A 57,671-nucleotide genomic window follows, 5' to 3' on the forward strand; every position below is an offset into this window, starting at 1 on the left:
CGCCGCATCAGAAACCGTCAATAATTTATCGTACATAACACGCCATCCTGGTTAACCGGAAAAACCACCACGCACAGTCCGTACACAAAAAAATGCCAGGAGCATTTTTCAACGCCGCTTGCGGCGGCCCGTAGGGTGACGGGCAGGGATAGCCCGTCATAAAAAAATGCCAGGAGCATTTTTCAACGCCCGCTGAATTGACCGGCGGGCAATTTATTTTCATTGCTGGCAGACCGGAGGTAAATAGGCATGCCAGTCGGTCATCTGCTGGTAGTACAACCCCAAATCCGCCAGCGCCTGTTCATTACCGTGCCGGGCGACCCACTGCATACCAATAGGCAATCCCGAACGGGAAAAACCGACCGGCAGCGTCAGCGTCGGCACGCCGGCGTTGGTAAACGGCATATTAAACGCCGGCGAACCGGTAAGCTCCAGGCTATACGGCGCCAGCGTCGGCGTGGCGGGCGTCATCAGGATATCCACCCCATCAAACAACGCCGCCAGCTCCGCACGGTAACGCGCCCGGGTCTGCTGGGCTTGCAGATACTCATGGGCGGAAATCTCCAGCCCCTGTTGCAGGAATTCCTGTAAATAAACGCCGAATAACCCCGGCGTTTTCAGGAAATTGGGGCGATGATAGGCGGCGCATTCAGCCTGCATCACAATCTGATGCGCCTGACAGGCCGCGTCAAAGCTTTCCGGCAGCCCGATACGTCTCAGCCGAACGCCGTGTCCGGCCAGTTGATCCATCGCCCGCCGACAGGCCGCGCCTATCTCATCATCCACATTGGCAAACCACGGATGTTCCACGATACCGACAGTATAATCGTGCTTCTCCCTTAATTGCAGCGGCATATAAGGCAGCGAATGGGTGGCTTCATCTTTCGAGTCCGGGCCAGACAGCGCGTTATACACCAGCACCGCATCCTCAACCGTGTGAGTAAAGGCGCCGACATGATCCAGCGACCAACTGGCGGGGATAACCCCGGCTTTACTGATGCGCCCATAGGTCGCTTTCAGCACCGTGACCCCGTTAAACGCCGCCGGACGGGACAACGACCCGGCGGTCTGCGTTCCCAACGTCATCAGCGCCATGCGCGCGCCAAGCGCGGCGGCAGAGCCGCTGCTGGAGCCGCCGGGCGTATGTTGCGGATTCCAGGCGTTGCCCGTTTCGGGCGGCGTGCCCCAATTGGCGAACTCCGTCGTCGTCAGCTTGCCCAGCAACAGCGCGCCCATCTCATCGAGCCTATCGACTACGCTGGCATTTTCGCCGGAGATCATCCCCTGACAAACTTTGGAACCGCCTTCGGTGGGCAGCCCGCGCGTATGGAAGATATCCTTGGCGCCATAGGGAATGCCGAATAGCGCAGGCTTACAGGCAATCGCCGCCATCTGCCGATCCAGCTCCACCGCCCGCCGTTTGGCGCCGTCCCGATCGAGATAGCGCCAGGCTTTGATCTGACCATCACGCTCATCGATACGCGCCAGAAAATGACTCAGCAACTCGCCTGGAGACACTTGACGCTGCGCCAGCATCCGCCGGGTGGCGGCGATAGTGGCAAAAGGCGAATGGTCCAACATGTTTTTCATAAAGCCGCTCCTTATCAGGGTTTGCTGGCGAACTGACCATCAACAATCTGTTCATAAGGCATATCCTGCGTGATATTGCCGACGAATTTCTGGATATCGATAGCGGTGGTAAACGCCAAAGGAGAAATCACCGCGTCAGCGGGATAGACATTGCTGTCGATCATCCGCTGTACCGCCGCATCCACCACTTTGGCGTCCAGGGAGGAGAACTCCAGACGGGCCACTTTTTTCGCTTCATCCGGGTGTTGGCGTATAAAAGCCAGCGACTCGTTGATAGATTTGACGAAACGGGCGACCAGTTGAGGATTGTCGGTGATGATTTTCTCCGAGGTATTGATGGTGGAAAAAGCGTACTCAGGGTAGTCGCGGGTAAAGTCGTAAATCACCTTCAGCCCCTGCCCTACCCCCTGATCGGCCTGCGGTTCATAGACCACCGCCACGTCTGCTCTGCCGGCCAGCAACGGCCCCAGTTCCGAGCCATTCTGGACTTCGTTAATCGTGACGTCTTTCTTGGGATCCAAACCATGTTGTTGCAGCAAACGCAGCAGCAGCGTGTTGGACGTACCGGGAGCCAGCCCGGAAACCAGGCGTTTCCCCTTCAGGTCGGCCGGCGAATTAAAGGTAAAGTCCGGCTTGGCCAGTATCCATACCGGCGCGCTGTTAGCGACGGCGCTGACCGCCTTGGCGGTGCCGCCTTTCTGCTGAGCGAATCCCACATGCTCAGGACCGTGAACCGAGAACTGCGCCTCGCCGGACAACACGGCCGCCAGCGCGGTAGGGCCGGACCCCGCCGACCGAATGGTCGCCACATCAATCTGATTCTGAGCGAATATCCCCTGATGTTTCGCCACATAGACCGGCAGATACAGCAGCGAATGAAACGCTTCGGTTACCAGCACGCGATCGGCCTTGCCGTCAGCGGCGAAGCTGCCGGCGGAGCCCAGAGTAAAGACAGCGGCACACAGCCATGAAACCAATTTATTCATCGTCGAACTCCTTCGATTAATGGGTTACGGAACAAGCAAACGACATGACTAACGATTGGCGGACTGGCGTTCCCAGGGCAGCAGCCAGCGCTGTAGCTGGATAACCAGCAGATAAAGTACGATAGCGACAAACAGCAGGGTAAAGACGCCGACCCAGACCACGTTAAGATTGAACAGGTTGCCGGCGACGAAAATCATTTTGCCCAGGCCATAATCCGAGGAGATAAATTCGCCCCCGATATCGGCAATCAGCGCGAAACCGATATTCAGGCGGAAGGCGGAGATGATCCATGGCAGCGTGGACGGGATCACCACTTTGCGGAAAATCTGGTTCTTGTTGGCGCCGAGCGAGCGCATCAAATTCACCTGGTTGTCATCGATCTGGTGCGTTCCCTGCCACGCCGACAGCAGCGCCACGATATAGGTGGCGATGAAAGCCAGAGCGATTTTGGAAAACATGCCGGACCCGAACCAGATAATAATGATGGGAGCCAGCGCGATTTTCGGCAGCCCGTTCAAGGCGATAAAAAACGGATCGAGGATGCGCGCCAGCGCCGGCGAATACCACAACAACAGCCCGGACAACGAGCCGAGCAGGCTGCCGAGCACAAAGCCGATCACCGTGGCGTAGACCGTGACATAGGTATTGGTCAGCAGTTCGCCGTTAGCCGACAGGCGGACAAACTCATGCCAGATCCCTGCCGGAGAGCCCATCAAAAAGGCATTGACCATGCCGGTATCCACGCCGTATTGCCACAGCCCGACCATCGAGATGAGGATCAGCGCGCGCCAGCTATTATCTTTCAATAGCCGCAACAATTTCTTTCTGCGTCGGCGGTTCAGAGCCGACAGCGCGGAACGATTTTTATCCGTAGCGGTCGCTGGCATATTCATGGCCGTCCTCCCAACTGAATATCCATATCAGCCCATATATCATCGAAAAACTGCTGAAAACGCGGATCTTTTCGGGCGCCCATAGCGGAACCGTGTTGCTTGGCCAGGCCCACTTCATAGGTTTTTTTATTCCACGTCGGTCGCTGCGACATCACCACGATGCGATCGGACATGGAAATGGCCTCGCCAATATCGTGGGTGATCAGCACCACCGTCTTGCCATATTCATTGAGAATCGACAGGATCTCCTCTTCCAGCACCAGCCGGGTTTGGTAATCCAGCGCGGAGAAAGGCTCATCAAGCAGAATGATGTCCGGATCGATGACCAGCGTGCGGATCAGCGCCGCTCTTTGGCGCATGCCGCCGGAAAGCGTGGCGGGATAGGCATGGGCGAAATCCCCCAGACCATATTTCAGCAGATAGGCCATGGCCCGTTCATGGCGTTCTTTCTTCGGCACTTCGCTGATTTCCAGACCCAGGCAGACGTTATCGAGGATGGTGCGCCAGGGAAACAGCAGATCCTTTTGCAGCATGTAGCCCACCCGGCCTTTCTTGGGCATGGCGTAATATTGGTCAAAGACCTGAATTTCACCGGCGGAGGGCGCCAACAGTCCGGCGATCATGTTGAACATGGTGCTCTTGCCGCATCCGCTGGGGCCGACAATACTGATAAATTCGCGGTGATAAATATCAATCGAGATGTCTTTAATCACGTCCACCACGTTTTCATCGTGATCAAGAAACTGCTTTTTTACTCCTCGCATCGAGATTGCAACCGGAGGCGACGCGGAAGCGGTTGTCGGTGTCTTGTTTATTGCAGGTGAAAGGCTCATCACATACTCCTGATTAACAGCATTCCCAGAGACGCCATTGCCGTAGCACGGGTGCATCGCCGGATATAGATCAAGAATCAAGCAAATCGATTGCGCAAAATCACCGTAGCAAAAACTTTCCAAACTTGTCTAATACGACAAACTTATCAAACTTGTCGTATTTTTCACTCGTCCGATTTTACTCACGCGGCAAGATCGAGAGAGAGAAAGAATGCCGAAGGCGACAAAACGGGGGAAAATAACCACAGAACAACGGATCCCGGCTACGCTTGGGTTACACTAACGGCAGATAAAACAATCAGGAGGTTTTAGACCATGCTTACCGTCATTCCTATTTTGATCTTTGTTGCGCTCATTCTTGTCTGGTCAGGCATCAAAATCGTCCCGCAGGGTTATCAATGGACTGTCGAACGCTTCGGCCGCTACACCAAAACGCTGATGCCGGGGCTTAATCTGGTCGTTCCTTTCATGGATCGCGTCGGCCGGAAAATCAACATGATGGAACAGGTACTGGATATTCCGTCCCAGGAAGTCATCTCGCGCGACAACGCCAATGTGGCGATCGATGCCGTGTGCTTTATTCAGGTGATCGACCCGGCGCGCGCGGCGTATGAAGTCAGCAATCTGGAACAGGCCATCGTCAACCTGACCATGACCAACTTCCGTACGGTGTTGGGTTCGATGGAACTGGATGAAATGCTTTCCCAGCGCGACAGCATTAACAGCCGGTTACTGCATATCGTCGATGAAGCCACCAACCCGTGGGGCGTTAAAATCACCCGTATTGAAATCCGCGATGTGCGCCCGCCAGCCGAATTGATTGCGGCGATGAACGCGCAGATGAAAGCGGAGCGTAACAAACGCGCCGATATTCTTGAGGCCGAAGGGGTGCGCCAGGCGGCGATTCTGCGCGCCGAGGGGGAAAAACAATCGCAGATCCTGAAAGCCGAAGGGCAGCGTCAGTCGGCCTTTTTAGAAGCGGAAGCGCGTGAACGTGCGGCGGAAGCCGAAGCGCAAGCCACCAAAATGGTGTCTGAGGCCATCGCCGCGGGCAACATTCAGGCAATCAACTATTTCGTGGCCCAGAAATATACCGATGCGCTGCAACAAATCGGCTCATCCAACAACAGCAAAGTGATCATGATGCCGCTGGAAGCCAGTAATCTGATGGGCGCGATTGGCGGGATTACCGAGCTGATAAAAGATAGTCAGGACAGTCGGAGTAAATAATGGGGATTGAACTGGTGATGGAAAATGCGCACTGGTTCTGGCTGTCACTCGGTGGCCTGCTGCTGGCGGCCGAGATGCTGGGCGCCAGCGGTTATCTGTTATGGAGCGGGATCTCCGCGATACTGGTCGGCTTACTGGTCTGGCTGGCGCCGGTGGGATGGCCGTGGCAGGGCGTTACGTTCGCCATTCTAACCATTGTCACCGCCCTGCTGTGGTGGTACTGGCTGCGTAAGCGAACGCTTACTCGTCCGGCATCGACGCTCAACCGGCGCGGTCAACAGTTAGTGGGACTGCGGGCCACGCTGACGGAACCGGTGGTGGACGGCTTTGGCCGCGTCAGAATCGGCGACGGCGCCTGGCGGATAAAATCCGAACAGGATTTGGTTGCCGGTACGCAGATTGAAGTGATCGCCGTTGAAGGCATTACGCTGCACGTGCGTCCGGTTACGCCATAACACAACCGGTCATTCGGGGCGCGATTTTGGCCCCGAATGACAACATCCGGCAAGATGATTAATAATCGGACAGTCGGCGCCGCTGTCTCCCGGGCACTGTTCCGCCAGCGAGAGTAAACGCTCGCGCATCACTTTTAGCGCCTCGATATGTTCTTCTATTTCATGTACTTTTTGCAACGTGCGGGCTTTCACATCCGCACTGTGGCGCAAAGGATCGTTAAACAACGCCACCAGTTCGCGGCACTCGTCCAGGTTAAACCCGACCTGACGCGCCTGACGCAATAGCGTCAGCTCTTCGACATGATGCGCGTTATAGCTACGATAGCCATTTTCAGAGCGTAACGGCGCGGTCAGCAACGCTTTCTCTTCATAGAAGCGAATGGTTTTACTGGTAAGGCCGGTTTTTTTCGCCACATCGCTGATGTTCATTGTTTCCCCCTTGACTCTCCCCTTGCTGGAGGGTTTACCCTGCTTAATAACTAGTGTAAATCAGTCAGCCGGTCAATGTATTTGACCATCGATTGCGATCTCAGGAGAAGATAATTATGTCGCAAACCACCGTGTTGTCATTGCAGGGATTAACCTGCGGACATTGCGTCCAGCGGGTTAAAAAAACGCTGGAGGCGCTGCCGGATGTTGAACAGGCAGAGGTCACGCTCGATGTTGCCAGGATCACCGGCGATGCCGATGCCCAGACGCTCATCGACAGTATCGAACAGGCGGGCTATCAGGCCAGCGTACAGGAAGCCGCGCCCCCAAAAACTGAGCCGCTGGCACAGGTAGCGACCACGCCGGAAACGCTGCCAGCGGCCCAGAGTGATGTTCCGGCAGCACGGATTGACGATGATAGCGTGCAGCTTCTGCTTCAGGGGATGAGCTGCGCCAGCTGCGTCAATCGGGTGCAAAATGCGTTGCAGAGCGTGGCGGGCGTCACGCAGGCGCGGGTTAATCTGGCCGAACGCAGCGCGCTGGTCAGCGGGCACGCAACGCAGGCGGCGCTGATTGCCGCCGTCGAACAGGCGGGCTACGGGGCGGAAATCATTCAGGATGAGGATCAGCGCCGCGCACGTCAGCAGCAAACCGCACAACAAAATATCCGCCGGTTTCAGTGGCAGGCCGCGCTGGGTTTACTGCTTGGTATTCCCCTGATGCTCTGGGGCGTACTGGGCGGCAGCATGACCCTGACGCCGGAAAGCCGCACGCCGTGGCTGGCGATTGGCGTACTGACGCTGGCGGTGATGGTTTTCGCCGGGGGACACTTTTACCGTAATGCCTGGCGCAGCCTGAAAAACGGCGCGGCCACGATGGATACGCTGGTCGCGCTCGGCACCGGCGCCGCCTGGCTGTATTCCATCACCGTTAACCTGTGGCCCGATATTTTCCCTATGGCGGCGCGTCACCTTTACTATGAAGCCAGCGCGATGATTATCGGCCTGATTAATCTCGGCCATGCGCTGGAGCAGCGCGCCCGTCAGCGTTCTTCTCACGCGCTGGAAAGGCTGTTGGACTTAACGCCGCCGACCGCGCGCGTCGTCACGGCCGAAGGCGAGCGACAGATCCCCCTGTCCGAGGTGCAATCCGGGGTGACGCTGCGTCTGACCACCGGCGATCGCATTCCGGTGGACGGTGAAATCCTGCAAGGGGAACTGTGGGTCGATGAAGCAATGCTGACCGGCGAACCGATCCCGCGGCAAAAAACCCCCGGCGACGCCGTACATGCCGGGACGTTGGTGCAGGATGGCGGCGCGCTCTTTCGCGCCGACGCGATCGGCAATCAAACCACGCTGTCACGCATTATCCGCTTGGTCAGGCAGGCGCAGAGCAGCAAACCCGCCATCGGCCAGTTGGCGGATCGGATTTCCGCCGTGTTCGTCCCGGTGGTGGTGGCTATCGCCGTGATCAGCGGCGCGATTTGGTTCTTTGTCGGGCCGCAGCCGCAAATCGTCTATACGCTGGTGATTGCCACCACGGTGCTGATCATCGCCTGCCCCTGCGCGCTCGGGCTAGCGACGCCGATGTCGATTATTTCCGGCGTCGGACGCGCCGCCGAACTGGGGGTGCTGGTGCGGGACGCGGATGCGCTTCAGCAGGCCAGCAAACTGGATATTCTGGTGTTCGATAAAACCGGCACCTTAACCGAAGGTCAGCCACGGGTGGTCGAGATTCACACCTTTGGCGCGGTGACGGAACAACAGGCGTTAAGCTGGGCGGCGTCGCTGGAGCAAGGCTCCAGTCACCCGCTGGCGAAAGCCATTGTCGAGCGGGCGAAAGGGCTGACGCTCACCGAGGTTAACCGGTTTCGCACCCTGCGCGGGCTGGGCGTCAGCGGACAGGCCGACGGGGTATCGTTGCTGCTGGGCAATCCGGCGCTGCTTAAGCAGCATCAGATTACCGCCCGGCAAGACGATGTGCCGATCGACGAACAGGCGCAGCGCGGCGTCACGCCGGTTTTACTGGCGGCGGACGGTCAAATTGTCGCCATGTTCTCCATTCGCGATCCCCTGCGGCAAGACAGCGCCGCCGCCCTGCAACGCCTGCACCGGCAAGGTTACCAGTTGGTAATGTTGACCGGCGACAACCCAGTGACCGCCAACGCCATCGCCAAGCAGGCCGGGATCGACCAGGTGATTGCCGGCGTACTGCCGGACGGCAAGGCGGACGCCATCAAAAAGCTTCAGGCGCAGGGAAAACGCGTGGCGATGATTGGCGACGGCATCAACGATGCGCCGGCGCTGGCGCAGGCCGACGTGGGGATCGCCATGGGCGGCGGCAGCGATATCGCCATCGAAACCGCGGCCATTACGCTGATGCGCCACAGCCTGCACGGCGTGGCCGATGCGCTGGCGCTGTCCAACGCCACGCTGCGCAATATGAAGCAGAACCTGCTGGGCGCGTTTATCTATAACACATTGGGTATTCCGATCGCCGCCGGCGTGCTTTATCCCCTGACCGGTACGCTGTTAAGCCCGGTGGTGGCCGGGGCAGCGATGGCGTTGTCCTCCATTACGGTGGTCAGCAACGCCAACCGGCTGCTGCGCTTTAAACCGAAAGGATAATAGACGACGGCCGGCAATATACCGTCATCTGCGCTTTTTCAGCCGATTACCGGTACAACTTATCCCGTTTAGCGTTTAGCATAGACGTGTTGATAAGGAGACAGGATCTATGGGGCCACTGCTGCGTCGAATCGCGACTTTCCTTGGGTTTATTTCGCCGCTGGCTTACGCCTACCCGGCGGTGGACATTCAACTGGCGGATCGGCGCCAGTTTCATCTGGTCGGCAGTATTCATATGGGCAGCATGGATATGGCGCCCCTGCCTGATGCACTGCTAAAACAGTTGAAGAGCGCGACCGCGCTGATTATCGAGGCGGATATCTCGGATCCCGGTTCGCCGTTTGAACATAACGAAACGGAACCGCCGCTCGCGCAACGTCTGAGCCCTGACAACTATCGTCAGTTGCAACAGATCTGCGAAACGCTGGCTTTCAGCGAAAGCAGTATCGATCGACTTCCCGCCTGGCAGGCGGCGCTGATGCTACAGGCCAGACAGGCGCAGCTGCTGGGACTGCGCCCGGATTACGGCATTGATTATCAATTGATTAATGCCGCGAAATCTCAAGGCCTGCATATCATTGAGCTTGAGGGACAGCAAACACAGGTTGATTTACTCCAGCAGTTGCCGCATGGCGGGTTGCTGCTGCTGGAAGATACCCTTACTCACTGGCATGCCAACGCCCGCCTGTTGCAAACCATGGTGGGCTGGTGGCTGGACAGCAAACCCGACAGGCTGACGTCCGCCCTCCCCGCAACGTTCGGCAATGAAATGACCGATCTGCTGATGAACCAGCGTAACCGACGCTGGCAACAACAGCTTCAGGCGCTGCCTGCCGGAAACTATGTGGTTGCCGTCGGCGCTCTGCATTTATATGGTGATGACAACCTACCCGCGTTATTACAGGCAAATTGAGCAAAACATCATCTAAGGATATTTGAACCATGACACCCGCAGTCAAACTGCTTGAGAAAAACAACATCGCCTTTACGTTACACAGCTATCATCACGACAGCGATGAGACCAATTTTGGCGAGGAAGCGGCCAGAAAACTGGGGCTGAACAAAGATCGGGTTTATAAAACGCTGCTGGTCGCGCTGAACGGCGATGCAAAAAATCTTGCCGTCGCCGTTACGCCGGTCGCCGGCATGTTGGACTTGAAGAAAGTGGCCCGGGCGCTATCGGCCAAAAAAGCCGATATGGCCGATCCCGCCATCGCTCAACGGGTAACCGGTTATCTGGTGGGCGGCATCAGTCCATTAGGGCAGAAGAAGTTATTGCCGACGGTTATTGACCAGCCCGCGCGGCAATTCGATACCATTTATATTTCCGGCGGCAAACGAGGGCTGGATATCGAACTGGCGGCGGAAGACCTCGGCCGTCTGTTACGGGCGACCTTCGCGGATATCGCCAAGCATGACGGGTAAATAACCCAATATCCCCGTCGGACGGCGGAGTCAATATACTCAGGCCGTCAGACGGGCAAAGCCGTCCCGTATTTCCTGTTCGGGCAGTTCCCGGCCGATAAACACCAATACGCTTTGTCTTGCTTCGTCATCCCGCCATTCTCTGTCCCAATCGGCGCTGTACAGACGTTGTACGCCCTGAAACAGCAGACGGCGCGCGTCGTCTTTAATCGCCAGAATGCCTTTATAACGCAATAAATTATCCGCGTAGTTCACCAGGAAACCTTCCATCAGATCGGACACGGCGGCGAGTTCCAACGGCGCATCGAAATAAATCACGATAGACTGAATATCATTTTGCGCCGGCGCCACAAAGCGGAATACCGGCGTATTCAGCGCCAGCCGGTCGTTAAGAATAAAGCCTTCAATATTGAATAAAACGCTTAAGTCAATGTCCCCGTTCACCACCGGATAAACCGGCGCTCGGGCATTAATACGCTGCAAGCGCGAGATCAGCGCGTGGTCTTCGCCGGCAATATCGGTTTTCGTCAGCAGAATTCGATCGGCATAACCAATCTGCGACTGCGCAATTGTAAACTGATCGAGCTGCTGCTGGGCGTGTACCGCATCCACCAGCGTAATAATGCCGTCCAGAACGAAACGTTCGCAGATGATTTCATGGGAGAAGAACGTCTGCGCCACCGGGCCGGGGTCGGCCATGCCGGTACACTCGATCACCACGTGATCGAAGTCCAGCGAACCGTCGTCAATGCCGTCCAGTAAATCCAGCAGCGCGTCGGCCAGTTCGTTCGCCTGACTACAGCAGATGCAGCCGTTGCTCAGCGTGGTGATTTTGCTTGCCCGTTCGCCGATCAACGCATTATCAATCGGCACTTCGCCGAATTCGTTTTCAATCACCGCAATCTTATAGCCATGATCGGCATTGAGAATGTGCCGCAACAGGGTGGTTTTACCCGCGCCCAAAAAGCCGGTCAGAATGGTGACATAAAGAGGTTGAGTCATAACTGCTCCCGATAGACTAACAGCAACGCATCCCGCCTTTTCCATCTCCGCCATAACGCGCCTGCTGGCGTTCGCGGAAAAATTCTTTATAGGTCATAAAAGGCTTATCAGGATGGTTGGTCTGCATATGCTGGACATAGGTTTCATAGTCTGGCATCCCCACCAACATTCGGGCCGCCTGACCTAAATATTTACCTGCCTGTCCCAGATTGCCAAACATAGTTGCCTCCTGTTTAACGCCGCTTGCGATGGCCACGATAAAAATACCCCACATAACGTTTATACATTATGCGGGGTATTTATGGTATCACCCGATTAGTGGCTGGATGAGATCTGCACGCCGCCTTCCGGAACCGGTACGTATGGCGTTTCATTATCCGAACTGTTCGGATCCTTACGTGCCTTCAGCGCCGTTTTAATACCGTAGGCGATGATGCTGTAGACCACAATCAGGAACAGAATGCTCAGGCCGGCATTGGTGTAGTTATTGATCACGATATGGTTCATATCGCTGATTTGTTGGGCCGTCACCTCGGCGCCGCTTTCCGCAATCTTCTGCTTGTACACGTTGGCCTGATAGAAGAAGCCTTCAAGCTGCGGATTGTCGCTGAACAACTTGAGACCAAGCGCCCAGGTGGTGCAAATCAGCAACCACACCGCAGGAACCAATGTCACCCAAATGTATTGGGTACGTTTCATCTTGATTAACACCACCGTACCCAGCACCAGCGCAACGGCCGCCAGCATTTGGTTGGAGATGCCGAACAACGGCCACAGGCTCTTCACGCCGCCCAGCGGATCCACCACGCCCTGATAGAGCAGGTAGCCCCACAGGCCGACGCACCCGGCGGTGCCGATAATCCCCGCGACCAGCGAATCGGTTTTCTTCAGGAACGGCACAAAGTTGCCCAGCAAATCCTGCAACATAAAGCGACCGGAACGGGTGCCCGCATCCAACGCCGTCAGAATAAACAGCGCTTCAAACAGGATACCGAAGTGATACCAGAAGCCCATGTTCGCGCCAGGAATGATTTGGTGGAATACGTGGGCAATCCCCACCGCCAGCGTCGGCGCGCCGCCGGCACGGTTCAGCACGGAAGGCTCGCCGATGTCTTTGGCGGTTTGCAGGATCTGCTCCGGCGAAATCACAAATCCCCAGGAACTGACCGCCGCCGCGGCATGCGCCGAAACATCCTGCAATTGCGCCATGATCATCGGCGCGTCAGCGGTGCCCAGTTGATGCAGGTTGGGCATGGTGATCCCTAACGCGGCCGGCGGGGTATTCATCGCAAAATACAGACCGGGTTCGATAATGGAAGCCGCCACCAGCGCCATAATCGCGACGAAAGACTCCATCAGCATGGCGCCGTAACCAATAAAGCGCGCGTCGTTTTCGCTGGCCAATAGCTTCGGCGTAGTGCCGGAGGCGATCAGCGCGTGGAAGCCCGACACGGCGCCGCAGGCAATGGTAATAAACAGGAAAGGAAACAGCGTGCCTTTCCAGACCGGCCCGGTGCCGTCGACAAATTGCGTCACCGCCGGCATTTTCAGATCCGGATTCAGGATCACGATGCCGATAGCCAGACCGACAATCACCCCGATTTTCAGGAATGTCGCCAGATAATCGCGCGGCGCCAGAATCAACCACACCGGCAACAGCGCCGATACAAAGGCATAGCCAATCAGCGTATAGGTGATGGTGGTGTCTTTAAAGGTCAACGCCGGGCCCCAGTACGGGTCGTGGGCGATCACACCGCCGAACCAGATCGCCAACAGCAGCAGCACCACACCGATGACCGACACTTCGCCCACGCGTCCGGGGCGAATAAATCGCATGTAGATCCCCATAAACAGGGCAATCGGCACCGTCGAACAGACGGTAAACACGCCCCACGGGCTTTCCGCCAGCGCTTTCACCACGATCAACGCCAGTACGGCCAGAATGATGATCATAATCAGGAAGCAGCCAAACAGCGCGATGGTTCCCGGCACCGGCCCCATTTCTTCCTTGATGATTTCACCCAGCGAAGCGCCGTTACGACGCGAAGAGATAAACAGCACCATAAAGTCCTGCACCGCCCCGGCCAGCACCACCCCGGCCAACAGCCACAGCGTGCCCGGCAGATAGCCGACCTGAGCGGCCAATACCGGCCCGACCAGCGGCCCGGCGCCGGCGATGGCGGCAAAGTGGTGGCCGAACAGCACATTGCGGTTAGTCGGCACAAAGTTCAGTCCGTCATTGTTGACCACGGCCGGCGTGGCCCGCGACGGATCCAGTTTCATCACCTTCTGGGCGATATACAGACTGTAGTATCGGTACGCCACCAGATAAACGGCGACGGAGGCGACAATAATCCACAATGCGCTGACATGCTCGCCACGGCGTAGCGCGACCACGCCGAGACAGGCAGCCCCTATGATCCCTAAGATCAGCCAGGGGATGTGTTTAAGAATGGTGCTGTTCTTCATAAGACATCCTTCATTAAAATATAAATCGTCATTATTTAATTCTAAGTTTTATTAAAAAAATCAATGCGATAATAAATCCATCGCGTATTGGGCTCGGACAAATAGGGAATAATGCGGATGCAGCGGCGGTAACAGCCCGACCCGGCTCAAGGCAGGGTTGCGGATAAGTGCAAGTAACAAGGAAACCGTCATCGTGTTCTACCGAAGCACCGCTGGTGACGGGACATTACGGCAGCGTAAGTAGGCGAACTATCGGTATTTCGCTAGCCGGTAAAATAGCGTACTAAGCGGTTAGAATCGTCCGGTGAGCGGTTGGCGGGAAAATGCTTTGCAATGAAAACGATTACCGTCGGGCAAAATTAAGCTGCGGCGTCAGAAAGGCATGACGAAAATATTCGCGAATAGCCTGCATCGGCGGAGTAAATTCAGCGTCACGATGCCAAGCCAGCCCGACGCTCATCGGGTGCACGGTATCTTTCAGCGAGCGGGTTTCGATGCGCCGCCCTTCCAGCGACCACGGCCGGTAAACCAGGTCGGATAAAATCGCCACCCCGAGTCCGTTCGCCACCATGCTGCGTACCGCTTCGACCGAGCTGGTGCGCAGCATAATGCGCGGACGATATCCGCTCTGATCCCAATAGCGCATCGCGCTGTGATCCGCCTCATCGACCGTCAGCATAATAAACGGTTCTTTCGCCACATCGGCCAGACTCACGTCCGCTTTGTCGCATAACGGGTGGCGGCTGGGCAGCCATAGACGGCGCTCGGAGTTAAACAGCTTTTCCGCGGTAATTTCCGGGTGAGTCAGATTCGCGGTCAGAACCAACGAAATATCAAAAGAGCGGTTGATCAGCCCCTGCTCGATGTCGCTGCGTTCCCGTTCATTCAGATTGATGGTGATATGCGGGAAACCGTAGGACAGACGTTGCAGGTGAAACGGTAAAAAATACCCCATGACCGTATAGCTGGCCGCGACATTCAGCGATCCCTGAGTGTGATTATCGGTAAGCGGCACCGTCATCGCATCATCGACGCTGCGCAGAATGGAATAGGCATGATTAAGAAAGTAGCTGCCGTTTTCGGTCAGCGTCATACCGTGAACCGACCGCAGGAACAACGGTTTGCCCACGATGTTTTCCAGCTCCTGAATCGCGGTGGTCACCGCCGACTGTGAAATATTCAGATGAATCGCCGCCTGGGATATTTGCCCCATCTCGGCGGTAGCGACGAAATAGCGGATTTGACGCAGTGTGATCATATCGTTCTCTTATTGATGGGGGCGTTCTGTTTTTCAGATATTCTGCTATCTAAAAATACGTCTTTCCGAATGGAAAAAATTCACTTTATATTATTTTTAAACATAGTAATTACAAATAAGAAATAATTATGAAATATGAAATCGATCTGAATTCCGATATGGGCGAGAACTTCGGCCCGTGGGTAATTGGCGATAACGTCGATAAAGAGATTATGCCTTATATCAGCTCCGCCAATATCGCCACCGGGTTTCACGCCGGCGATCCCAATACCATGAGCCAGACTATTGAACTGGCGAAATATCATGGCGTCGCCATCGGCGCTCATCCCGGCTTTCCTGATTTAGTCGGATTTGGGCGGCGGCATATCAATATTCAGCCGCAAGAGATCGTTAATGACATTATTTACCAGTTAGGCGCGCTGCGTGAATTCGCCACGCTTCATCAACTACCGTTGCAACATATAAAACCGCACGGCGCACTGTATATGCACCTCGCCAGGGAACAATCCGCCGCACAATTATTTATGGAAACGCTGCATACGCTGGCTCCTGATTTATTGTTGTTCTGCATGCAGGGATCTGCGATCTGGCAGGCGGCGAAAAAATTACAACATCCTGTTATTTGTGAATTTTATGCCGACAGGGATTATGACCGCAGCGGGTCGATCGTATTTACCCGCCGGGTCGGTCAACTCGATCCCGAGCAGGTGGCGCAGAAAGTGTTGCGCGCCTGTCAGGAAGGAAAAGTCCGTACCGTTGAAGGCGATGATATTCCCATCGTATTCGATTCAGTTTGTATTCACAGCGATACGCCGGGGGCGCTGACATTAATTAAAGCCACACGCGAACGGCTTAATGATGCAGATATTCATGTTAAACCGCCAGCCAGAATAATTTCTTATCCCACATCTTAATAAGTAAGGAGCATTTGAGATGAAAGAATACGAGGTATGTTCTCCCTTACCCGGCATTTTTTATCGACGACCCGCACCGGATGCCGCCGTTTTTATTGAAGAAAAAGATATTGTTACTGAAAACACCGTGATTGGCTTAATTGAAGTGATGAAACAATTCAGCGAAGTTTATGCGGAACAAGCCGGAGAATTAATTTCGTTTAACGTCAACAACGGCGATGCCGTTGAACCGGGACAGGTCATAGCCATCATAAAAACCAATACATAAGTACCACAAGAATATTTTTCCGAGGAGGTGGAAATGGGAATACCAATAACAAAACTACTGATCGCCAATCGCGGCGAAATAGCAGTACGAATCATCCACTCGGCCAAAAGCCTCGGGATCCTCACGGTGGCGGCATGCAGTGAAGCGGATGTGGATTCTCTGCCCGCCCGTCTTGCCGATGAGGTTTATGTTCTTGGTCCGGCCCGCGCCGACCAAAGCTATTTGAATTTTGATGCGCTGCTCCAGGGAGCCCGCCACTGCGGCGCCAATGCCATTCATCCGGGATATGGTTTTCTGTCTGAAAATGCCGACTTCGCACAGGCGGTTGAACAGGCCGGATTGCTGTTTATCGGCCCTACGCCGCAAACCATCCGCATGATGGGAGACAAAGCCGTTGCCAGACGCACCGCACAGGCGGCCGGCGTTCCGGTGGTGCCCGGTTCCGCCGCCGCGCTGGGCAATATTGAGGACGCCTTGCGCTGCGCGGAAGAGATTGGTTATCCGCTGCTGATTAAAGCGGCGGCCGGCGGCGGAGGCCGCGGTATACGCACCGTCGCCAATGCTGCGGAGCTGGCGCGTGAGTTTCCCATCGCTCAGAACGAGTCCAACAGCGCGTTTGGCTGCGGGGACGTCTACCTGGAACGTTTTATTCAGCGCGCCCGCCACATCGAGGTGCAAATACTCGGTGACGGCGAGCAGGTCGTACATCTCTATGAACGCGAGTGCTCATTACAACGGCGGCGGCAAAAAATATTTGAAGAGGCGCCCTCGCCGGCGCTCTCCCCTGTTCAGCGTGAAGCCATTTGCCGCAGCGCCCTGCAACTGGCGTTGCAGTTGGGTTATCGCGGCGCGGGGACGCTGGAATACCTGTTTGATGAGCAGAGCGATGAATTCTATTTCATTGAAATGAATACCCGGATTCAGGTGGAACACCCGGTGACCGAGATGGTCACCGGCGTCGATCTGGTGCAGTGGATGCTGCGTATCGCCCAGGGCGAAAGGCTCAGTCTGCGTCAGCAGGATATCACCCTCAGCGGCCACGCCTGCGAGATGCGTATCAATGCCGAAGATCCGGATCGCAATTTTTTCCCCTGCCCCGGCGTGGTGGAAAAACTGGTATGGCCGCAGGGCCCGGGGATCCGGATTGATAGCCATCTGTTCAGCGGTTACCGCATCCCGCCCTATTACGACTCCCTGTTGGCGAAACTGGTGGTTCATGGCGGCGATCGTCAGCAAATGTTGGCGCGCTCGGAACAGGCGCTGCGCCAACTGCGCCTGACGGGGATCGCCACCACGCAATCGCTGCATCAGTGGCTGATCGCCGATCCGCGCCTGCGGGCCGGACAATTTGATACCACTGCGTTGGAAAGCTGGCTGCAAGCGCGCGCGCAAACCAAGACGCCGGCGTCCCGGGAGGCCTGATATGAAGAACACCGCAATTCGTTACAGTTTTGGCGGCGATGAGCATCTTTTCGCTGAAATTGATGAAGCCATGTCGCTGTCCGCATTCTTTCGCGGCCTGGCGATCACCCGCGCCGTGGAGCAACAGGCGATCCCCGGCATTCTGGATATCTGTCTGGCTAATGCCTCTTTTCAGATCCGTTTCAATCCGGATATCGTTGCGCCGCAGGCGCTGCTGGACGCCGTGCGACAGGCGGAAAGCCAGGCGCAAACGGTCAACCGGCTTGAGACGCGCATCATTGAAATTCCGGTGTTATACAACGATCCATGGACGCATGAAACGCTGATGCGCTTTCGCGATCGTCATCAGGACCCCGCCGCCACCGATCTGGAATACGCCGCCCGCATCAATGGTTATCAGGATATCGACGAATTTATCGCCGCCCACAGCGGAACGCCGTGGTTTGTGTCGATGGTCGGGTTTGTCGCCGGTCTGCCGTTTATGTTCCAGATGGCCGAACAGGAAAAACAGATTCAGGTTCCCAAATATCTGCGTCCCCGCACCGACACGCCGCGCCTGTCGCTGGGACACGGCGGGTGTTTCGGCTGTATTTATTCGGTGCGCGGCGCCGGGGGTTATCAGCTATTTGGCGTCACCCCCGCCCCCATTTATGACCCGCAGCAGCATCTGGACTATTTGCGGGAATCGCTGGTGTTTTTCCGAACCGGCGACATCGTGCAGTTCAAACCCATTGACCCGTCGCGCTATGACCAGGCGGTGCAGGCGGTTGAAGCGGGAACCTTTGATCTGCGTATCCGGCCCGTGACGTTCGAACTGGATCAATTCATCGCCGATCCCGCCGGCTACAAACACTATCTTCAGGAGGTGCTGTATGCAGATTAATGTCCTCAAACCCGGACTGGCGACCTCGGTGCAGGATACGGGCCGTGAAGGGTATTACCACCTCGGCATCCCGCCTTCCGGCGGTCTGGATCAGTATTCGCTGCGCATGGCGAATCTGCTGGTCGGTAACCCCGACTCCGCCGCAGTGCTTGAAATCACGCTATTGGGGCCGGAGCTGGAATTTACCGGCGCAGGCGTGGTGGCCCTTTGCGGAGCGAGCATGAAACCGCAGTTGGATGGCGCGGAAATGCCGATGCATACCGCCTTTAGCGTCAAGGCCGGGCAGATACTGCGTTTTGGTTACGCCGCGTCAGGTTGCCGCAGTTATCTGGCCGTGGCGGGCGGTATTGACGTGCCCGTCGCTCTGGGAAGCCGCTCCACTTATACGTTGGGGGCGCTGGGCGGATATCAGGGGCGTCGCCTGGCCGCCAATGATGTGTTGCCCGTCGGCGTGGCGGAAACAACAGCCCGCCCCGGCGTCACCGTACCCGCCGACTACCTGCCGGTATTCGGCAAAGACGTCTCGCTGCGCATGGTGCCCGGTCTGTACATCCATCGTCTGACACCGGAGGCGGCGACGCAGTTTTTCGCCGATAGTTGGTCGGTGGGCACCGAGGCGGACCGCATCGGCTATCGGCTGAAAGGCGGAAGCCCGCTGGCGTTCCTGCCGCGTACGCCGCCGTTTGGCGCGGGATCGGATCCATCCAATATCGTGGATGCCTGCTATCCGATTGGTTCGATACAGGTGCCGGGAGGTTTGGAACCGATTGTCCTGCTGCGCGATGCCGTGTCCGGCGGGGGATATATGACGCTGGGAACGGTGATCGCCGCCGATCTGGATATCATCGGGCAGTTGCAACCCAATCATCGCGCACGTTTTATACCGATCACCCTGGAAGAAGCCCTGCTAGCACGACAGCAATATCGTCAACGTCTGGAGCGGCTTGAACATCTGTTTGTGAACTAAACCCGTCTACACCGGACGTCTCGCCTGTCGGTTTTGGTCTGGCTAAAACCGCGGGTCTGTTCGCCTTTAATCGACGGCGTCAATCACAATCAGGCCCACTGCTATCTGGCAAGGTATTGCCTGCTTTCTGGAGATTTACCATGGCTGATTTATCGCAAGTTGAAGATTCGTATGACGCCACATCCGCCAAAACGGTCACAGACGCGGAACGAATGGGAAAATTTTCCCTGACGATGGCCTGGTGGGCAGTATGCAGCGCTATTTTCTATATCGTGGTCGGGGCTTCGCTGGCGCTGAGCTACGGTGCTAAAAACGCCATTATCGGCATGATTCTTTCGGTGATCGGCTATGGGCTGGTTAATGCGGCGATTAGCCGTTTTGCCATCCGCAGCGGTTTATCCGTCGCGCTGTTTTCCAATTTGCTGTTCGGGCGTCTCGGTTCGGCGCTGGCTACGCTGATTTTCTTTTCGACCGCTATCTATTACGCGGTATTTGAAGGGGCGGTAATCGCCTATGCGATCCATCATCTCTTTCCACAACTGGCCTATTACTGGGCGGCGCTGATTGTGGTGTTATACAGCGTGCCGCTGATTTTCGGCAGCGTACAAAACTGGCTGGATAAGTTTAACGGCGTTTTGCTGCCGTTCTACCTGTTCGGTTTGCTAATCACCGTGCTGGTTTCGATTAACCACTATGGCTATCAGTCGCAATGGCTGGATTTGGGGCCGGGATCGCCGCCCGCTTATGGCTGGTGGAACTGCTTCACTTACTATATGGGGGTATGGATCCTGATGATGTATACCTTCGACTACGCCCGTTTCGGCAAACGGGAAGACAGCGATTAACATGCGCGGTTTAACTTCGGCATGCCATTCTACCTGATCACCTTTTTGCTGAACGGCGTAGCCGGCATTTATCTGGTCAGCACCTTTGAGCAGCAAGGGGGCGTGAGTGAAATCTCGGTGGTGGTCGCCATCCTGAACTTACTGGGGTTATGGGGATTGCTATTCGTCTGGATCACCCAGACGCGGATCAACACCGCCAATTATTATCTGGCAACGGTTAATATGCAGGTATTTTTCGACCGCCTGTTCCGCCTGCGCGGACGTAAAATCGTCTGGGCGTGCATTGTCGGCGCGGTGGTCTATGTCCTGATGCTGGCGGACATTTTTTCCTACATTCTGCAAGCATTGGCTTATCAGGGCGTATTCGTGGTGGCCTGGGTCGGCGTAGCACTGGGACATATTTTTTCCGACGCCCCGACAGTCGAGCGGCATACGGAACAAACCTTTAGCCTGCGCGGGCTCAGCGCCTGGTTTTTAAGCGTGAGCGCCGGCATTGCGCTGATGCACGGCAGCGCGGCGCTGCAATCGTTTTCCGCGCCGACGACATTCGCGATTGCTCTACTGTTGTATCGCTTCTGGCCGCGTCGACAAACAGCGCACGTCTGACCGAAAGCAAATAGGCGGACTACGCGCTCCGCGGTCCGCCTCCCCAACAGTTTACTTATAAACAATCTCGCCTTGCGGCTCATAGGCCGCCGCGTCCAGCGGCGAGTGCTTCTCGATGTACTGTTTCAGCACCTCGGCATCAATAAAGCCGGTATTAACATAGCCGGGCAAGTTATCGATCCGCGGATATCCGTCGCCGCCCATGGCGTTAAAATTCAGCGTCGCCATACGGTAGACTTTATCTGACTGCAATGGCTCGCCGTTGATTTTTATATCGCGCACGTTTTCGCCATCCGCCGTCAGGCTGACGTTAAGGAATTGAGCATAGGCGCCGGAATCGACCTCTTTATTCGCCGCCACCGCCAGGTATTTTGCCACCTCGCTGCCTTTCATATCCACATAGACCAGCGTGTTGGAAAACGGCTGCACTTTCAGCACATTTTTATAGGTGATGTCACCGGACTCAATCGAATCACGTACGCCGCCGCCGCTCATTACCGCAAAATCAGCATTCGCGCGCTCACGCTGGGCTGACAGCAATAGCCGCGCCAGATTGGTCTGGTGGAATCGTACCTGATTGCGATCGCCTTCCAGCTTGCCCTTGACGCTCCCTATTTTGACATCCAACTGCGCCTGCCCTTTTTCCTGGAACGGGGTCAGCATTTTCAGCACCGACGCATCCTGCTGGATTTCATGCGTATAGAAAACCCGCTCTGCTTTACCGTCCGCCGTCTCAACTTTTTTCTTAAGGTTGACCGGGATCAGCTGATAGTGCTCCAGCTTCAGTTCTCCATTACGGAAGGTGAAATCCGCCCGACCGACATATTTGCCCCACTCATGCGCCTGAACGATCCAGATACCGTTCTGACGATCGGGAGCGCAAGGCGTACCCGGTACGTAGTCCACCTGCTTTTTATTCTCGCCGGCCATGCACACCGGATCCTGCGAATGGCCGCCGACAATCATATCCAGATACCCCGCCGGCAGGCTGCGCGCCATTTCCACATCGCCCGGCGCGTTCGAACCGTGTCTGCCGTCGTCATAATGCCCCATATGGGTCGCGGCAATGATGACATCGGGTTTTTCATTTTTACGCAATGACTCGACAACCTGCTTCGCTTCCGCGGCGGGCTGACGAAATTCGATATCGGTGAAATATTCAGGATTGCCTAATTTGGCGGTGTCATCGGTGGTCAGGCCGATCACGGCAATTTTCACACCTTGTTTATCAAACAGGGCGTACGGCTTGAATAACCGTTCATTGGTGCTTTTCTGATAAATATTGGCTGACAACAAAGGGAAACTGGCCCATTTTTCCTGCTGTCTCAAGACGGAGAGCGGATTATCAAATTCATGATTACCCAACGCCATCGCATCGTAACCCACCATATTCATGCCGCGAAAATCGGGTTCGGCGTCCTGTAAGTCCGATTCGGGAACCCCGGTATTAATATCCCCGCCGGACAACAATAATAAACTGCCGCCTTTGCCGGCGACCTCCTGGCGGATCTGATCAACCAAGGTTTTCTGCGCCGCCAGCCCATACTCACCATGATCGTTGTGCCAAAAATGACCGTGGTGATCGTTGGTATGCAGTATGGTGATGGCATACGTTTTATCCTTTTCCCAGGCTATCGCCCCGAACGGCGCCAGCGCCAGCGATATCGCTACAGCGCAACCCAATGTTTTTGTTGAAAAACGCATGAAAAATCTCCGTTTATTTTAGATACCCGAATAGAAAGAACGGTCAGAGAAAACGGGAAAAGCGGCGATACGCTGCGTGCGCTGTCGCCATTCTCCTAACGATCGGCTCTCTATGATAGACATATATCATAAAGAACACAGCATCGGTCTGTCCGCCCGTTGTCTTCGCATCGTAATGAATTCTTCATAATATGGAGAGTTCATCGGAGTAATCCGTTGTTATGCCTTTTATTCCCTATTTTCTATGCTTTATTACTGACGGATAGCATTTTTTTACTGAATAAGCGGAGAAATCGTAAGGTATAATCACTAAGAAGCAGGCTTAACAGTGATAATTACGCATGTTTATCAACGCTTATCTGAAGAAACCGTGCTTAAATATGTGTTACCATGTAAAAATGCTGGTAAGCTAACATTTTTAACAGAATACTTGTTTTACCCAAGCAACATTTCTCTATATGCAATAGAATTTATGTAAGAAGTCCGCTCATTCACGTTTCAAACATGGCAAAAGGAGTCGGGATGCATGCTGCAACACCTCTAATTTCAACTATCGCCGGAGGGCTGGTTCTTGCCTTCCTTCTCGGTATTCTGGCAAACCGCCTGCGCATCTCCCCACTTGTCGGTTATCTGGCTGCCGGTGTGCTTGTCGGGCCGTTTACCCCGGGATTTGTCGCTGACACCTCTCTGGCGTCGGAATTGGCCGAACTTGGCGTTATTCTGTTGATGTTTGGTGTGGGTTTGCACTTCTCTCTGAAAGATCTGATGGCGGTTAAATCGATCGCCATTCCCGGCGCCATTGCGCAGATCGCGGTAGCCACGCTGCTGGGGATGGGGCTTTCCGCCATGCTGGGCTGGAGTCTGGCAAACGGTCTGGTATTCGGTCTCTGCCTTTCAACCGCCAGTACCGTCGTATTATTGCGCGCGCTGGAAGAACGTCAGTTGATTGACAGCCAGCGCGGCCAAATCGCCATCGGCTGGCTGATTGTCGAAGATTTGGCGATGGTGCTGACGCTGGTTCTGCTGCCTGCTTTTGGCGACATGGTTGGCGCGGAACATGCCGATACCGGCAAGCTGCTGCGCGATCTGGCCTGGACCATCGGTAAAGTCATCGCTTTCATCACCTTGATGGTTGTCGTCGGGCGTCGTCTGGTGCCCTGGGTACTGGCCAAAAGCGCCAGTACCGGCTCCCGCGAGCTATTCACGCTGGCGGTGCTTGCCATGGCGCTGGGCATCGCCTTTGGCGCCGTGAAACTGTTTGATGTTTCCTTTGCGCTGGGCGCGTTCTTTGCCGGCGTGGTGTTGAACGAGTCGGAGTTAAGTCAGCGCGCCGCGCATGATACGCTGCCGCTGCGCGATGCTTTTGCGGTGCTGTTCTTTGTTTCCGTCGGCATGCTGTTCGACCCGATGATTCTGCTTAACGATCCGGTTGCGGTTCTGGTTACCCTGGCGATTATCGTCTTTGGCAAGTCAGCGGCGGCTTTCATGCTGGTTCGGCTGTTCGGCCACTCGAAACGTACCGCGTTGACCATTTCCGCCAGTCTGGCGCAAATCGGCGAATTCGCCTTTATTCTCGCCGGACTGGGCATTGCGCTGGGGCTGCTGTCCGAAGAGGGGCGCAGCCTGGTGTTGGCGGGGGCTATCCTGTCCATCATGCTCAATCCGGTGCTCTTTACCCTGCTCGAACGCTATCTGGCTAAAAATGAAACCATTGAAGAACAGATAGTGGAAGAAGCGATCGAAGAAGAGAAACAGATCCCGGTCGATTTGTGCAACCACGCCCTGCTGGTCGGCTATGGACGAGTGGGTAGCCTGATAGGCGCCAAGCTCCATCAGGAGGGCATTCCGGTGGTGGTGGTGGAAAACTCCCGCGCGCGCGTCGATGCCTTACGGGAACAGGGCATCAAGGCCGTACTCGGCAACGCCACCAAACCGGAGATTATGGAAATCGCCCGTCTGGACTGCGCCCGCTGGTTGCTGCTGACCATCCCCAACGGCTATGAAGCGGGTGAGATTGTGGCGGCGGCACGAGAAAAACGGCCTGATTTAGAAATTATTGCCCGTGCTCATTACGATGATGAAGTCAGCTACATCACCGAACATGGCGCCAATGAAGTGGTTATGGGCGAGCGAGAAATCGCTAACAGCATGATTACCTTACTGAAGCTGGAAGACATTGCCAACACTCCTCAGGAATGTCCGATCTGACATCTTGCCGGCGGGCTATGCCCGCCTTTGCTTTCCGCCTACTCTGTTTTTGTCACCAGTTGTTCCAGTAGGTCAATATGCAGGGGATCGTCGTTTAATGCCGGAATGTAGCTGAATTTTTCACCCCCCGCATGCAGAAATATCTCTCTGTTTTGCTCCTGAATCTCTTCCAGTGTTTCCAGACAGTCCGCGGCAAAGCCCGGACACATGATCTGAATATGTTTAACTCCCTGCGCCGGCAGCCCTTTCAGCGTTTCATCCGTATACGGCGTCAGCCAGGGTTCACGTCCAAAACGCGATTGAAAGGTCACCAGCACTTTCTCCTCAGGTAATCCCAACGCCGCGATCAGCGCCCTGCTGGTCGCCATACAGCGCTGCGGGTAATCATCCCCCTCGCTGGCATAGCGTACCGGGATACCGTGATACGAGAGTACCAGCCGGTCTGGTTCCCCCTGTTGCGCAAACGCCTGTTCAACGCGGGATTTCAACGCGGCAATATAGGCAGGATGTTCGGCATAGTCGCGAATAAAGCGGATAGCGGGCAAGCGGCGGTATTGGCGCAACAGCTTCGCTAGCCCGTCCCACACGGCGGCGGTCGTCGAACAGGAATACTGCGGATACATCGGCAGCACCACCAGTTGAGTGACCCCTTGCGCCAACAGCTTGTCCAGCGCCGAGTGCAGGCTGGGAGAACCATAGCTCATCCCCAGCTCTACCGGGACGTCCGGCATACGGCTTGCCAGCGCCTGTTGCTGCCGACGGCTGAACACCAGCAATGGCGAGCCTTCCGCCATCCAGACCGACTGATAGAGCTTCGCCACTCGCGGGGCGCGGGTAGGCAGGATCACGCCGCGCAGCAGAGGCCACCATAGCAGACGCGAGGTATCAACCACTCGCCGGTCGCTCAGGAATTCGGCCAGATAGCGTTTCACCGCCTGCGGAGTTGGTGCGTCGGGGGTGCCTAAATTCACCATCAGCACGCCGTACTTCTGTTGCGTCATCACTGACTTCCTCTTATAGACAAGCCGGTTAACGCCAGCCTATCCGTGCTAAATATCAGGCTTCTATTGTAGCTAAAAACAGCGAATAAAGATGGCAAGATAGTGGGGATAAAACCGATGCCATCAATAGAGAGAAGTGATGTGATGCCATGCCAAAAAAAATGCCAGGCAACGGCCTGGCATCACTGGCACGGCTGAGCGGAGAATTAACCCAGAATGGTTTCCAGTTCAGCGCGCACTTCGGCAACTTTGCGCGTGCCTTCCACTTTGAAGTAGCGCGTATTGCCGGCATCCGCTTCTTTCTGGTAGTAAGCCACCAGCGGCGCCGTCTGTTGATGGTATTCCACCAGACGTTTGCGCACCGTCTCTTCCTGATCGTCTTTACGGGTGACCAACTCTTCACCGGTAACGTCGTCTTTGCCCTCCACCTGCGGCGGATTAAATTTCACATGGTAGACGCGGCCGGAAGCCGGGTGTACGCGACGCCCGACGATACGATCGACAATCAGTTCGTCAGGAACCGCAAACTCGATAACGTAATCCACGTTGATGCCCGCCTCTTTCATGGCATCAGCCTGGGGAATTGTCCGCGGGAAGCCATCCAGCAGAAAACCGTTACGACAATCGTTCTGGGCGATACGTTCTTTTACCAGGGCAATAACCAATTCATCAGTGACCAGTTTACCTGCATCCATGATTTCTTTAGCCTGTTTGCCCAATTCAGTACCGGCTTTTACCGCTGCACGCAGCATGTCACCGGTGGAAATCTGCGGAATACCGTATTTTTCCATGATGAACTGAGCCTGAGTACCTTTGCCTGCGCCCGGAGCGCCCAGCAGAATAATACGCATTGCGTAAATCCCCTTGCTATAGAGTATTTATAAAATAAATTTGAAAAACGCTAAACCATACCATCCCGGGCGCTTATCCTCAAGGAACGGGCACGTTTCAGCCTCTACGGCGCCGATTATTTTCCGGTTAATCCAGACAGTATTTTCTCAAAATCATTAAACGAACAGAAGCCATCGGCATTGACCGGGCAGTCTTTCAGCTCAAGCGTGACGCGTTGCGGCGGATTGGCCCGATTAAGCTGCGCCAGGGTTCTGATCTGATCGGTGGATTGATAGACATACTCCATTTTCAACAGCGACGCGCCGCTGGTTTTATCTTTCCAACGCTCAAATACCACTTTGCCGCCGATCGGCGTGGTTTCAAACTGATTTGGCAGTTTGTAGGGTTTAACGCCTAATGCCGAAAACAGCGATGCGACGTTTGAGTCGTGGCCCACCAGGAAAGTAAATTTCGGCATGTTCCCGCCGAATGAACGTTCCAGTTCTTTGACCAGATTCACGGAGACTTCTTTGGCGACGACCGGGGCGCTGAACACCACGCTGTTGTAGTACTCTTTGATCGACACCAACGACTCGAACTGCGCGTTGTCTTTGATTCTGCCCCAGCCGACATTCTCGATCGGCGCGCCTTCATAATATTGCAAAATAAAGGCATCCGAAATTGAAGTTCCCGTTCTTAGCGGGCCGGAGACGCCGGGTTCCTGATCCGCCACAATTTTCACTGTGGTTGGCTGGGCCGTGAGATCGCACTGCTTGTCGTTTTTACAATTTGCCGATTCAGCATAACGGATCACCTGCGCCATCTGCTGATAGGTTGGTTTCAGGCTCTCATTCAGACCATCCAGGCCTTTTTCACCTGCCGTTTTATTAATTGAATCAATGGCCCGCTGCTTAAAGTCAGCGCTGCCGTCGCGAATAATCGGGTTAAACGTCGCATCCATGGTGCCTAATTTTTCTTTATGTTCCACCGGTACGATGCAGCCCGGGAATGCGCCGATGGAGAAGTATTGCGCGGTCGCAATCGTGCGTTGCAGACTGTTGGCGTAAAAACGCACGTCTTTTTCCGTCGGGCAGGTATCAGCGGCTAACAGGTGGTTATCTACCAGCCATTCGCTGAAATAGTGGCCGAAGAAAGCTTCTAATGCGCCTCCCCGCGTGGTCAGATAGCTGCTGGGGGTGTCCCATTGCGGCCAGGCGTCCGGCGTCATTTTACCGAGGGTACTGCTGGGGCTTGCCAATGGCGCCCGCAAACCGTGGCGGCTAAATACCACCACCTGCTCCAACGCAAAATTATCGCCGCTGGCCAGAGTTTCCGTTGAAAATGGCAATAGTAAAGGCAGACAAAACAGTGCTTTCATTTTTAATGACATTCCGCACTCTCCTCGTTGAGAAAATGTTATTTCTCATGTTAAAAAAAGAAAATACTGTAAACCGATACAATATTTTTCGCCGTTAGCATCCATTACATCTTGTGCCTGATTGCGGGTTAATTACAGCCCGATGTTATAAAGAATAATCAAAGTGTGATTCAAATCATGTAACCTCTGCCGAGTATTACCGCGATTCATCGATAGCGAAAGCATTGCTTGATCAGATTCTGGTTATTTTATCTCTTACCGCGTTAATTATTTCTCTTTGTGAATTATGTTATTTTTTTGCATTCCGCTATAAAAATCAATTTAAATCATAATGTTGTAAAACACCGAACGGCGTATCAGTTGTTCCATTGGTGAATATTGAAGCAAAAAAAATCCCCCGATAAACTCGGGGGGATGGGTTTGAAAGAGACCGGTATAAACCAATCAGAGAGACATCAGGCACTCAGCAGCTGATTCATCCGACGGATAAACTGGTTCGGATCGTCCAGCGTACCACGTTCAGCCAGTAAAGCCTGATCCAGCAGCAATTCCACCCACTCGGCGAACTGCGCGTCGTCGCTCACCTCAGCCGCGCGCTTGACCAGCGCATGTTCCGGATTCAGTTCAAAAAGATACTTCACTTCCGGCGCCTGTTGCCCCGCGGCGGCAAACAGTTTCGCCATCTGGGTGCTCATTTCATTGGCGTCAGTGGTGACAATCGCCGGCGTATCCGTCAAGCGGTGCGTCAGGCGCACGTCTTTCACCCGATCGCCCAGCAGCGTTTTCACTCGCTCAACGAAAGGCTCCAGCGCTTTTTCCGCTTCTTTCTGCGCATCGTTTTCTTCATCGGCCAGCTTATCCAGCGCGTCATCGGCTTTGCTGACCGACTGGAACGGTTTGCCGTCGAACTCGGTCAGGTAGCTCATCATCCATTCGTCGATACGATCGGAGAGCAACAGCACCTCAATGCCTTTCTTGCGGAACAGTTCCAGATGCGGGCTGCTCTTCGCCGCGGCGTAGCTGTCCGCGGTGATGTAGTAAATCTTATCCTGACCTTCCACCATCCGGCCGACATAGTCTTCCAGCGATACCGTCTGCGCCGAATTGTCATTGTGGGTACTGGCGAACCGCAGCAGCTTGGCAATCGCTTCGCGGTTGCCGCCATCTTCGGCCGGACCTTCTTTCAGCACCAGACCAAACTGTTGCCAGAATGTCTGATATTTTTCCGCGTCGTCCTTCGCCAGCTTTTCCAGCATCTGCAATACGCGTTTGGTCAGCGCGTTGCGCAGGTTCTGAGTGACGCGGCTGTCTTGCAGAATTTCACGGGAAACGTTCAGCGGCAGGTCATTGGAATCAATCAGGCCGCGGACAAAGCGCAGGTAGTTCGGCATAAACTGTTCCGCGTCATCCATAATGAATACACGCTGTACGTAAAGTTTCAGGCCGTGCTTATGGTCGCGGTTCCACATGTCCCACGGCGCCTGGGAAGGAATATAAAGCAGGCTGGTATATTCCTGCTTCCCTTCAACCCGGTTGTGGCTCCAGCTCAGCGGATCGGTAAAGTCATGGGCAATATGCTTGTAGAATTCAGTATATTCTTCATCGCTGATGTCGGATTTACTGCGGGTCCACAGCGCCTGGGCTTTATTGATCTTTTCCCAACTTACCGTTGCTTCGCCGCCCTCTTCTTCACTCTCCTGACGGGACTCGATTTCCACCGGCAGAGCGATATGGTCGGAATATTTGCTGATGATGGAACGTACGCGCCAGTCATCCAGAAATTCATCTTCCCCTTCACGCAGGTGCAGGGTAATTTCAGTCCCGCGATCTTCTTTGGTGATATCCGCAATGGTGTAATCGCCTTCGCCGGCGGATTCCCAATACACGCCTTGATCGGCGGCGGCGCCCGCCGCACGGGTACGCACGGTGACTTTATCGGCCACGATAAAGGCGGAGTAGAATCCCACGCCGAACTGACCAATCAGTTGGCTGTCTTTTACCTGATCGGAACCCATGGATTCCAGAAACGCCTTGGTCCCGGATTTGGCGATCGTCCCCAGGTTGTCAATCACCTCATCGCGGCTCATACCGATGCCGTTGTCGGAAATCGTCAGCGTGCGTTTTTCCTTATCGGTGGAAACGCGTACGCGCAACTCGCCGTCCCCTTCGTATAATTCAGGCGAGGACAGCGCGCGAAAACGTAATTTATCTGCCGCATCGGAGGCATTGGAGATCAGTTCACGCAGAAAGATTTCTTTGTTGGAATACAGTGAATGGATCATCAAGTGCAGCAGTTGCTTTACTTCAGACTGGAATCCGCGGGTTTCTTGGCCTTTCATACTCATTGTTGCTTACCTCAATCCTAATATTATTCAGGCTGATTAAATTAACGATAAGCAGCAGATGGGGATCATCAGAGAAGATTTCAAGGGCGGCGGAAAATTCAGCGTAGAGAAAAGAGCTAAGAAATGAAGCAATAGCCTGGCTATCAGGCGAAGGCCCGACAGCCAGGGGATTTAAAACCGGAAAGGCTGACGACCGGCCAGCGAATGAGAAAGCGTGGTGCCATCCACCATTTCCAGCTCGCCGCCGACCGGGACGCCGTGTGCAATGCGGCTGGCCATCACGCCATGCTGCGCGCACAGTTCGGCGATATAATTCGCCGTCGCGTCGCCTTCCACCGTCGGATTGGTCGCCAGAATGACCTCGCTGATGGATTCGCTTTGCAGCCGCTCCTCCAGCCGCCCCAGACCGATATCATCCGGGCCGATGCCATCCAGCGGCGACAGGTGCCCCATCAACACAAAATAACGCCCGGCGAACTGCCCGGTCTGCTCGATGGCATGGATATCCGCCGGGCTTTCCACCACGCAGATTTGACCATTCTGCTGGCGCCGGGGATTCGAACAAATCGAACACACATCCTGTTCGGTAAAGGTGCGGCAATCTTCGCAGTGACCGATTTCAGACATCGCCCGGGTCAACGACTGCGCCAGGCGCATTCCCCCGCTGCGATTGCGCTGCAACAGGTGAAACGCCATGCGTTGGGCTGACTTCGGCCCCACGCCCGGTAAACAGCGCAGCGCCTCCATCAACGATTCAAGAAGCGGACTGGTTTGCATCAGAACGGCATCTTGAAGCCTGGCGGCAATTGCATACCGCTGGAGACCGAGGCCATTTTTTCTTTCTGCGTTTCAGCAACGCGACGGGCGGCATCATTGAATGCGGCGGCGATCAAGTCTTCCAACATATCTTTATCGTCTTCCATCAGGCTGGGATCGATCTCCACCCGGCGGCAGTTGTGCGCGCCATTGATGGTGATTTTGACCAGCCCCGCGCCCGATTCGCCAGTGACTTCCAGATTTGCAATCTCTTCCTGCATCTGCTGCATTTTTTCCTGCATCTGCTGGGCTTGCTTCATCAGATTGCCAATTCCACCTTTACCAAACATAGTTTTCTCTCTATCACTTCGGGCTGCGTACACGCAGCGGTTAAACAGGGCGGATACTTTCTTCGTCCAGTTCCGCATCAAAAAAACGCCGCAGCGTTTGGATCGTATTATCGGCCATAATCGACTGGCGCGCCTGCGCCAGCTTTTCTTCGTAAATCGCCTGACGCCACTCCAGCGGCGTCAGCACCGCCGGGTTATCGTCTTCCGTCACCGACAACGCGATGGGGTGGCCATAGTGCGCGCTCAAGGCGTCGGTCAGCGCTTTTTGCGCCGCCGGCGAATTGAGGTGACGCTGGGATGAACGCAGATGCAGATGTATTTTACCCGCCTCCGGGCGTTCCCTGAATGCATTTAACGCCAGCTGTTGTACCAGTTTTGGTAACGACAGGCGATGAATTTCCGCCGCCCACTCATCACGTTCCTGCGCTTCCTCCGCCAGGCGGGCGGCCAGCTCGGGCGTTTTTTCATGCTCCAGCGCCGAGCGCAACGCCTTTGGCGTGGTCACGTCGGCTTTGACGACTTCGGTTTTTTTCTGCGCCCGCCAGCGATACGCTTCTTGTTTTTTGGGTTCTGACGACGCGCCGTCTTTGGCATTTTGCCGCTGCATACTGCGCTCGGTCACCGAGGCTAAACGCTCAAGCGCCGAGTTCGCCGGCCGCGTTTTACTTAACGCCGCCGGCTCAGTTTTTTTTGGCGGGGTTGCCCCCTGCTTACGCAACAGTTGGCTGCGCGCCTGCAAGAGCTGTGACGTGGCATCAGAAAGCCCGTTATCGGCATTTATATCCGTCGGCTGTTCCGCCCCGGGGGGGGCGAAAGCCGCAGGCTGAAAATCAGAGGGAGCCGCGAACGACGCCGCCGGCTCAGACGGCGGCGGCGCACTCTCCTGCCGCGAGGTTTCTAATGGCGGCGCGGTTGTTGATGGCGGGGAGGAAACCGGCGTGGATTGCGGTGCGATATTCGTCTGAGCGACGCCGGAAACCGGCGACGCCGGCGCTTCGATGATCTGTTTAGGATGAAAAGCCAGCGCGCGCAGCAGCGTCATTTCGACTCCCATACGGCGATCCGGCGCATACGACAGTTCTTTGCGGCCGATCAGCAATGTCTGGTAGTAGAGTTGGACATCGGCAGGCGGTATGGCGCGGGCCAAATCCCGCAGCCGGGCTTCGACCGCCGCATAATCATGACTGAGGGCGGCCGGCAGTAGCTGAACCATGGCAATGCGGTGCAATAACGTCAGGGTTTCAACCAATAGCGACTCCCAGTCGACGCCCCGCGACGCCGCCTGATCGAGCAAAGACATCACGCGCGCGCCGTCGGCTTTCACTAACGCTTCGATGATCGCCAGCGGCTGCTCGTCATCCAGCGTGCCCAACATCTGACTGACCGATTCGGTCGTCACCTGCCCTTGCCCCATGGCGATCGCCTGATCGGTGAGACTGAGCGCGTCACGCAGGCTGCCGTCGGCGGCCCGGGCCAGCAACTGCAACGCCCGGGGTTCGCTCGCCAGATGTTCCGCTTGCAACACGCTCTCCAGATGCGCCCGGATTTGCTCGACATCCAGCGCCTTGAGATGAAATTGCAGACAGCGCGACAGGATCGTCACCGGCAACTTTTGCGGATCGGTGGTTGCCAGCAGAAATTTTACGTGCGGCGGCGGTTCTTCCAGCGTTTTCAGCAATGCATTAAAACTGTGACGCGACAGCATGTGCACTTCATCGATCAGGTACACTTTAAAACGCCCGCGCGCCGGCGCGTACTGCACGTTATCCAGCAGATCGCGGGTATCCTCGACCTTGGTGCGCGAGGCCGCATCGATTTCAATTAAATCCACGAACCGGCCTTGCTCGATTTCACGGCAGTTATCACACTGGCCGCAGGGCGTCGCCGTTACGCCGTTTTCGCAGTTTAGCCCTTTCGCCAGCAAACGGGCGATGGTGGTTTTTCCTACGCCGCGCGTGCCGGAAAACAAATAGGCGTGATGGATCCTGCCTAAAGAAAGGCCATTGGCTAAGGCGGTCAGGACATGCTCCTGACCGACGACATCAGCAAAGGTTTGGGGACGCCACTTACGGGCAAGAACCTGATAGCTCATCAATACCGCAACAGTCGAGTTATTGAAGAGGTCATGCTAACACAGCCGCCCGGCTATCGGCGAGACTGTTGTGATCAATGTCCGGGGAAGTCAACCAGACTAAAGCAGGTGACGCCCATCGTTTCCAGACGCTGTGCGCCTCCCAGATCGAACAGATTAATCACAAAGGCCGCATCATTTACCGCACCGCCTAAACGACGGATCAGTTTTACCGTCGCCTCCACCGTTCCGCCCGTTGCCAACAGATCGTCGATGACCAGCACCTTGTCATCGGCGCCAATCGCATCCGAGTGAATTTCCAGGCTATCGGTGCCATATTCCAGCTCGTAGCTTTCGCTGATGGTCGGACGCGGCAATTTACCCGGTTTACGCACCGGAACAAACCCGACGCCCAGCGCCAGCGCCACCGGCGCGCCGAACAAAAAGCCACGCGCCTCCGTGCCGACGACCTTGGTGATCCCCGTATTACGGTAACGGTTCGCCAGCATATCAATGCTGGCGGCATAGGCTACCGGATCTTCCAGCAGACTGGTGATGTCACGAAACAGAATGCCCGCTTTCGGATAGTCGGGGACGCTTTTAATGCTGTTTTTAATTAATTCTGATTGTTGCGCTGTTGCGGTCATTATATGTGTGCCTGATAAAACGTTCTGATCATACCAATGCCGGCCGTTATTGCCCGCCGCGCCGCCATGATATTGATGGCCCGACGACTTTCGTTAAAAGTGAATAGCGATCCGCGCACGAAAACGCTCAAATCTAGTCAAACTGCCCGGTAAATGCAACACTCCCGGCCATCTCAGCGTATTTTTTAGAGTTTGCCGCATCCCTATCCCTATGGTTCGTTGGAAATTTTTTGTTGTTCTGAAGCAACAACCGGCAGACGAAGCATAAACGTCAGCAAAATCGCCAGAATAACCAACAACAAGACGCGCACCCAACTGATTTTAACCAGCCAGAGCGAGAGAGCAAACGTCAATAAAATGACGCTAACCGCTTTCCATTTCGCGCCGGGCGGCAAAGCCCGATATTGCTGCCAGTGGCGCAAATATCCGCCAAACCAGGAACGGTACAACAGCCAGTAATGAAAACGCGGCGACGAACGGGCAAAGCACCAGGCGGCCAACAATAAAAACGGTGTCGTCGGCAACAAGGGCAGCACCACGCCTAACGTCGCCAGAACGACGGCCATCCACCCTATGACAATCAGCACCGCGCGATACATATTCACCTTTAATCCGTTGACTGTTGACGGGTAAGTGAAACGCTACCCTACAGCCTCACTCTACCACCAACATCGGCCTCCTGTTAATCGGCAATCATTGACGCGATACCTGGCAAAGAGGTTGTATCAACGGGTATTCACGGGCAAGCTGAGCTACCGACCCGCCGCTTGCTAATCGAATTAAGGAACAGCGTGAATACTCACAAACTGCTGCTGGCGCTTGAACAACAAATTGATACGCTGGCGAAAGCGATCGAGCCGCTGGCGGATAAACCGGTCCCTCGGTCGCGCTTCGATCGCCAGCTATTCAGCAGCTATGGCACCCGGCTGAAAGATTATTTCAATGAGGTTAACCAAAATCTGCACGCCATCCGGCAGTTAGTGGCCGAACAACGTTCCGATCGCGTCGCGTTTATGGCCGAAAAGCTGGTGAGGCAAATCACGGCGCTGCAACGTGAACTGGCGACCCAGCCGTTACGACGTCAGGAATTGGCGGCGGAAACGCTGCCGCAGGATCTTTACCATAAGCTGGCCGAACATCAGGACTACGAGCGGCGCCTGCTGTCCATGATTCAGGACAGAGAAAGCCTGCTGAACGTTCAGACCAACTTCAGCGAACAACAACGACTGCAAAAAGAGCTGGCGGCGCTCGAAGGACGGTTATCGCGCTGCCGACAAGCACTCACGCGACTGGAACGATTAATTGAACGCAGGGAACAGGGGTTGTAAATTCTGGCGATCCCCCCTTAAATCTCTGCTATATCTGAAAGGCCTATGCTGAGCACAACTAAGGTGGATTCATTATGTCACTGGAAAATGCCGCCCCGGAAATCAAGCTGGCCGTCGATTTGATTATGCTGCTGGAAGATAACCAGATCGAACCGCAAGTTGTCCTGGCCGCCCTCGATATTGTGCGCAACGACTTTCAGAAAAAAGCGCAGCAGGAAAAAAATACGGCGTTAAAGTAAGTTCGCCCCAAAGTAGAAAAAGGCATGGACAGGTACGCAATAGCCATCGCTCGCCATCTATTGGGCTAATGGCGCGACCGCCGCTCTCTGCCTCAGACCGGCTGGCGCAACGCGGCGCTGAAGCGAAGCATATCAATAAAGGAGTCGACCAGCGCCGGAGCTTCCTGCTCGAGATCGAAACTCTCCGGCATAAACAGCCAGTTTTCCATGATGCCGGAGAAATAGGCGCGCATTGCGATGGCCGCGCGCCGGAGATGGATATCCGCCGGCAACATTCGCATACGAATACAGCGTGCCAAATTATTCTCAATATCGTCATAGCAGCCGAGATAAATCGCTTTACGGGTGTTATAAGACTGCAATAATTCACCGACAAACTCACACTTGTGAAAGATAATCTCGACCATCGAGCGCCATTGTGGGTCACTGACGGTTAAACGAAGCATATAAATCAATAATTCACGCATCACATAGAGTGGATTATCAGGAAATTTTGTCTGATACTCTATTTCAAAATCACTGATTTTTGATTCAGCCAGCGTCCATATTTCGTCAAACAGCTCAGTTTTATTTTTAAAGTGCCAGTAAATGGCACCGCGGGTCACGCCAGCGGCCGTCGCAACGTCGGTGAGGGAGGTAGCCGATACGCCATGCTCGGAGAATATTCTCAACGCCGCATCTAATATCTGTTGTCTGGTTTCCAGAGCCTGCTGTTTGGTTTTTCGTGCCATATCGCTGTATTTGAAAGAAAGTGTGATTTACATACATTCGAGTATGTATGTAACATAGCATGAACATAAAATTATCGCAGCAATGGGTTTTAAAGCGCGTGATCCATTGGTCAATTCAAATCGGACACTTGAGGTTTATCTATGAACAAAAACAGAGGGCTAACGCCTCTGGCGGCAGTTCTGATGCTTTCTGGCGGCTTAATTCTCGCAGGATGTGATAATAGTGAACAGCAGCAGGCCGGTGCGCAACAGGCGCCTGAAGTCGGAATAGTGACGCTGAAAGCGCAAGCGCTGAATGTCACTACCGATTTGCCGGGCCGAACCAATGCCTATCGCATCGCCGAAGTTCGCCCTCAGGTCGGTGGGATTATCCTGAAACGCAATTTTGTTGAAGGTAGCGATATTCAGGCGGGTTCATCGCTATATCAAATCGATCCTGCGCCTTATCAGGCTGATTACAATAGCGCCAAAGGTTCATTGGCTCAGGCCCAGGCAAGCGCTGAAATCGCCCGCCTGACCGTCAACCGTTATAAACCCTTGCTGGGAACCAGCTACATCAGTAAGCAGGATTACGATCAGGCCGTCGCGACGTCACGCCAGGCGGATGCCAGCGTGCAGGCAGCCAAGGCCGCGGTAGATAATGCCGAAATCAATCTTGCCTATACCAAGGTCAACGCCCCGATATCAGGCCGGGTGGGTAAATCGACGGTGACGGAAGGCGCGCTGGTTTCCAGCGGCCAAACGGTCGCCTTAACCACCGTGCAGCAACTCGATCCCATTTACGTCGACGTGACCCAATCAAGCAATGACTTCCTGCGTCTGAAAAAAGAACTGGAAGAAGGCAAGCTAAAACAAAGCGAAGGCAAAGCCAACGTTCGTCTGCTGTTGGAAAATGGTGCTGAATACGCTCAGCCGGGTACGTTGGAATTTTCCGATGTCACCGTGGATGAAACGACCGGTTCGATCACCCTGCGGGCGATCTTCCCCAACCCGCAACACGATCTGTTACCCGGTATGTTCGTTCGCGCACGTCTGGATTCCGGCGTGCAGGACAACGCATTGTTGGTTCCGCAGATGGGCGTTAGCCGTACCCCGCGAGGCGAGGCGACGGTAATGGTTATAGGTGAAGGCGATAAAGTCGAACTCCGCAATGTGGTAACGTCAAAAGCAATCGGTAATACATGGCTCGTCACCGATGGTTTAAAAGAGGGTGACCGCGTCATTGTTACCGGCTTGCAAAAAATTCAGCCCGGTTTACAGGTGACAGGAAAGGAAGTCGCTCAAGAGAATGATCAGTCGCAATCGTCGCAGGCTGAATCCGCGAAGTCTTAACAGGAGCCGGTAATTCATGGCTAAGTTTTTTATTGATCGCCCCATTTTTGCGTGGGTAATCGCCATCGTGGTGATGTTGGCCGGGGCACTGGCGATTGTAAAGTTACCCATCGCTCAATATCCGACTATTGCCCCGCCGGCAATTGAAGTTACGGCAAGCTATCCGGGAGCGGATGCCTCAACGCTGCAAGATTCGGTGACGCAGGTTATCGAACAGAATATGAACGGCATCGATCACCTGATGTATATGTCATCCAGCAGTGATTCATCAGGCACCGCGCAGATTACTCTAACCTTTGAAGCCGGCACCGACCCGGACATCGCACAGGTTCAGGTGCAAAACAAACTCCAGTTGGCAATGCCCCTGCTGCCGCAGGAAGTTCAGCAGCAAGGGGTTAACGTCCAGAAATCCAGCAGCAGCTTCCTGATGGTCGCCGCCTTTATCAATAATAATGGCGAAATGACGCAACAGGACATAGCCGACTACGTGGCGGCCAATGTGCAGGATCCGATCAGCCGTACCAACGGGGTCGGCGATGTTCAGCTATTTGGCGCACAATATGCCATGCGAATCTGGCTGGATCCGAACAAACTGAACAATTACCAGTTAACAGTCAGTGACGTCACTTCCGCCATTACGGTACAAAACAACCAAATCGCCGCAGGTCAGTTGGGGGGATCGCCGCCGGTTGCGGGTCAACAATTGAACGCATCGATCATTGCGCAAACGCGGTTGAAATCAGCTGAAGAGTTTTCCGAAATTCTGCTGAAGGTGAATACGGACGGCTCACAGGTACGCCTGAAAGATGTGGCGCGCGTTGAGCTTGGTGCGGAAGGTTATGACGTTATCGCCCGCTACAACGGCCAGCCGGCCGCCGGTATCGGGATTAAACTGGCCACAGGCGCCAACGCCCTGAATACGGCATCAGCGGTGAAAGCCGAATTATCCCGGCTACAGGAATTCTTCCCGACCGGATTAAGTGTGGTTTATCCCTACGATACGACGCCTTTCGTTCAAATCTCCATCAACGAAGTGGTGAAAACACTGGTAGAAGCCATCGTGCTGGTGTTCCTGGTGATGTATCTGTTCCTGCAAAACTTTCGCGCTACGCTGATCCCGACGATTGCCGTACCCGTGGTTCTGTTGGGCACATTCGCCATTCTTTCCGCGCTCGGTTATTCCATCAATACCCTGACCATGTTCGCCATGGTGCTGGCGATCGGGCTTTTGGTGGATGACGCCATCGTGGTGGTGGAAAACGTTGAACGCGTGATGGCGGAAGAAGGTTTGCCGCCGAAAGAAGCGACCAAGAAATCAATGGGGCAGATACAAGGGGCGCTGGTTGGGATCGCACTGGTGCTCTCCGCGGTATTTGTTCCAATGGCCTTTACCGGCGGCTCTACCGGCGCTATCTACCGCCAGTTCTCCATTACCATCGTTTCCGCGATGGTGCTCTCGGTGTTAGTCGCGCTGATTTTAACCCCGGCGCTTTGCGCCACGTTGTTGAAACCGATCGCCAAAGGCGATCACGGAACGAAAACAGGCTTCTTCGGCTGGTTCAACAACCTGTTTGAAAAGAGCACGCACCATTACACCGATAGCGTTGGCAACATTCTTCGCAGCACCGGCCGCTATCTGCTGCTTTATCTGCTGATTGTCGTCGGGCTGGCGTTCCTGTTCCTGCGTTTGCCCAGTTCCTTCCTGCCTGAAGAAGATCAGGGCGTACTGCTCAACATCGTGCAGTTACCGGCCGGGGCCACACAGGAAAATACCCAGAAAGTGCTGGACAAGATAACCAGGCACTATCTGGATAATGAAAAAGACACCGTCAACTCAGTCTTTTCGGTTAACGGTTTCGGCTTCTCCGGCCGTGGTCAGAATGCCGGCCTGGCCTTCGTCAGTTTGAAAGACTGGGGTGAGCGTTCAGGCGCAGAGAATAAGGTTCCGGCTATCGCCGCCAGGGCCAACGCCGCGTTCAGTCAGATTAAAGAAGCAATTGCCATCGCCGCGAACGTTCCCGCGATTGTCGAACTGGGAACGGCCACCGGTTTTGACTTCCAGTTGGTCGATCAGGCCAACCTGGGTCATGAACAGCTAACCCAGGCGCGTAATCAACTGTTGGGCATGGCCGCGCAACGACCAGATACGCTGGTGCAGGTTCGTCCTAACGGCATGGAAGATACGCCGCAGTTCCGGCTCGATATCGATCAGGAAAAAGTCCTCGCCCTTGGCGTTTCCCTGTCGGATGTCAATGCCACGCTGGCAACGGCGCTGGGTGGAAGTTATGTTAACGACTTTATCGATCGCGGCCGGGTGAAGAAAGTCTATGTGCAGGGGGACGCGCCGTTCCGTATGCTGCCGGATGATATCAAAAACTGGTATGTACGCGGCAGCAATGGGCAAATGGTTCCTTTCTCCTCGTTCTCACAAAGCCACTGGGAATATGGTTCTCCGCGTCTGGAACGTTACAACGGCCAGCCATCCATGCAGATTCAGGGTGAAGCGACGCCAGGTAAAAGTACCGGTGAAGCCATGGCGCTGATGGAAGAGTTCGTCACCAAGCTGCCGCAAGGCATTGGGTATGAATGGACAGGCATGTCCTACCAGGAACGATTGTCTGGTAGCCAGGCCCCGGCGCTGTATACCATCTCCCTGATTGTCGTGTTCCTGTGTCTGGCGGCCCTGTACGAAAGCTGGTCGATTCCCTTCTCGGTTATGCTGGTCGTACCTTTGGGGATTCTGGGTGCGGTTATCGCCGCATCCATGCGCGGCCTTGAGAACGACGTTTACTTCAAGGTGGGCATGCTGACAACCATTGGGCTGTCGGCAAAGAACGCCATACTGATCGTCGAGTTTGCCAAAGACCTGATGGAAAAAGAAGGCAAAGGGCTTGTTGAGGCGACGCTGGATGCGGTACGTATGCGTTTGCGTCCGATCCTGATGACCTCCCTCGCCTTTATCCTCGGGGTTGTCCCGCTGGTTATCAGCTCCGGAGCGGGTTCCGGCGCTCAGAACGCCGTGGGTACTGGCGTAATGGGCGGGATGATTACTGCTACCGTGTTGGCGATCTTCTTCGTTCCGGTATTCTTTGTGGTGGTTCGCCGCCGCTTCGGAAAGAAAAACGAAGATTTAGAACCACATAATCAGCAGACAGATCATCACTAATCCTCTCTCTGATTTCAAAAGGCCGCCTCCGCGGCCTTTTTTATTGCCCCCTCCCCTTCAACGCATCGCAGGCGCTGAACGAACCATGACCTTATAAATATCAAGGTTGATCCGCATGGCAAAAAAGCGCAATATTAAGTTATGTTATAACATAACAATAGAGGCGATATGAAAACAGGCATTCATCCTGACTACCGGACAGTGGTGTTTCATGATACCAGTGCCGATGCGTATTATAGGGTCGGTTCAACCATCCAAACCGAGCGTACTATCGAACTGGAAGGCGTTAGCTATCCTTATGTCACCATTGATGTTTCTTCCGCATCCCATCCTTACTATACCGGGAAGCAGAAAGAGTACGCCAAAGAGGGCAGCACTGCGCGCTTCCAGCAGCGTTTTGGGCGTTTCTTCAGTAAATAGAGAGGAATTATTCAGATGCAGGTGCTTAGTTCGCTGCGCTCCGCGAAAAACCGCCATAAAGACTGTATCGTAGTACGCCGTCGCGGACGTATCTACGTGATATGCAAAACCAACCCTCGGTTTAAAGCCGTACAGGGCAGAAAAAAGAAAAAAGGCTAATCATTTACCTGTAACAATTCACTACAGCTCTGTTATATATGTAACAGAGCTTTTTTAACAATTGAATAAAAACAGACAAAACAATAGGATAAAAATGGCCCGTGACGTCTTTTCTTTACATATACGACTACCCCGCCACTTCTTATGCCATAGGGCCGGAGTCTAAACACAAATTAATTTAATAAGCTAATATTAGGATAATTCCATCACCATTCCGCTGCCTTAAAGTTCAGTGATTTAATCACGACAAATAGCACGAAAAACCTTATCTAATGTTCGAGAATCTTACCGACTCTTTTGCTATAGTTATATACAGGGCGGTATGATACGTATCAAGATAGCATCAGCATGCCCGCGTCCATTAAAACGAAAATAGGCTGCCGATATCGGGAGGTGTAAAAACCATTGCAGGCTAAATTGTGGTTGTCGAAATCCATGACGTTGAAATCTCGCTTGTAGACACCATGATTGATTGTAGAAACATGGTAAGGCTATTCTCTTATGAGTTATGTCAGTCTCAGTCACACTGAATAACGGCTTAACGGAGGGATTGATATGGATGAGTACACACCCAAACATTATGATATTGCCCAACTCAGATTCTTATGTGAAAATCTGTGCGACGAAAGCATTGCAACGTTAGGCGATAGCAGCCACGGCTGGGTCAATGACCCGACATCTGCGATCAATCTCCAATTAAATGAACTTATTGAACATATCGCTACATTTATTCTTACATATAAAATAAAATACCCTGATGAAAGCGAGCTTTCTCAGCGAGTTGAAAAGTATTTAGATGATACCTATGTACTGTTTAGCAACTACGGCATCAATGATGCGGAGTTGCGCGGATGGCAGAAATCTAAAGAAAGATTATTCGGAATGTTCTCAGAAGGGAACATCTGTACGCCGGCTAAAACTTAAGCAATAATTTATCTTATATTAATTAACCACCAGGTACTGTTCGCATAAAGGCCAACATGAAAAAAATCGATTATTTGATGCGTTTACGTAAATGCACAACCATTGACACGCTAGAACGCGTTATTGAGAAAAACAAGTACGAACTCTCCAATGATGAACTGGAGATGTTCTATTCCGCTGCGGATCATCGTCTGGCAGAACTGACGATGAACAAACTCTATGACAAAGTCCCCACCGCAGTATGGAAATACGTCCGTTAATTCTTTGACGTAAAGCACATAAGTATCGATATAAAATACATTGCGCCGATAACATTATCGGCCTTTGTTTCTGCTGTCTTTGTAATAAAGCAAGACGTGTAAAAAAGTGTATTCCAGATAAAAGAAATAATTAGAATAGTGACTTTTATAAAAGCCATGAGAACACCATGTTTTATACTTAATCATCAATCCAACGGCTGACCGCACCAGGTCTAATAACCCTGATTATTCAGTACCCATTTAAGTAAACATAACTCGTACAGATAAATCGCTGCGGATAGTTTGTTATTAAAAACACATCGTTTGATAACCAAATAGATTGTGCCAATAAAAGCGCGTTACGCGTCGGCTATTGCCGCTACATTATGTAGACCAGCGCGCGAGCATACCTAAAAGCAGTTTCCATAATGGCGTAACGAGTATGGCACCCGACAAAGCGCAGGGAATAAACACTGGGGGAGAATTGGTGGAGGCCCTGCCAGCTACATCCCGGCACACACGTCTCCTGCTGCGGCTGCTTCCTTCCGGACCTGACCGAGTCCACAGGTTAGTGTTGCGGGAGAACCGACAGGGCCTCCATTGACAGCTCTTCTACTAACACATGGGTTACTATAGAGCGGTGGGCATTATGGGTGATGGACGATTCAATTGCAAGCTGACGCCGTCTAACCGGTGTTTTCTTGCCCAATACACTATGCCACTATAGGTTCTTCACCATTTAGCGCTGGAAATACCGAGATCCTTTGATGACAGCAGAACATGACAGTTTTCGCCAACGTGTTTTTCAAATCGTGGCCGCCATCCCTTACGGAAAAATTGCAACCTATGGCGATGTCGCTCTTCTTGCGGGATCCCCCCGCGCTTCCAGACAAGTTGGCGGTGTATTAAAACGTTTGCCTGAAGGCAGTAAACTCCCCTGGCATCGGGTTATTAATCGCAAAGGTGAGATATCGCTTATCGGTGCCGATCGCCAGCGCCAAAAGTCAGCGTTACGGGCCGAGGGAGTTATGTTTAATCGTCAGGGGAGAATCGATCTTGATAAGTTCCGCTGGCGGTACGCGTCATAACACGCTGACGCGTACCGTTTTGGCTGGTTACCAACTGGATGATACGGGGGCCGATGGCGTTATTGACGAAGGCGCTGATGTCAATGAACCGGTGCTTTTTGCTGGTAAAGGAACGGATGCGACCGGCACCATAACCAGATCGGCATTATTCACACCATTGGTGATAACCGGTAAGACATTTTCCGTCACCATCACGATTCTGTTATCTATCGCAATAGCGGCGCTGAGTAAAATGCGGGCATTAGGTTGAATGTCCGCCGGGTTATACGGCAACACAAACTGGAACGGCGCCTGTTTCCCTTCAGTGCGGGTTACGCGCTGGGTAATCACTTTTGAAGGCGCATCTGCCAACGTTGCATCGGATACCGTTACCGTCACGACCGCATTAGGCGGTAAGGCAATACGTTGACGAATATTGACCGTCCCGCTGACCGCCGGCATTGCTACCGCCGGATGCTGGCTAGAGACGCTGGTTACCGGCGCGCCGGTATGAGGAGAAACACCATAGTCGCTCTTCTCAGCACAGGCCGCCAACGTCATCGATAACGTGATACCACCTAAAATATGCCATAATTTCATTCGGTCTATCTCCTTTTATTATTGTCAGTCTGCCGATTTCAGAGAAACCAGCGTTCTTTAAAGAGTATGAGTCACTTAATAGAATAATTATGGTGCAAAATTCTGATATTTTTTGATAAATGATTTAAATCACTAATTTCAACCCGTTAGCTCCGTAACTAAATTAGTTATGGAAGAATTCCACATCGTGTTACTTTCAAAATGATTCTCAATCAATGAGGCCGATAGCATGAGCCAGGCATTACAAAATCTCCTCGACCTCCTTAATCTGGAGAAAATTGAGGAAGGATTATTTCGGGGACAAAGCGATGATTTAGGACTGCGTCAGGTATTCGGCGGTCAAGTGGTAGGGCAGGCGCTGTCAGCCGCCAAACAGACTGTTCCAACAGACCGCGGCGTCCATTCATTTCACAGCTACTTTCTGTTACCTGGCGATAGTCAGAAACCCATTATTTATGATGTGGAAAATCTGCGTGACGGCCATAGCTTCAGCGCCCGTCGGGTCAGCGCCATTCAGAACGGGAAACCGATTTTCTATATGACGGCGTCATTCCAATCTCATGAGGTGGGTTTTGAACATCAGAATGTGATGCCGGTGGTTACTCCGCCGGAAGATCTCAAGTCGGAGCAGGATATTGCGCAAAGTATGGCGCACCTATTACCGCCACAATTTCGCGATAAGTTCACCCGTCCACGGCCCATTGAGATGCGTCCGGTAAAGTTTCATAACCCGCTGAAAGGAAAAGTGGAAGAGCCGATACGACACGTCTGGTGCCGCGCCAACGGATCATTGCCGGATGATGAACATATCCATCAGTACCTGCTTGGCTATACATCCGACTGTAATTTTTTGTTAACGGCGTTACAGCCGCACGGCGTCGGTTTTCTGGAGCCTGGCATGCAGGTCGCCACTATCGACCACTCGATGTGGTTCCACCGTAATTTTCGTCTGGATGACTGGCTGCTGTATACCGTAGAAAGCACATCCGCCTCTGGCGCCAGAGGTTTTGTACGCGGACAATTTTATACCCGCGACGGTGTGCTGGTGGCCTCCAGCATACAAGAAGGCGTTATGCGCCGACTCCCACATTAAGAAGCCATAAAAAAACAGGGCGCGGAGATCGTCCGGCGCCCTGTTCATCAACCTCTGTTCATACTACTTACTGGTTGTATGCATTCTCGCCATGGCTGTTGACGTCCAGACCTTCGCGCTCCTGCTCTTCCGGTACGCGCAGACCTACAATCATATCGGCCACTTTGAACGCGATGAAAGCCGCCACGCCAGACCATACGAAGCAGACGATAACGCTGAACAACTGCACCCAAACCTGCTGAGCCATAGTCACGCCTTCGGCATAGCCGACGCCGCCCAGGGATGCGGAAGTGAATACGCCGGTCAGAATACAACCCACGATACCGCAGATGCCATGGACACCGAACACATCGCATGGGTCATCCACGCGCAGCCATCTTTTCAGTACGGTGACGCCCCACAGACCGGCAAAACCACCCGCCAGACCGATGATCAACGCGCCGCCGACTCCAACCGTACCCGCAGCAGGCGTAATCGCCACCAGACCGGCGATACAACCCGAGCACGCGCCCAACAGTGAAGGCTTACCGCGCGCCATCCACTCACCGACGACCCATGCCAGAATCGCAGCGGCGGTTGCGACAACCGTATTCAGGAAAGCCAGACCCGCAACGCCATTCGCCGCACCCGCAGAACCGGCGTTAAAGCCAAACCAACCGATGTACAGAATCGCCGTACCAATAAACACCATCGGCAGATTGTGGGGTTTAAAGGCTTCTTTACCGAAACCGGCGCGTTTGCCCAGCAGATAAGCGCCGACCAGACCCGCGACAGCGGCGTTAATATGCACGACGGTGCCGCCTGCAAAGTCCAGAGCGCCATCGGCCGCCAGATAACCGCCACCCCATACCATATGGGTCATCGGCAGGTAGGAGAAAGTCAGCCACAGCGCAACAAAGATCAGCACCGCAGAGAAACGGATACGCTCAGCAATGGCTCCCACAATCAGCGCCACAGTGATACAGGCGAAAGAAGCCTGATAAGCCACATGAACATACTGATAAAATGTTCCGGTGATCGAATCAATGGTAATACCGTTCAACATGAAGTTGGAAAAACCGCCAAAGAAAGCGTTACCTTCACTGAAAGCCAGGCTATAGCCGTAGACGACCCATAGAATACAAACCAGCGCAAAAGAAATTATCACCTGAGACAGCATGGAAAGCACGTTCTTGGAACGAATCAGACCGCCATAAAACAGGGCAATTCCAGGTATAGTCATAAACAGTACCAACGCGGTACAAATCATAATAAACGCATTATCTGCTTTATCGATCGTTGGTGCGGCAGCCATCGCCCAGGACGGGAGCAAAGCAGCCACACCAAGACCTAATGAGGAGACAAGTTTTTTCATTTTCATCCATCCCTATTTACGAATCTAAGTCAGGCGTTAAAGTGCGGCTTCGTCGGTTTCGCCGGTACGAATACGAATAACTCTTTGTAATTCAGCGACAAAAATCTTACCATCGCCAATTTTTCCGGTATAGGCCGCTTTACTGATCACATCAATAACCTCATCCAGTTGATCATCAGCAATCGCGATATCAATTTTTACTTTTGGCAAAAAGTTAACGCTGTATTCCGCGCCACGATACAACTCAGCGTGCCCTTTCTGACGTCCAAATCCTTTCACTTCAGTGACCGTGAGTCCCTGAATGCCGACGGAAGATAAGGCTTCGCGCACATCTTCCAGCTTGAATGGTTTTATCACCACAGTAACCAGTTTCATTCATCATCCCCCTAACCGTTAAGTTCAGACTTACGTCCGCTGCTATCTCGGATTACGATCGTTTCGAATTATCTTCACGCAATGATTAAAGCAAAGGGTGTGCCATAAATGATTTATCTTACGGATATCAAGGAACCGAACGTGGTTCAGGTCTGTTGATGGCGAGAAAAGACTCTCCGGAGAAAAAAAATCAAATAAAGCGGCGCACGCATCGCACCACTTAGGTGCAATACGCGTAATTTTAGTGCATGGCGGCTAAAAACAGAATGAATATGCTTAGTGATGGTGCGAAGCAACGAACAGCCCGCGGCCTGTGGTTGTACTTATAGGTGCATCCCGATCACGACACCGGAGCAGACTCATGGGTAACCGCCGCCGCCAGTTCCTCTCCCGCCAGTTGCAACTGATACATCTGGTAATAACGTCCCTGCTGGCGCAACAACTGCTCGTGCGTGCCTTGTTCGACGGTTTGTCCATGATGGAGCACCATAATCGTGTCGGCCTCGACAATCGTCGATAAGCGATGAGCGATAACAATCAGCGTGGTTTGCGCCCGTATGATGTTTAACGCCTTTTGCACCGCCTGTTCCGTTCCGGAATCAATGTTCGCGGTTGCTTCATCCAGGATCAGGATCTTGGGGGTTTGCACCAGCACCCTGGCGATCGCCAACAGCTGTTTCTGCCCGGTGGACAAATTGTTCCCCTGCTCCCCAACGTGAGTATGGAGCCCGTCAGGAAACGAACGCACCAGATCGGATAGCTGCACAATATCGAGCACTCGCCATACGTCGTCTTCACTGATATCACGGCCCAACGTAACATTGGTATACATAGACTCAGCCAGCACCACGGGATCCTGCTGCACCATCGCGATGCTCTGGCGTAACGCCTGATGCGATAAGGTCGGCAACGGACGCCCATCCAGAAGAATTTCACCTTTATCCGGCGAGTAATATCCCATCAACAGGCTGGCCAGCGTACTTTTGCCGCTGCCGGTATGCCCGACCAGCGCAACAAACCCCCGGGCCGGTATAGTCAGTGAGATATGTTGCAGGACGTTTTTGTCCGTACCGTAAGAAAAGGAAACATCATTAATCTCGACGCGCCCCTGGGTAAGCGGCCGCGCGTCGCCGCCATAGCCTTGCTTCGCCCCGTCCATCAGTTCGAAGATCCGTTCACCGGCGACCACCGCCTGTTGCAACATCGACTGCTGGGTGGTCAACTCAATTAATGGCTCGTTTAGGCGCCCGAGATAATTAATAAACGCATACAGCACGCCAACCCCGACCGTGCCTACGGAACTAAAGCCAAATTGCATCAACAGCCCGCACAGCACCAGCGCCGAAAACAGGCTGAGCAACGGACGCAACAGAAACCCATCCAACCGCAGCGTCTGCATACGCGCCCGATAATGCTCGCGGCTGGCGTTGCCCAGCTTTTCACCAAAGCGCGCCTGCTGGCGAAATTGCTGAATAACGCCCATGCCGTTGATAACTTCATTGAAGCCGTCGTTAATGTCCGCCAGATAACTACGCACCCGGCGCACGATGGGCGTACTGTAACGCTGATAGATCATCATGACGGTCAACACCGCCGGGAAAATCGTCAGCGCGACCAGCGCCATCCGCCAATCCAGGCTAAACATCGCCACCAGCATGGCGCCAATCAGCGCTGCGCTGCGCAATGCCGTTGACACCACCATGACATACAGATCTTTCACCACCTCCGTGTCGTTGGTTACACGCGATATCAGCTGCCCGACCGGTTGAGTATCGAAAGTGCTGAGCGGCTGACGCAGTGCCGCGTCCATGACGTCAGTGCGCAGCTGTTGCACAACCCCGACGGCCACCCGGTTAAATAACAGTGTCTGGAAATAGTGCAGCACGGCGGCCAGAATCTGCAACAGGAGATAGGCGGCGGCCAATCCAGCGGCCAACGCATACGGAAACTCGCCTTTCGCCACAAGATGGTCAATAAAGTAACTCACCAGAACCGGGCCGGAAACCTCAGCGGCGGCGGCCACCCACAACATCACTATCCCCACCGCCAACGGCTTACGCCACGGCGAGCCGTAGGCCAGCAACCGTTTTAATGTCGGCCAAAGCTGTCGAGGACTATTCATTGTTTTCCCCTTCCGCCAGCGGCACATCATCCAGTGCGGCTTCTAATTGCTGATAGCGGTACATATCGCGATACCAGCCGGCCTGGGCGACAAGCTGACGATGACTGCCTCGTTGAATGGTCTGCCCGTGCTGGAGCACCAGGATCTCATTCGCCTCCGTTAAAGCAGAGAGTCGGTGCGCGCTGATAATCAATGTCCGCTGCTCGCCCCACTGTTTAAGATTTTGCAGGATCTGATGTTCCGTCCGCCCGTCAACCGCGGACAAGGCGTCATCCAGGATCAGAATTTCCGCTTCCAGCAATAACGCCCGGGCAATCGCGATGCGCTGTTTCTGACCGCCGGACAACATGACGCCGCGCTCCCCCACTTCGGTGTCATACCCTTGCGGAAGCCGCAGAATGTCATCATGCACGCTGGCCAGGCGGGCGGCTTGTTCGATATGTTGCCGGGTGGCGTCAGGGCGTCCCAACGCAATATTGTTCGCCACCGAATCAGAAAACAGGAACGGTGTTTGCCCCACGACGGCAAAACGGTGACGCAATTCATCCAGCCGAATGCTCGACAAGGGAACGTTATGATAGCGAATATCGCCTGACTCAATATTAAAGTGGCGAAGAATAAGCGCCAGCAAGGTACTTTTGCCTGAGCCGGTAGGGCCGCACAGCCCGAGCACCTTTCCCGGCTTCAGCGTAAAGCTGACATCTTTCAGCACCCCTCGGGGGCTATCAGGATAATGAAACGCATGAATATTAACCTCAAGCGCGCCACGCTCAGCCGGCAGGGATTGCGTGCCGTCCGTGACGACCAGATCTTCCGACAGTAGCTGGCGAATACGGCTATAGGCCGCGCTGCCGCGTTCAACGATATTGAACATCCACGCCAGCGCCAACATCGGCCAGATCATCAAACCGAGATACATAACAAAACTGGTCAATAGCCCCAGCGTCAATGAGCCATTGATCACCATCCAACTGCCGCCGCCGATAGCCAGCAGATGCGACAGCCCGATAGCAATGTAAATAGTGGGATCGAAACGCGCATCTACCCGTGCGACATACATGTTCTTGGCCCCCGCATCCGCGGCGACCTGAGCAAAACGCGCCGACTGATAGTCTTCCAGACCAAACGATTTAATCATGCGAATGCTGGTCAGACTTTCCTGCGCCTGATCGTTAAGCGAGGAAAATGCCGCCTGAGCCGATTTAAAACGGTGATGCAACTGTGTGCCGTAGTGTTTGATAATCAGCGCCATGATCGGCATCGGCAACAGCGCCAGCAATGTCAGTTGCCAGCTTATCTGGGTGCACATGACAACCAGAACCGCGCACCCCATCACCATCGAATCGACCAGCGTCAGCACCCCCTCGCCGGCGGCAAAGACCACGCGGTCAACATCATTGGTGGCGCGAGCCATCAAGTCGCCGGTGCGGTGGCGGAAATAGAAAGCAGGATGCTGGCGACTGAGTTGACGGTAAAAATCTTCACGTAACTCAACCGCCAATTGATAGGATGCGCCGAACAGCAAAACGCGCCAGACACAACGCAGCAGATAGACCATCGCCGCGGTCAGCAGCATAACGCCGATCCACTTCATGATCTCGGCCGCGGGCATATTGTGTTGCGTGACGCCATCAACCACCACGCCGACCAGCCTGGGGGGCAGCAATTGCAGAATGGCGATCATAATCAACAAGGCCACCGCGCCTAAATAGCGCCGCCATTCTCGACGGAAATACCAGCTTAGTTGAGCAAACAGTCTCACGCAGTTTTGATTCCAATATTCAGAGGAGTTGGTATGAACCCGGAAAAATGATTATACAGAAACCGATGGCTGATGAATTACAGCGATAATGGCAGTGCCGTAGTGTATTTGATGCGCTCCATGGCAAAACTGGATGTCACATCCACCAGCCCGGGAATGCCGTTCACCAAGCGCTTATAAAAATCATCATAGCTTTTCATATCAGCGACCTGCACCTGCATAAGATAATCATACTCTCCGGCCATCCGATAGAAAGACAATACTTCAGGCATTTCCGACACCACGCGGGTGAACGTTTGATACCACTCGCTATTGTGTTGCTGAGTCTTGAGCAATACGAACGCCGTTAGCCCCAACCCCAATCGTTCGTTATCCAGTAATGCGACGCGCGCCCGGATATAGCCCTCTTCTTCCAGCTTCTTCAGCCTTTTCCAGCAGGGCGTCGAGGTCAGATTCACCGACTCAGCCAGCGTTTGCAGCGAAAGCGTACAGTCCTGTTGCAATAAGCCCAATAAAGCACGGTCTATTTTATCTAACATAACGCCATTCCGTAGAAAACTTTCCTCTAAACTGCCCCATTTGAAGATAAAAAGGCAACCTTTTTTTCCTGAAAACTCGGTAATCTACTCATCATCAATGCTGAACGGACCGACATCATGACCAACACCTGGGTAAAAAACGCTATCCATGCCATAGAAGCTGATTTCCAACGTTCAGCTGATACGCACCTGATCCGACTAACCTTACCGGATTACCCCGGTATTTATTTCTATTTAAAAGACGAAAGCACGCATCCCAGCGGCAGCCTAAAACACCGGCTGGCCCGCTCTTTATTCCTGTATGGCCTGTGTAACGGCTGGATAAAACAAGGAACGCCGATCATCGAAGCCTCATCCGGCAGCACGGCCGTCTCCGAAGCGTATTTCGCCCGCCTGCTGGGGCTGCCGTTTATCGCCGTTATGCCCGCCTGCACCGCCAAACGGAAAATCGAGCAAATCGCTTTTTATGGCGGACAATGCCATTTCGTCGAACAGGCCGGACAAATCTATGCGGCCTCGGAGCAATTAGCCCGACAACTGAACGGCCATTATATGGATCAGTTTACCTACGCCGAGCGGGCGACCGACTGGCGAGGCAATAATAATATCGCCGACAGCATCTATCGCCAGATGTCACGCGAACCCTACGCAGTCCCCGACTATATTGTCATGAGCGCCGGTACTGGCGGCACCTCAGCGACACTGGGACGCTACATCCGCTATCAGGGGCTGAATACGCAACTGGTGGTGGTCGATCCTGAAAACTCCGTTTTCTACGACTGCTATCAACAGCGCGATCGCGCCCTTATCGGCAAATGCGGCAGTCGAATCGAAGGCATTGGCCGCCCACGGGCGGAGCCGTCATTTATTCCCGAGGTTATCGACAGCATGATACGCGTTCCTGACGCGGCCAGCATTGCCACGCTCTACTGGCTGGAAGGCATTCTGGGCCGCAAGGTTGGCGCGTCCACCGGCACCAATGTCTGGGGAATGCTGCATTTGGCCCGGCAAATGATGGCGCAGGGTAAACAGGGCGCGATTGTTACCCTGCTATGCGATAGCGGAGAACGCTATCTGGACACCTACTACAACAGCGCCTGGGTTGAAAAAAATATCGGCGACCTTACGCCCTATCTCAATATGCTGAACGCCAAAGCAGAATCCAACTCCGCGGCGGCGCTGGACATGGCCTGACGCCTGTGCAAGAGAAAGCGCCGCATCGCTGAACGGCGACGCTTTTTCAGGTAACATAGCGGTTTTCCCCCTCAGGGCCGCCCGTTCGCCTTGAGGCTCAATGCGTCAAGGTGAATGAAAAATGAAGCGCGCTGTTGTCGTTTTTAGCGGTGGACAAGACTCCACAACCTGCCTGATTCAGGCTCTGAAACACTATGATGACGTCCACTGTATAACGTTCGATTACGGCCAACGTCACCGGGCGGAAATCGAGATAGCCAGAGAACTCGCGCAGCAACTCGGCGCTACGGCACACAAGGTGCTGGACGTCGGACTACTGAATGAACTGGCCGCCAGCAGCCTGACGCGCGAAAACATCCCCGTCCCTGACTATGACGCCGATACGCAGGGGCTTCCCAGCACGTTTGTCCCGGGCCGAAACATCCTTTTTCTGACGCTGGCCTCCATCTATGCCTATCAGGTCGGCGCGCAAGCCGTAATCACCGGCGTGTGTGAAACCGACTTCTCCGGCTACCCCGACTGCCGCGATGAATTCGTCAAGGCATTGAATCAGGCGGTCACCTTGGGTATTGCCCGCGATATCCGTTTCGTCACGCCGCTGATGTGGCTCAATAAAGCGGAAACCTGGGCGCTGGCGGACTATTACCAACAGTTGGACACCGTCCGTCACCACACGTTGACCTGCTATAACGGCATTAAAGGCGATGGCTGCGGCCATTGCGCCGCCTGCCATTTACGCGCCAAAGGACTGGAACAGTATCGGCGCGATCCCGTTGGCGTGATGACGGCGCTGAAACAAAAAACTTCCGGGAGTAGTTTTTGACATCGCCACGGCAGCCCGCAAGGGTGGCGGCCAAGAATGGCACGCCACAAAAAAACGGCCTAAAATAGCGCGCGTAACAAATGTCAGGCAGGCCCAAATACCAGCCGAGCTTGCCTGCGCTTGATGATTTCCCTGATGCGCGATAACACTTTAAACAAACCGCCGCAGGCCAAAGACAAGGAAGCCACCGCATCTCAAGCCCGACGAATGGCGTTCAAGTACGCCAATAACTCGCCCTCCAGCGGCAACGTTTTTTGCCCGACAAGATCGATGCAAACAAATGTCAGCGTTGCGTCCGCAACAATAGTGTTATCGGACAGGCGGGTAACAGACTGACTCATCACGCCGCTTCTGGCGCCAAGCTCCAGCAATGCGCTGTCAATACGCAATTCATCCCCCAATACCGCGGGTTTGCGATAGTTGATATTGATATTCACCACGACAAAAGCAACATGCTTGCTTTTCATCCAGCCGAAAACCGCTGACTTTTCCAGCCACTGCCAACGCGCCTCTTCTAAAAACTCCAGATAACGGGCGTTATTCACATGTTGGTAAACATCAATGTGGTAACCACGAACGGTGATGAAAGTCTGCATAAAACCCTGCTCCTGCGGCAAAAGATCCGGATAACCCGTATCACTGTTATCCAGCCTAGCAGAGCGGTTCGCAACCGGCGGCCACTTCGCCACGCGGTTGCGAAAATCATCACAATTTTAAGCGTGACAGATTGCGCTCAACCAAGGCGGCGCCAATCCCGGGGACTTCCTGCAATTGTTCTAGCTGCGTGAAAGGACCGTTCTGTTCGCGATAATTGACGATTGCCTCCGCTTTTTTAAGGCCGACGCCGTTCATCACCGCGGCCAGATCTTCCGCCGTTCCCATATTAATGCTTACCTCGTCCTCATCAGTGGCGGGCAATAACGTTTTTTCCGATTGTTGAACGCTGGGCGCAGACTTCGCTGCGTTTCCGGTACTTTCGGTGCTCGGCGCGGCCTGAACGATTAAAGGTAACCCAGACAGACTCATGCCGACGATCAAGCAAAGCGCTTTTACTCCTGACTTTTTCATGCTGTTTCCTCCGTGTGTTTGACAGCATGGCTACCTTGCCGCAGGCGTGATTTCATCGCAAATGGCATTCTCTGAATATGGAAAAGGCCGCGAAAGCGGCCTTTTCCTGTTGCAACGATTTGCAAATTTATGCGGAGCTTATTGCTGTTCCTGCGCCGCCGCACCCATTTTAATTTTGGCTTCGCTGCGCAAACTGGTCAGCAAGGCATCAAATAGCGACCCCACCGAACTTTGCTGTATTTGATTGGCAAACTGCTCTTTCTGTTGGTCGGTCAGTTGATGCGGCGTAACGCTGTCCAGCGCCACCAATACCACATTGCCGGCCTGATCCTGAGAAATACCATAAGAAGGTCGATCGTTGACCGGCAGCGGCAGAGCAAAAATAGACTCCGCCATTGCATCCCCCTGGGAGATGGAAGAGAGGGTTTTTGGCTCGCTAAAGCTCAGATTGGCGGCTTTAAGCGCGTCATCCTTACCTTGTTTCAGCTCAGCCAGCATTTTTTCAGCTTCAACCCGCGCCTGCTGTTCCGCCTTCTGACGCTTAACCGTCTGTATGACCTGTTCGCGCACCTGATCCAACGGACGCGTGCTTTCCGCTTTATGCTCAGTAATCCGGATCACAAAAGCGCGATCGCCATCGACATTAATCACATCGGAGTTACTGCCCGGCCCACCATTCTCGCCCGCCAGTCCGCCATCGAAAATCGCCTGGGTGACCGGTTGGAAATTCAATGCCGCAGGCACTTGCTCGCGGGTAAACCAGTCGGTTTGCGTGGCTTTCACGCCCGCGGCTTCTTCGGCGGAGGCCAAAGACTCGTTGTCGTTGCTGGCGGCTTCGCTGACTTTTTGCTGCAATGCATAATACTCATCGAGCGCCTTTTCATGCTTCACTTTGGCGGCGATGTCGTCACGGACTTCACTCAACGGTTTGACCTGCCGAGGTTGGATATCATCAAGACGGACGATCAAATACCCAACGGAGGATTTTATCGCCGCAGAAACCTGCCCCTTTTCCGTCAGATTGGCTTGCTTGAGCTCATCAATGGTGGAGTTTTCATCCATCCATCCCAAATCTCCGCCATTGCGGCGCGAGATCACATCGGTAGACTTTTCTTTCGCCAGCGCGGCGAAATCGGCGCCTTGCTCAAGGCTATCCAGCACAGACTGCGCATCGGCTTCGGTTTTCACCTGAATAACGCTGAATTTCCTGCGCTCAGGCTGGGCGTAGTCACTTTGATTTTTTTCATAAAAATCGGCGATTGCGGCATTATCGACCGTGATTTTATCCATGATGCTCGCCGCATCCAGCGTGATATAGCTCACCTTAAAGGCTTCCGGCGCCAGGAAACGCGCCTGGTTCTGATCGTAATAGCTCTGGACTTCATCATCGGAAACGTTTTGCGTCTTGGCGTTGGCCTCAACGTCGATGGTCGCCAGACGAATAACCCGATCCTGAGCAGCCTGCTTAACCAGATTGTCGATTTCCTGCGGCAGAATGAACGCCGTATTGCCAAATCCGCGAATAAGTTGCTGTGAGGTCAACTGCTTACGCAACAGCTCGGCGTACATATCGGGCGTCATGCCCAGACGACGAACCTGAGCCAGGTATTTTTCATTATCAAAGCGGTTATTGGTTTGAAACGCAGGGACAGCGAAGATCGCCTGTTTGATTTGATCATCGCTGATATTCAACCCTAACTTATCAGCGTACTGATCCAGCAGCACTTCATCAATCAACTGTGCAAGGGACTGCCTGCGCAGTTGCTGCATATAACCGTCATTACTCGCCAAAATAGAAAAATTCTCACCCAGCGCTTCCTGCTGGCGGCTACGTTCGTTTTGTACCGCCTGTTCAAGCTGAGCCCGGGTAATCTCCTGCCCATTAACCTTCGCCGCATAGTCTCCGGAACCACCGATAAGATAATCGCCAACGCCGGTTAAAACGAATGACGCAATAATCAAGGCAAGAATAATTTTGAGCACGACGTTATTAGCGGCCGCGCGTAAATTGTCCATCATGTGTGACAACACTCCGCTGTAGTATGGATAACACGCCCTGCGCCGGCCTGAACCGTGCGTCCTTGTATTACTATGGACTGCAAACAAGGCCTGGGGCGTTTAAGCTCTGTCTGACAATAGTAACCTGAATTGCCAGTAAAAAAACATCAGGCATGTTTTTCAACATCTTTAGCGACAGCCCGCAGGGTGACAGGTATCTCCGCCCGTCATAAAAAATCGCAAAGCGATTTTCAACGTCGCTTGCGGCGGCCCGTCATAAAAAAAGGCACATCATAAAATGATGCGCCTCATATCTTACCTTACCAATATCTTTGCGTCAGATAATGTTTGGCAACACAGCGTGTTATCCGCCAAACCTGTGACGTAATAATCAGTTAACGGCGTCTTTCAATGTTTTACCCGCACGGAAGCCGGGAACTTTTGCTGCCGGGATACTGATCTCTTTACCCGTTTGCGGATTGCGGCCGGTACGAGCAGCGCGTTCACGCACTGAGAAAGTACCGAAACCAACCAAAGCAACATCATCCCCATCTTTCAGAGACTCGGTAACGGAACCAATAATTGCATCTAACACACGCCCTGCCGCCGCTTTGGAAATGTCAGCATCTGCGGCAATTTTGTCGATCAATTGTGACTTGTTCACTCTCTCATCCCCTCTGGAATTCAACTGTCGCGCTGAAATTTCCTAAAACACGACACGTAACTTTATATCAATCCTGTCAG

At 53.9% G+C, this 57,671-nt stretch carries 56 protein-coding genes, 1 other RNA gene and 1 other annotated feature (1 of these 58 only partly in view); of the genes, 25 read left to right on the top strand and 32 right to left on the bottom strand.

The window, feature by feature from the left end; all coding sequences use genetic code 11:
- From JG725_RS07760 to JG725_RS07780, 5 genes are all read right to left on the bottom strand, one after another.
- Positions 1-36, bottom strand: partial view of an isochorismatase family protein gene (locus JG725_RS07760; RefSeq protein WP_172289754.1) — the 5' portion only. The gene continues 762 nt to the left of window position 1, outside the view; only the first 36 of its 798 coding nucleotides appear in the window; its start codon is at positions 34-36; its stop codon lies beyond the left edge, outside the window.
- Between the two features lie 183 nt (positions 37-219).
- Complete coding sequence (locus JG725_RS07765) at positions 220-1,590, bottom strand: amidase (protein WP_199377488.1); 1,371 nt, start codon at positions 1,588-1,590, stop codon at positions 220-222.
- Positions 1,591-1,604: 14 nt separating this feature from the next.
- Positions 1,605-2,576 carry an ABC transporter substrate-binding protein gene (locus tag JG725_RS07770; RefSeq protein ID WP_199377490.1) on the bottom strand — a complete coding sequence of 324 codons (972 nt, stop codon included), beginning with the start codon at positions 2,574-2,576 and terminating at the stop codon, positions 1,605-1,607.
- A gap of 48 nt (positions 2,577-2,624) precedes the next feature.
- Positions 2,625-3,470, bottom strand: coding sequence for an ABC transporter permease (locus JG725_RS07775; protein ID WP_199377492.1), 846 nt, complete (start codon positions 3,468-3,470; stop codon positions 2,625-2,627).
- Positions 3,467-4,303, bottom strand: a complete 837-nt coding sequence (locus JG725_RS07780; RefSeq protein WP_172289749.1) for an ABC transporter ATP-binding protein — start codon at positions 4,301-4,303, stop codon at positions 3,467-3,469. The genes JG725_RS07775 and JG725_RS07780 overlap by 4 nt, the downstream gene beginning before the upstream one ends.
- A 315-nt stretch (positions 4,304-4,618) precedes the next feature.
- Here JG725_RS07780 and JG725_RS07785 point away from each other — a divergent pair, with 315 nt between their 5' ends.
- The gene (locus JG725_RS07785; RefSeq protein WP_172289748.1) at positions 4,619-5,533 is read left to right on the top strand and encodes an SPFH domain-containing protein; all 915 of its coding nucleotides are present in this window, start codon (positions 4,619-4,621) and stop codon (positions 5,531-5,533) included.
- Complete coding sequence (locus JG725_RS07790; protein ID WP_199377494.1) at positions 5,533-5,988, top strand: NfeD family protein; 456 nt, start codon at positions 5,533-5,535, stop codon at positions 5,986-5,988. Before JG725_RS07785 ends, JG725_RS07790 begins: the two co-directional genes overlap by 1 nt.
- A gap of 9 nt (positions 5,989-5,997) precedes the next feature.
- Here JG725_RS07790 and cueR read toward each other — a convergent pair whose 3' ends face one another.
- Positions 5,998-6,417, bottom strand: a complete 420-nt coding sequence (gene cueR / locus JG725_RS07795) for a Cu(I)-responsive transcriptional regulator (RefSeq protein WP_199377496.1) — start codon at positions 6,415-6,417, stop codon at positions 5,998-6,000.
- A gap of 116 nt (positions 6,418-6,533) precedes the next feature.
- Here cueR and copA point away from each other — a divergent pair, with 116 nt between their 5' ends.
- From copA to ybaK, 3 genes are all read left to right on the top strand, one after another.
- Positions 6,534-9,044: a copper-exporting P-type ATPase CopA gene (gene copA / locus JG725_RS07800; RefSeq protein WP_199377498.1), complete on the top strand. Its 2,511-nt coding sequence runs from the start codon at positions 6,534-6,536 to the stop codon at positions 9,042-9,044.
- Between the two features lie 109 nt (positions 9,045-9,153).
- Positions 9,154-9,957 carry a TraB/GumN family protein gene (locus JG725_RS07805; RefSeq protein ID WP_172289744.1) on the top strand — a complete coding sequence of 268 codons (804 nt, stop codon included), beginning with the start codon at positions 9,154-9,156 and terminating at the stop codon, positions 9,955-9,957.
- A gap of 29 nt (positions 9,958-9,986) precedes the next feature.
- Entirely contained in the window at positions 9,987-10,469 is a 483-nt protein-coding gene (gene ybaK, locus JG725_RS07810) for a Cys-tRNA(Pro)/Cys-tRNA(Cys) deacylase YbaK (RefSeq protein WP_172289743.1), read from the top strand.
- 39 nt (positions 10,470-10,508) lie between these two features.
- Here the strand turns inward: ybaK and yjiA are convergent, their stop codons facing one another.
- The 4 genes from yjiA to JG725_RS07830 form a co-directional block, all read right to left on the bottom strand.
- On the bottom strand, positions 10,509-11,471 hold the full coding sequence (gene yjiA, locus JG725_RS07815; protein WP_199377500.1) for a GTPase: 963 nt from the start codon (positions 11,469-11,471) through the stop codon (positions 10,509-10,511).
- Positions 11,472-11,487: 16 nt separating this feature from the next.
- Positions 11,488-11,691 carry a YbdD/YjiX family protein gene (locus JG725_RS07820; RefSeq protein ID WP_172289741.1) on the bottom strand — a complete coding sequence of 68 codons (204 nt, stop codon included), beginning with the start codon at positions 11,689-11,691 and terminating at the stop codon, positions 11,488-11,490.
- Positions 11,692-11,786: 95 nt separating this feature from the next.
- Positions 11,787-13,940, bottom strand: a complete 2,154-nt coding sequence (locus JG725_RS07825) for a carbon starvation CstA family protein (protein ID WP_172289740.1) — start codon at positions 13,938-13,940, stop codon at positions 11,787-11,789.
- Positions 13,941-14,283: 343 nt separating this feature from the next.
- The gene (locus tag JG725_RS07830) at positions 14,284-15,198 is read right to left on the bottom strand and encodes a LysR family transcriptional regulator (protein ID WP_172289739.1); all 915 of its coding nucleotides are present in this window, start codon (positions 15,196-15,198) and stop codon (positions 14,284-14,286) included.
- A gap of 128 nt (positions 15,199-15,326) precedes the next feature.
- On the opposite strand from JG725_RS07830, the gene JG725_RS07835 reads away from it, so the two are divergent.
- From JG725_RS07835 to JG725_RS20625, 7 genes are all read left to right on the top strand, one after another.
- Entirely contained in the window at positions 15,327-16,112 is a 786-nt protein-coding gene (locus JG725_RS07835; RefSeq protein WP_172289738.1) for a 5-oxoprolinase subunit PxpA, read from the top strand.
- A 19-nt stretch (positions 16,113-16,131) separates the two neighbouring features.
- Complete coding sequence (locus tag JG725_RS07840) at positions 16,132-16,380, top strand: acetyl-CoA carboxylase (protein ID WP_172289737.1); 249 nt, start codon at positions 16,132-16,134, stop codon at positions 16,378-16,380.
- Positions 16,381-16,413: 33 nt separating this feature from the next.
- Positions 16,414-17,802, top strand: a complete 1,389-nt coding sequence (locus JG725_RS07845) for an acetyl-CoA carboxylase biotin carboxylase subunit (RefSeq protein WP_199377501.1) — start codon at positions 16,414-16,416, stop codon at positions 17,800-17,802.
- A 1-nt stretch (position 17,803) separates the two neighbouring features.
- On the top strand, positions 17,804-18,685 hold the full coding sequence (locus tag JG725_RS07850) for an allophanate hydrolase subunit 1 (protein ID WP_199377503.1): 882 nt from the start codon (positions 17,804-17,806) through the stop codon (positions 18,683-18,685).
- On the top strand, positions 18,675-19,652 hold the full coding sequence (locus JG725_RS07855; RefSeq protein WP_199377505.1) for a biotin-dependent carboxyltransferase family protein: 978 nt from the start codon (positions 18,675-18,677) through the stop codon (positions 19,650-19,652). The genes JG725_RS07850 and JG725_RS07855 overlap by 11 nt, the downstream gene beginning before the upstream one ends.
- Before the next feature lie 140 nt (positions 19,653-19,792).
- On the top strand, positions 19,793-20,497 hold the full coding sequence (locus JG725_RS20620; protein WP_233356365.1) for a hypothetical protein: 705 nt from the start codon (positions 19,793-19,795) through the stop codon (positions 20,495-20,497).
- 21 nt (positions 20,498-20,518) lie between these two features.
- Positions 20,519-21,103, top strand: a complete 585-nt coding sequence (locus tag JG725_RS20625; RefSeq protein WP_233356366.1) for a hypothetical protein — start codon at positions 20,519-20,521, stop codon at positions 21,101-21,103.
- A 51-nt stretch (positions 21,104-21,154) separates the two neighbouring features.
- Here JG725_RS20625 and ushA read toward each other — a convergent pair whose 3' ends face one another.
- Positions 21,155-22,807, bottom strand: a complete 1,653-nt coding sequence (ushA, locus tag JG725_RS07865; protein WP_199377507.1) for a bifunctional UDP-sugar hydrolase/5'-nucleotidase UshA — start codon at positions 22,805-22,807, stop codon at positions 21,155-21,157.
- A 522-nt stretch (positions 22,808-23,329) separates the two neighbouring features.
- On the opposite strand from ushA, the gene ybaL reads away from it, so the two are divergent.
- Positions 23,330-25,015 carry a YbaL family putative K(+) efflux transporter gene (gene ybaL / locus JG725_RS07870; protein ID WP_172289731.1) on the top strand — a complete coding sequence of 562 codons (1,686 nt, stop codon included), beginning with the start codon at positions 23,330-23,332 and terminating at the stop codon, positions 25,013-25,015.
- Positions 25,016-25,053: 38 nt separating this feature from the next.
- Here the strand turns inward: ybaL and hemH are convergent, their stop codons facing one another.
- The 9 genes from hemH to JG725_RS07915 form a co-directional block, all read right to left on the bottom strand.
- The gene (gene hemH, locus JG725_RS07875; RefSeq protein ID WP_172289730.1) at positions 25,054-26,016 is read right to left on the bottom strand and encodes a ferrochelatase; all 963 of its coding nucleotides are present in this window, start codon (positions 26,014-26,016) and stop codon (positions 25,054-25,056) included.
- Positions 26,017-26,222: 206 nt separating this feature from the next.
- Positions 26,223-26,867 (bottom strand): adenylate kinase, encoded by a 645-nt coding sequence (adk, locus tag JG725_RS07880; RefSeq protein ID WP_172289729.1) that lies wholly within the window; start codon positions 26,865-26,867, stop codon positions 26,223-26,225.
- Between the two features lie 116 nt (positions 26,868-26,983).
- Complete coding sequence (gene agp, locus JG725_RS07885; protein ID WP_172289728.1) at positions 26,984-28,237, bottom strand: bifunctional glucose-1-phosphatase/inositol phosphatase; 1,254 nt, start codon at positions 28,235-28,237, stop codon at positions 26,984-26,986.
- Positions 28,238-28,680: 443 nt separating this feature from the next.
- Positions 28,681-30,564: a molecular chaperone HtpG gene (gene htpG, locus JG725_RS07890; RefSeq protein ID WP_172290023.1), complete on the bottom strand. Its 1,884-nt coding sequence runs from the start codon at positions 30,562-30,564 to the stop codon at positions 28,681-28,683.
- A 177-nt stretch (positions 30,565-30,741) separates the two neighbouring features.
- Entirely contained in the window at positions 30,742-31,347 is a 606-nt protein-coding gene (gene recR, locus JG725_RS07895) for a recombination mediator RecR (RefSeq protein ID WP_172289727.1), read from the bottom strand.
- Entirely contained in the window at positions 31,347-31,676 is a 330-nt protein-coding gene (locus JG725_RS07900; protein WP_172289726.1) for a YbaB/EbfC family nucleoid-associated protein, read from the bottom strand. Before JG725_RS07900 ends, recR begins: the two co-directional genes overlap by 1 nt.
- A gap of 40 nt (positions 31,677-31,716) precedes the next feature.
- Positions 31,717-33,768: a DNA polymerase III subunit gamma/tau gene (gene dnaX, locus JG725_RS07905; protein ID WP_199377509.1), complete on the bottom strand. Its 2,052-nt coding sequence runs from the start codon at positions 33,766-33,768 to the stop codon at positions 31,717-31,719.
- Positions 32,323-32,387 (bottom strand) — a sequence feature (DnaX frameshifting element). Its footprint overlaps the gene before it by 65 nt.
- A 74-nt stretch (positions 33,769-33,842) precedes the next feature.
- Positions 33,843-34,394 (bottom strand): adenine phosphoribosyltransferase, encoded by a 552-nt coding sequence (apt, locus tag JG725_RS07910; protein ID WP_199377511.1) that lies wholly within the window; start codon positions 34,392-34,394, stop codon positions 33,843-33,845.
- A 209-nt stretch (positions 34,395-34,603) separates the two neighbouring features.
- On the bottom strand, positions 34,604-34,993 hold the full coding sequence (locus JG725_RS07915) for a DUF454 family protein (protein WP_172290022.1): 390 nt from the start codon (positions 34,991-34,993) through the stop codon (positions 34,604-34,606).
- A 192-nt stretch (positions 34,994-35,185) separates the two neighbouring features.
- On the opposite strand from JG725_RS07915, the gene priC reads away from it, so the two are divergent.
- Positions 35,186-35,722 (top strand): primosomal replication protein PriC, encoded by a 537-nt coding sequence (priC, locus tag JG725_RS07920; protein WP_172289723.1) that lies wholly within the window; start codon positions 35,186-35,188, stop codon positions 35,720-35,722.
- Between the two features lie 74 nt (positions 35,723-35,796).
- On the top strand, positions 35,797-35,961 hold the full coding sequence (gene rsmS / locus JG725_RS07925) for a pleiotropic regulatory protein RsmS (protein ID WP_172289722.1): 165 nt from the start codon (positions 35,797-35,799) through the stop codon (positions 35,959-35,961).
- Positions 35,962-36,053: 92 nt separating this feature from the next.
- Here the strand turns inward: rsmS and acrR are convergent, their stop codons facing one another.
- Positions 36,054-36,692, bottom strand: coding sequence for a multidrug efflux transporter transcriptional repressor AcrR (gene acrR, locus JG725_RS07930; RefSeq protein ID WP_172289721.1), 639 nt, complete (start codon positions 36,690-36,692; stop codon positions 36,054-36,056).
- A gap of 141 nt (positions 36,693-36,833) precedes the next feature.
- Here acrR and JG725_RS07935 point away from each other — a divergent pair, with 141 nt between their 5' ends.
- The 6 genes from JG725_RS07935 to JG725_RS07960 all read left to right on the top strand — a co-directional run bounded on the left by JG725_RS07935 (position 36,834) and on the right by JG725_RS07960 (position 42,953).
- Positions 36,834-38,024 carry an efflux RND transporter periplasmic adaptor subunit gene (locus JG725_RS07935; protein ID WP_172289720.1) on the top strand — a complete coding sequence of 397 codons (1,191 nt, stop codon included), beginning with the start codon at positions 36,834-36,836 and terminating at the stop codon, positions 38,022-38,024.
- A 16-nt stretch (positions 38,025-38,040) separates the two neighbouring features.
- Positions 38,041-41,190, top strand: coding sequence for an efflux RND transporter permease subunit (locus JG725_RS07940; protein ID WP_172289719.1), 3,150 nt, complete (start codon positions 38,041-38,043; stop codon positions 41,188-41,190).
- 168 nt (positions 41,191-41,358) lie between these two features.
- Positions 41,359-41,610, top strand: coding sequence for a type B 50S ribosomal protein L31 (locus tag JG725_RS07945; RefSeq protein ID WP_172289718.1), 252 nt, complete (start codon positions 41,359-41,361; stop codon positions 41,608-41,610).
- A gap of 15 nt (positions 41,611-41,625) precedes the next feature.
- Complete coding sequence (gene ykgO / locus JG725_RS07950) at positions 41,626-41,769, top strand: type B 50S ribosomal protein L36 (RefSeq protein WP_136165254.1); 144 nt, start codon at positions 41,626-41,628, stop codon at positions 41,767-41,769.
- 555 nt (positions 41,770-42,324) lie between these two features.
- Positions 42,325-42,693, top strand: a complete 369-nt coding sequence (tomB, locus tag JG725_RS07955; protein ID WP_172289717.1) for an Hha toxicity modulator TomB — start codon at positions 42,325-42,327, stop codon at positions 42,691-42,693.
- 56 nt (positions 42,694-42,749) lie between these two features.
- Positions 42,750-42,953, top strand: coding sequence for an HHA domain-containing protein (locus tag JG725_RS07960; protein ID WP_009114000.1), 204 nt, complete (start codon positions 42,750-42,752; stop codon positions 42,951-42,953).
- A gap of 473 nt (positions 42,954-43,426) precedes the next feature.
- Here JG725_RS07960 and ffs read toward each other — a convergent pair.
- An RNA gene (ffs, locus tag JG725_RS07965) (signal recognition particle sRNA small type) lies at positions 43,427-43,523 on the bottom strand.
- Between the two features lie 176 nt (positions 43,524-43,699).
- Here ffs and JG725_RS07970 point away from each other — a divergent pair.
- Positions 43,700-44,020: an MGMT family protein gene (locus JG725_RS07970; protein ID WP_172289716.1), complete on the top strand. Its 321-nt coding sequence runs from the start codon at positions 43,700-43,702 to the stop codon at positions 44,018-44,020.
- A 27-nt stretch (positions 44,021-44,047) separates the two neighbouring features.
- Here JG725_RS07970 and JG725_RS07975 read toward each other — a convergent pair whose 3' ends face one another.
- A complete protein-coding gene (locus tag JG725_RS07975) occupies positions 44,048-44,599 on the bottom strand; it encodes a YbaY family lipoprotein (RefSeq protein WP_172289715.1) in 552 nt (183 codons plus the stop codon).
- A gap of 229 nt (positions 44,600-44,828) precedes the next feature.
- Between JG725_RS07975 and tesB the strand changes: the two genes are divergently transcribed.
- The gene (gene tesB / locus JG725_RS07980; protein WP_172289714.1) at positions 44,829-45,692 is read left to right on the top strand and encodes an acyl-CoA thioesterase II; all 864 of its coding nucleotides are present in this window, start codon (positions 44,829-44,831) and stop codon (positions 45,690-45,692) included.
- 67 nt (positions 45,693-45,759) lie between these two features.
- Here the strand turns inward: tesB and amtB are convergent, their stop codons facing one another.
- From amtB to JG725_RS08005, 5 genes are all read right to left on the bottom strand, one after another.
- Positions 45,760-47,046 (bottom strand): ammonium transporter AmtB, encoded by a 1,287-nt coding sequence (gene amtB, locus JG725_RS07985; protein ID WP_172289713.1) that lies wholly within the window; start codon positions 47,044-47,046, stop codon positions 45,760-45,762.
- A gap of 36 nt (positions 47,047-47,082) precedes the next feature.
- Positions 47,083-47,421, bottom strand: a complete 339-nt coding sequence (gene glnK, locus JG725_RS07990; RefSeq protein WP_002208627.1) for a P-II family nitrogen regulator — start codon at positions 47,419-47,421, stop codon at positions 47,083-47,085.
- A gap of 340 nt (positions 47,422-47,761) precedes the next feature.
- Entirely contained in the window at positions 47,762-49,543 is a 1,782-nt protein-coding gene (locus JG725_RS07995) for a SmdB family multidrug efflux ABC transporter permease/ATP-binding protein (RefSeq protein ID WP_172289712.1), read from the bottom strand.
- On the bottom strand, positions 49,536-51,305 hold the full coding sequence (locus tag JG725_RS08000) for a SmdA family multidrug ABC transporter permease/ATP-binding protein (protein WP_199377513.1): 1,770 nt from the start codon (positions 51,303-51,305) through the stop codon (positions 49,536-49,538). The genes JG725_RS07995 and JG725_RS08000 overlap by 8 nt, the downstream gene beginning before the upstream one ends.
- Positions 51,306-51,382: 77 nt before the next feature.
- Complete coding sequence (locus JG725_RS08005) at positions 51,383-51,844, bottom strand: Lrp/AsnC family transcriptional regulator (protein WP_172289710.1); 462 nt, start codon at positions 51,842-51,844, stop codon at positions 51,383-51,385.
- Positions 51,845-51,961: 117 nt separating this feature from the next.
- Here JG725_RS08005 and JG725_RS08010 point away from each other — a divergent pair, with 117 nt between their 5' ends.
- Positions 51,962-53,038: a PLP-dependent cysteine synthase family protein gene (locus JG725_RS08010; protein ID WP_172289709.1), complete on the top strand. Its 1,077-nt coding sequence runs from the start codon at positions 51,962-51,964 to the stop codon at positions 53,036-53,038.
- 121 nt (positions 53,039-53,159) lie between these two features.
- On the top strand, positions 53,160-53,861 hold the full coding sequence (gene queC / locus JG725_RS08015; protein ID WP_172289708.1) for a 7-cyano-7-deazaguanine synthase QueC: 702 nt from the start codon (positions 53,160-53,162) through the stop codon (positions 53,859-53,861).
- 194 nt (positions 53,862-54,055) lie between these two features.
- Here the strand turns inward: queC and JG725_RS08020 are convergent, their stop codons facing one another.
- The 4 genes from JG725_RS08020 to hupB form a co-directional block, all read right to left on the bottom strand.
- Positions 54,056-54,457 (bottom strand): thioesterase family protein, encoded by a 402-nt coding sequence (locus JG725_RS08020; RefSeq protein WP_172289707.1) that lies wholly within the window; start codon positions 54,455-54,457, stop codon positions 54,056-54,058.
- 109 nt (positions 54,458-54,566) lie between these two features.
- Entirely contained in the window at positions 54,567-54,929 is a 363-nt protein-coding gene (locus tag JG725_RS08025) for a helix-hairpin-helix domain-containing protein (protein ID WP_199377515.1), read from the bottom strand.
- Positions 54,930-55,067: 138 nt separating this feature from the next.
- Complete coding sequence (ppiD, locus tag JG725_RS08030; RefSeq protein WP_172289705.1) at positions 55,068-56,948, bottom strand: peptidylprolyl isomerase; 1,881 nt, start codon at positions 56,946-56,948, stop codon at positions 55,068-55,070.
- A 370-nt stretch (positions 56,949-57,318) separates the two neighbouring features.
- Positions 57,319-57,591, bottom strand: coding sequence for a nucleoid-associated protein HU-beta (hupB, locus tag JG725_RS08035; RefSeq protein ID WP_113864766.1), 273 nt, complete (start codon positions 57,589-57,591; stop codon positions 57,319-57,321).
- Positions 57,592-57,671 lie beyond the last annotated feature (80 nt).

It is taken from the genome of Brenneria sp. L3-3C-1, from assembly GCF_016456245.1.
Classification (GTDB): domain Bacteria; phylum Pseudomonadota; class Gammaproteobacteria; order Enterobacterales; family Enterobacteriaceae; genus Brenneria.

Bases quoted from the DNA above. Each gene is read 5' to 3' on its own strand.
- htpG (WP_172290023.1), bottom strand. From the start codon at position 30,564: ATGAAAGGCCAAGAAACCCGCGGATTCCAGTCTGAAGTAAAGCAACTG.
- JG725_RS07960 (WP_009114000.1), top strand. From the start codon at position 42,750: ATGAAAAAAATCGATTATTTGATGCGTTTACGTAAATGCACAACCATT.
- JG725_RS07915 (WP_172290022.1), bottom strand. From the start codon at position 34,993: ATGTATCGCGCGGTGCTGATTGTCATAGGGTGGATGGCCGTCGTTCTG.
- tomB (WP_172289717.1), top strand. From the start codon at position 42,325: ATGGATGAGTACACACCCAAACATTATGATATTGCCCAACTCAGATTC.
- ppiD (WP_172289705.1), bottom strand. From the start codon at position 56,948: ATGATGGACAATTTACGCGCGGCCGCTAATAACGTCGTGCTCAAAATT.
- rsmS (WP_172289722.1), top strand. From the start codon at position 35,797: ATGTCACTGGAAAATGCCGCCCCGGAAATCAAGCTGGCCGTCGATTTG.
- hemH (WP_172289730.1), bottom strand. From the start codon at position 26,016: ATGACGCAACAGAAGTACGGCGTGCTGATGGTGAATTTAGGCACCCCC.
- acrR (WP_172289721.1), bottom strand. From the start codon at position 36,692: ATGGCACGAAAAACCAAACAGCAGGCTCTGGAAACCAGACAACAGATA.
- JG725_RS08010 (WP_172289709.1), top strand. From the start codon at position 51,962: ATGACCAACACCTGGGTAAAAAACGCTATCCATGCCATAGAAGCTGAT.
- JG725_RS07850 (WP_199377503.1), top strand. From the start codon at position 17,804: ATGAAGAACACCGCAATTCGTTACAGTTTTGGCGGCGATGAGCATCTT.
- JG725_RS07995 (WP_172289712.1), bottom strand. From the start codon at position 49,543: ATGAATAGTCCTCGACAGCTTTGGCCGACATTAAAACGGTTGCTGGCC.
- recR (WP_172289727.1), bottom strand. From the start codon at position 31,347: ATGCAAACCAGTCCGCTTCTTGAATCGTTGATGGAGGCGCTGCGCTGT.
- tesB (WP_172289714.1), top strand. From the start codon at position 44,829: ATGAGCCAGGCATTACAAAATCTCCTCGACCTCCTTAATCTGGAGAAA.
- JG725_RS07820 (WP_172289741.1), bottom strand. From the start codon at position 11,691: ATGTTTGGCAATCTGGGACAGGCAGGTAAATATTTAGGTCAGGCGGCC.
- copA (WP_199377498.1), top strand. From the start codon at position 6,534: ATGTCGCAAACCACCGTGTTGTCATTGCAGGGATTAACCTGCGGACAT.
- JG725_RS08025 (WP_199377515.1), bottom strand. From the start codon at position 54,929: ATGAAAAAGTCAGGAGTAAAAGCGCTTTGCTTGATCGTCGGCATGAGT.
- amtB (WP_172289713.1), bottom strand. From the start codon at position 47,046: ATGAAAAAACTTGTCTCCTCATTAGGTCTTGGTGTGGCTGCTTTGCTC.
- JG725_RS07975 (WP_172289715.1), bottom strand. From the start codon at position 44,599: ATGAAATTATGGCATATTTTAGGTGGTATCACGTTATCGATGACGTTG.
- yjiA (WP_199377500.1), bottom strand. From the start codon at position 11,471: ATGACTCAACCTCTTTATGTCACCATTCTGACCGGCTTTTTGGGCGCG.
- JG725_RS07900 (WP_172289726.1), bottom strand. From the start codon at position 31,676: ATGTTTGGTAAAGGTGGAATTGGCAATCTGATGAAGCAAGCCCAGCAG.
- ybaL (WP_172289731.1), top strand. From the start codon at position 23,330: ATGCATGCTGCAACACCTCTAATTTCAACTATCGCCGGAGGGCTGGTT.
- JG725_RS08020 (WP_172289707.1), bottom strand. From the start codon at position 54,457: ATGCAGACTTTCATCACCGTTCGTGGTTACCACATTGATGTTTACCAA.
- agp (WP_172289728.1), bottom strand. From the start codon at position 28,237: ATGTCATTAAAAATGAAAGCACTGTTTTGTCTGCCTTTACTATTGCCA.
- JG725_RS07945 (WP_172289718.1), top strand. From the start codon at position 41,359: ATGAAAACAGGCATTCATCCTGACTACCGGACAGTGGTGTTTCATGAT.
- JG725_RS07780 (WP_172289749.1), bottom strand. From the start codon at position 4,303: ATGAGCCTTTCACCTGCAATAAACAAGACACCGACAACCGCTTCCGCG.
- JG725_RS07935 (WP_172289720.1), top strand. From the start codon at position 36,834: ATGAACAAAAACAGAGGGCTAACGCCTCTGGCGGCAGTTCTGATGCTT.
- JG725_RS07940 (WP_172289719.1), top strand. From the start codon at position 38,041: ATGGCTAAGTTTTTTATTGATCGCCCCATTTTTGCGTGGGTAATCGCC.
- JG725_RS07805 (WP_172289744.1), top strand. From the start codon at position 9,154: ATGGGGCCACTGCTGCGTCGAATCGCGACTTTCCTTGGGTTTATTTCG.
- JG725_RS07845 (WP_199377501.1), top strand. From the start codon at position 16,414: ATGGGAATACCAATAACAAAACTACTGATCGCCAATCGCGGCGAAATA.
- dnaX (WP_199377509.1), bottom strand. From the start codon at position 33,768: ATGAGCTATCAGGTTCTTGCCCGTAAGTGGCGTCCCCAAACCTTTGCT.
- JG725_RS07970 (WP_172289716.1), top strand. From the start codon at position 43,700: ATGACAGCAGAACATGACAGTTTTCGCCAACGTGTTTTTCAAATCGTG.
- JG725_RS07830 (WP_172289739.1), bottom strand. From the start codon at position 15,198: ATGATCACACTGCGTCAAATCCGCTATTTCGTCGCTACCGCCGAGATG.
- JG725_RS07775 (WP_199377492.1), bottom strand. From the start codon at position 3,470: ATGAATATGCCAGCGACCGCTACGGATAAAAATCGTTCCGCGCTGTCG.
- queC (WP_172289708.1), top strand. From the start codon at position 53,160: ATGAAGCGCGCTGTTGTCGTTTTTAGCGGTGGACAAGACTCCACAACC.
- JG725_RS20620 (WP_233356365.1), top strand. From the start codon at position 19,793: ATGGCTGATTTATCGCAAGTTGAAGATTCGTATGACGCCACATCCGCC.
- JG725_RS07770 (WP_199377490.1), bottom strand. From the start codon at position 2,576: ATGAATAAATTGGTTTCATGGCTGTGTGCCGCTGTCTTTACTCTGGGC.
- JG725_RS07825 (WP_172289740.1), bottom strand. From the start codon at position 13,940: ATGAAGAACAGCACCATTCTTAAACACATCCCCTGGCTGATCTTAGGG.
- JG725_RS07835 (WP_172289738.1), top strand. From the start codon at position 15,327: ATGAAATATGAAATCGATCTGAATTCCGATATGGGCGAGAACTTCGGC.
- JG725_RS08005 (WP_172289710.1), bottom strand. From the start codon at position 51,844: ATGTTAGATAAAATAGACCGTGCTTTATTGGGCTTATTGCAACAGGAC.
- ykgO (WP_136165254.1), top strand. From the start codon at position 41,626: ATGCAGGTGCTTAGTTCGCTGCGCTCCGCGAAAAACCGCCATAAAGAC.
- JG725_RS07785 (WP_172289748.1), top strand. From the start codon at position 4,619: ATGCTTACCGTCATTCCTATTTTGATCTTTGTTGCGCTCATTCTTGTC.
- JG725_RS07855 (WP_199377505.1), top strand. From the start codon at position 18,675: ATGCAGATTAATGTCCTCAAACCCGGACTGGCGACCTCGGTGCAGGAT.
- JG725_RS07840 (WP_172289737.1), top strand. From the start codon at position 16,132: ATGAAAGAATACGAGGTATGTTCTCCCTTACCCGGCATTTTTTATCGA.
- ushA (WP_199377507.1), bottom strand. From the start codon at position 22,807: ATGCGTTTTTCAACAAAAACATTGGGTTGCGCTGTAGCGATATCGCTG.
- ybaK (WP_172289743.1), top strand. From the start codon at position 9,987: ATGACACCCGCAGTCAAACTGCTTGAGAAAAACAACATCGCCTTTACG.
- JG725_RS20625 (WP_233356366.1), top strand. From the start codon at position 20,519: ATGCCATTCTACCTGATCACCTTTTTGCTGAACGGCGTAGCCGGCATT.
- JG725_RS07790 (WP_199377494.1), top strand. From the start codon at position 5,533: ATGGGGATTGAACTGGTGATGGAAAATGCGCACTGGTTCTGGCTGTCA.
- apt (WP_199377511.1), bottom strand. From the start codon at position 34,394: ATGACCGCAACAGCGCAACAATCAGAATTAATTAAAAACAGCATTAAA.
- glnK (WP_002208627.1), bottom strand. From the start codon at position 47,421: ATGAAACTGGTTACTGTGGTGATAAAACCATTCAAGCTGGAAGATGTG.
- JG725_RS07765 (WP_199377488.1), bottom strand. From the start codon at position 1,590: ATGAAAAACATGTTGGACCATTCGCCTTTTGCCACTATCGCCGCCACC.
- adk (WP_172289729.1), bottom strand. From the start codon at position 26,867: ATGCGTATTATTCTGCTGGGCGCTCCGGGCGCAGGCAAAGGTACTCAG.
- cueR (WP_199377496.1), bottom strand. From the start codon at position 6,417: ATGAACATCAGCGATGTGGCGAAAAAAACCGGCCTTACCAGTAAAACC.